Source organism: Cellulomonas cellasea, from assembly GCF_006538745.1.
GTDB classification, from domain to species: domain Bacteria; phylum Actinomycetota; class Actinomycetes; order Actinomycetales; family Cellulomonadaceae; genus Cellulomonas_A; species Cellulomonas_A cellasea.
Window position 1 is genome coordinate 1 of sequence record NZ_BJLR01000039.1, and the last position, 45,218, is coordinate 45,218.

Consider the following 45,218-nt stretch of genomic DNA (forward strand, 5'->3'; position numbering starts at 1 on the left):
GGGGGCGATGGTGGCGCCCCCGCGCGGCGCGGGATCAACCCTTGACAGCACCCGCCATGATGCCAGCGACGAGCTGGCGGCCGGCGAACACGAACAGGATGACCAGCGGGATCACCGAGAGCGTGACGCCCGCCATGATCAGCGCCATGTCCTTGAAGTACGTGGACTGCAGCAGCTGGACGGCGACCGGGAGCGTCGGGTTCGTCGAGCCGAGCACGATGAACGGCCAGAAGAAGTTCGTCCACGAGCCCACGAAGGTGAACAGCGCGAGCATCGCCGCCGCCGGGCGTGCCGCCGGCATGGCGATGTGCCAGAACGTGCGGATCATCGACGCGCCGTCGACGCGGGCCGCCTCGATGAGCTCGTAGGGCAGCGCGCTCTCGAGGTACTGGGTCATCCAGAACACCCCGAACGCGGTGACCATGCCCGGCACGATCACCGCGACGAGCTTGCCGGTCCAGCCGAGCTCCGACATCACGATGAACAGCGGGACGATGCCGAGCTGCGTGGGCACCGCCATGGTCGCGATGACGAACACGAGCAGCGGCCCACGTCCCCGGAACCGGAGCTTCGAGAACGAGAACCCGGCGAGGGTCGAGAACACGACCACCGACGCGGCCGTGAGCGTCGAGACGATGACGCTGTTCGTCAGGGCCTTCCAGAACCGGATGTCGGCGTTCAGCACCCGGCTCACGTTGTCGAAGAACTCACCCTGCGGGATGAGCGACGGGATCGGCGTCTGCGCGATGGTCGACGCGTTCGAGCTCGAGAGCAGGAACATGTAGTAGAGCGGTGCGGCCGAGGCCAGGATGACGATCGCCAGGACGGTGTACGTCAGCCAGCCCGGGCGTCGGTCGGAACCGGCGCCCTGCGCCCGGCGACGACGGCCGGCAGCACGAGCGGCGCCCGCACCGGCAGTCTGTCGGATGACGGGGATCGAAGGAGCGCTCATCGCTTCTTCCTTCCGCTCTTCGGCGCCGACTCGGAGGAGATCCGGCGGGTGATGGAGAAGTTGATGATGCCGACCACGATGATGATCAGGAACAGGATCCAGGCGACGGCGGCGGCGCGACCGAAGCTCTTCTGCGCCCCCCAGCCCAGCTCGTAGAGGTACATCGTGGCGGTCATCCACTGACGGTCGTTGCCGCCCTGTCCGATCTGGTCGTACAGGCGCGGCTCGTCGAAGATCTGCAGGCCGCCGATCGTCGACGTCAGGACGACGAAGATGATCGTCGGGCGGAGCATGGGCACCGTGACGGAGAAGAACTGCCGCAGGCGGCCGGCGCCGTCGAGGATCGCGGCCTCGTAGATGTCGCGCGGGACGGCCTGCATCGCCGCGAGGAAGATCAGCGTGTTGTAGCCGGTCCAGCGGAAGTTGACCATCGTCGAGATCGCGAAGTGGCTGGCCAGGACGTCGCCGTGCCACTTGACCGGCTCGACCCCGAAGGTGCCGAGCACCGTGTTCACGACGCCGGACTGGTCGGCGAAGAGCTTGCTGAAGATGAGGCTGACCGCGACCGGTGCGACGACGTAGGGCAGGAGCACGCCCATGCGCCAGAACGTGCGTGCACGCAGGTTGGCGTCGAGGAACGCGGCCAGGACGATCGCGATGAAGACCTGCGGCACGGAGGACAGCAGGAAGATGCTGAACGTGTTCCGCAGCCCGCGCCAGAAGTTCGGCTGGGCGAGCACGTCCTGGTAGTTCTTGAGGCCGACGAAGTCGCCCTGCCCGCCGATCAGGTGCCAGTCGTGCACCGAGACGACGGCCGTGTACGCGAGCGGGAAGAGACCGACGACCGCGAACAGGATGAAGAACGGGGAGATGTAGAGGTAGGGCGAGAGCTTGACGTCCCAGCGCCCGAGCTGCTGGCTGAAGCCGACGCGCTGGGGGGCACGTTCCGGGCTGCGGCTCGTGCGGCGGGCCGGCGTCGGCGTGGTGGTGGTGGCCATCGGTGTCCTTCGGCGGTGAGGTCGTCGAGCGTGGGACAGGGCCGGGCCGGCGGTGCGTCCGCCGACCCGACCCTGGTGGAATCAGCCGAGGGCGTTGATGGCCTCTTCGAACTTCGACCACGACGTCGCCGGGTCATCCGTGCGGTCCACGTCGACGCGGTTGATCGCCTGCGACATCGCGTCGCTCACCGCGAAGTAGTTCGGGCCCTTGAAGGGGGGCTCCGGCTTCACGGCGAGCGCCCGCTCGGACAGGATCTGCCCGGTCGGCGCGTTGTTGAAGAACGGGTTCGTGACCGAGAGCAGGTCCTCGCTCTCGAGGGCCTCGGTCTGGCTCGGGAACGTGCCCTTCGCCTTGAACGCCTTGATCTGCTGCTCGGGGGCGGTCAGCCAGGCGGCGAGCGCCTTGGCCTCCTCCGGGTGCGCACCCTGGGCGGGGACCGTCAGGAACGAGCCACCCCAGTTGCCGCCGCCGCCGGGGAAGACGTTGGCGATGTCCCAGCCGGTGACGCCCTTGGCGTTGCCCTCGATGACACCGAGCATCCAGCCCGGAGCCAGCATCGTCGCGAAGCCGTTGTTCTGGAACGACGCCGTCCAGTCCTCGCTCCACTGCGACTTGTGCGACGAGAGGTTGTCCTCGACGCCCGCCTTCAGCACGGCGTCGTAGGCCTCCTTGACCTCGGGGTTTTCGAGCGCGGTGATCTCACCGGTCTCGGGGTCCTCGAACGCGGCGTCCATCTGGTTGACCATGCCCTGGAAGATCGCGGCGCTCGAGTCGAAGAACGCGACGTCGGGGTTGCTCGCCTTGAACTGGCGGCCGACCTCGAAGTACTTGTCCCACGTGGCGTCGTCGCCACCGAACAGCGCGGCGACCTCCTCGCGGTCGGTCGGGAGACCGGCGGCCGCGAACAGGTCGGAGCGGTACGCGATGGCCTCGGGGCCGATGTCGGTGCCGTAGCCGATGAGACGGCCGTCCTCGGCCGTGGCCTGCGCGACCTTCCACTCGAGCCAGCGGCCCTCGACGTCGTCCGACGCCAGGTCCACGAACTTGTCCGAGTACTGGAGGAGCTCGGGGAGCCAGTCGACCTCGATGGCCTCGATGTCCGACAGGCCGGAGCCCGCGGCGAGACGCGTGTTGAGGTTGTCGCGCGCCTCGTTCGAGGTGGCGGCCTTCTTGTGCTCGACGGTGACGTTCGGGTTCGCGGCCTCGTACTCGGCGAAGAGGTCGTCGTAGCCGAACTCGTTGAACGTGGCGACGGTCAGCGTGATCTTCTCGTCACCGCTGGCGTCTCCGGTCGACCCCGAGTCGGCCGAGCCGCATGCGGTGGCGAGAAGGGCAACGCCCGTCACCCCGGCCGCGACGGCCCACATCTTGCGTGTGGTCTTGCGCACTGTGACTCCCTTGTCAGTCGGACGGCGTCCTCGCCGTACCCGTGGACGCGACGGACGCACCGCCGCAGGGGGCGCGCGGACGACCGGTCACGTGGGCCGTGTGGACCCTCACATGGGGACGTTCCCGTGGAACTTGCGGGAGCGTTCCCACGCGCTGCGGTGAGCTCTGTCCTCAGGCTGGTCAGGTGTCAAGGATGAGAGGGTCGTCATCTCCGTGGTAGCGATCCCACACCACTGTTCCCGCAGGTCAGAGCGTTGCGGAGTCGTTAGGTGTTACCGAATTGTTACGGCCGGACACCCGATCCGTGACCTTCGAGCCAGCGGGCCGCGACGGCGGCCTCGGCGCCCAGCGCGGTGCGGATCGCACCGCCCGCCGCCTCCTCGACCGCGGAGGCGAACAGGGGGATCGCCGCCTTGACCTCGCCCTCGTAGGTGAGGGTCGTGCGGCCGCCCGCCGGCGTGAGCGAGGAGGTGCCGGTGAGGCGCACCGGGGCCCCGGTGATCTCGACCACGACGGTCCCGCGGCGCGACCCGTCCGGTCCCGGGCCCTCCCACGCCTCGACCTGGCGCACGTCGAGCCGCGAGCCGACGAAGCCCCGCACGTTCGCGGGGATCTGGTCCGTCGGGAGCGACCGCCGGGTGGTCACGGTGAACGCGCCGTTCTCGCCGGCGACGACGTCGACCTGCTGGTCCAGCGCCCCGGAGGCCCGCACCTTCTCGTGCACGTAGGCCGGGTCGGCGAGCATCGCGGCGACCGTGTCCGGCGCACCGGCGAGGTCGAGCGGGACATGGAGGTGCACGGCGCTGGGTCCTTCCCTGCAGGGCTGGTGCCGCGAGTTTATCCGGCGGCGCCCGCGCGGTGCGCGCGGCCCGCGGGAAGTGGGGTCGGACGCGCGCCTACGCTGGTGCGGTGTCCACCCTGAGCGATCTCGCCACGCGCCACGCGTCGTCCCTCGACGCCGCCGACCTCGAGTGGCTCCACCTGCTCGTCGGGGACTGGCAGGTGATCTCCGACCTCGCGTTCGCCGACCTCGTGCTGTGGCTCCCGGCCGACGACGGGGACTTCGTCGCCATCGCGCAGTGCCGCCCGAGCACCGGAGCGACCGTCCACTACGACGACGTCGTCGGCTCACGGCCCCCCGAGGGCCAGCGGCCCCAGCTGCAGAAGTCGCTCACCGAGGTCCGGGCGCAGCGCTCGCGCGAGCCCCGCTGGTTCGGCTCGTACGCCGTGCGCGAGGAGGCGGTGCCCGTCGTCCGCCAGGGCCGCGCGATCGCCGTCGTCGCCCGGCAGACGAACCTCGGTGGGGCACGGACGCCGAGCCGGCTCGAGCTGAACTACGTCGAGGCCGCCGACGACCTCATGGGGATGATCTCGCGCGGGGAGTTCCCGGCGCCGAACGCCCCCACCGGGCCCCGCCGCGGCGCCCCCCGGGTCGGCGACGGGCTCGTGCGCCTCAACTCCGAGGGGGAGGTGCTCTACGCGAGCCCCAACGCCCTCAGCTGCTTCCACCGCCTCGGTGCGCTCGGCGACCTCGTCGGCCGCTCGCTCGTCGAGGTCACGACCGACCTCATCGAGCAGAAAGCGACCGTCGACGAGTCGATGCCGCTCGTCGTGATGGGGCGCGCGCCGTGGCGCACCGACATCGAGGCCCGCGGCGTCGCGCTCTCGCTGCGCGCGGTGCCCCTCACCGAGCACGGCCAGCGGCTCGGTGCCGTCCTGCTGTGCCGCGACGTCTCCGAGCTGCGCCGGCGCGAGCGCGCGCTCATCACGAAGGACGCGACGATCCGGGAGATCCACCACCGGGTCAAGAACAACCTGCAGACCGTCGCGGCGCTGCTCCGGCTGCAGTCGCGCCGGATGAGCAGCCCCGAGGCCAAGGACGCGCTCGACGAGGCGATGCGCCGTGTCGCCACGATCGCGCTCGTGCACGAGACGCTGTCCCAGACGCTCGACGAGGCGGTGCCCTTCGACGACCTCGTGGGGCGCAGCCTGCGCCTCGCGGCCGACGTCGCGTCCGCCGGCGGGCACGTGCGGACCGTCGTGCAGGGCGAGTTCGGGCTCGTGCCCGCCGAGGACGCCACGGCCCTCGCGCTCGTGCTGACCGAGCTCGTGACCAACGCCGTCGAGCACGGGCTCGCGAACGGCGTCGGCGGCACGGTCGAGATCACGGCGGTCCGGGAGGGCGACGCGCTCGGGATCACGGTCGCGGACGACGGCGTCGGGCTCCCCGAGAAGGCCGGCGCCGGGACCGGGCTCGGGACGCAGATCGTCTCGACACTCGTGACCAACGAGCTGCGCGGGTCGATCCGGTGGGGGGCGCGCGAGGGCGGCGGGACCGAGGTGGTGCTCGACGTGGTGCTCCGGACGCCGAACCGCGAGACCGGGTCGATCCGGCACTGACGGGTTCGACCCGGGCGCTGGGTGCCGCGGGCGTCGGTCCGGCGGTGAGCGTGGCCGAACGTCGCGCACCCCTGGCGACGCGTACCGGTCCCGCGCCGATCGCGGCATGTCGCCCCGGACGCTCTCGCCCCGGACACGACTCAGCCGCCGGTGCCCGAGGGCGCCGACGGCTGAGTGCGTGCGGTGTGGTGGTGCGTCAGCTGGCGCGGCGCTGGCGCGCGGTGCGGCGCTTGAGGGCGCGGCGCTCGTCCTCCGAGAGCCCGCCCCAGACGCCCGCGTCCTGTCCGGACTCGAGCGCCCACTTCAGGCACGTGTCCACGACGTCGCAGCGACGGCACACGGCCTTCGCCTCGTCGATCTGCAGCAGCGCGGGCCCGGTGTTCCCGATGGGGAAGAACAGCTCCGGGTCCTCGTCCAGGCACGCTGCGCGGTGGCGCCAATCCATGACATCTCCTCGGCAGAGGGCAAGCCCGTTCCCTGTCGTGGGACTCGGGCTCAGCGGGCAGGGCGCGACCAGGCCGCTGGAGGATGCGACGGAACTGGGCCCTGCACTTCGGGTGGGGGTGTGAACTGCTGTTGATCAGCCTCACACCTGGGCTGAACGCGCACAAGAGTTACGCGGCGGTTTCCTCCGCGTGAACGCTGAGGTGTTCATCACACCTGTGTGAGCCCTGTGCCGGGGATCGTCACCGTACCCTGTTCCACCGCTCGTGCGCGAACCGCCTCGAAGTGCAAGACGAGCGGGTCCGCGGCGGCGGGTCCTCGACTCGGAACGGGCCCGCTCGTCGGCCCGTTCCTGGGCGGGATCGGCGGAGCGGCCGGACCCCTCCGGCGGGGCGGTGCCGACGTGCTCGCATAGGGTCGACGACGTGCCCCATCGCCGCCCTCGCGCCCTCCTCGTCGTCTGCCTGCTGGTCCTCGTCGAGGCCGCTGCCCTCGCCGGGCTCGCGGCGGCGTTCGTGGTCGACCTGGCGCGGGGCGCCGAGCTCCCGGGCCCGACGGCGTTCCTCGCGGTCTTCCTGCTCGGGGTCGCCGCGGTGCTCGTGCTCGCCGCGCGTGCGCTGGCCGACGGCCGCCGCTGGGCCCGCTCCCCGGTGCTCACGTGGCAGCTGCTGCTGCTCGTCATGGCGGTCGGCTGGTTCTCCGCGGAGCCGAGCCCGTGGGCCGCGGGCGTGGTGCTCGTCGCGCTGGTGGTCGGTGTCGGCCTGCTGCTGCCCCCGGTCGTCGCGGTGACGACCGCTCCGCGCACCCCGCCGGCACCCTGAGCCGCGCCGCCGCCGCGACCGCGCCGCCGTCCCTCGAAGCCGCCGCAGCCCGTCCCTGACGCGCTCCCCCCGGTGGGCGCGACGGGCCAGCAGCCGGACTACGCCCGGTCGGCCGGTACCGGCAGTGCGACCTGGACCGGCAGTGCGACCTGGAGGGGCACCGCTTCGCGGCCGGTGACGAGCACGCCGCGGCCGGCGAGGTGCGCCTGCGCAGGGTCGAGGGCCCACTCGACCGCCGTCCCGAAGACGTCCGCCGAGCCCGGCTCGTGCGGCTGCAGCACGATGCCGGAGCGGGCGTGGCGCAGCGACGCGAGCGGCTCGCGGTAGGCGGTCGCCGCGCGTGCGGTCGAGATCGAGGCGACGACCCGGGAGCCGGGAGCGCGGGGCACCGGCGTTCCGTCGGCCGGGGTGCGCCGGACGGCGCGGAGGCCGGCGTGGTGCTCGGCGCGTGCGCGCTCGAGCCAGCCGACGAGGCGTTCGACGAGGTGCGGCGCCGAGTGCTCGAGTGCGTCGAGGTCGTCGACCACGACGTCGACCGGGCCGGTCGCACCCTCGAGGTCCCCGAGCAGGTCCGCGAGGTCGCGGCTCCCCGCCGACCAGCGCACGCCGGGGACGTTGGTCAGCGGCGCGTCGTCGGCCACCACGGCGACGTCCCGTCCGGCCCGGACGAGGGCCGCCGCCACGACCGCCAGCGCGGTCGTGCGCCCCGACCCGGGCGGACCGACGACGAGCGCGCCGTGCCGGACGTCGAGCGACAGCACGTCCCCCGCGTCACCCCCGCGCCCCACGGCGACCCGGTCGGCCGCCGGACGGTCGACGCGCACCGCAACCGGAGCGTCGAGCGTCACCCGTGTCGGGACCGGCGCGAGCCGGAGCGCCTGGTGCCCCGCACCGCGCGACGTCCGCGGCGGGCCGTCCGTGAGCGCGACCTGGCACAGCACCGCGCCCTCGGGGCCGACGTGCACCGCGCGGCCGGGCGGTCGGCGGCCACCGGCGAGCCCGGTCGGGACCCCCGCGAGGACGTCCGTCACCGGGTCCCCGGGGCCGAGCACGAGCCGGCTGCGGAAGTGGCCGACGAGCGAGGCGAGCCCTGCCCCCGAGCCGCAGCCCGCCGCGACGGCGACCCGTCGTGCGCGGCCGTCGCGCAGGAGGTCCACCAGGAGCTCGGTCGCGGCGCCGCGGGCGACGCCGTCGAGCGCCGCGACCGTCGACTCGAGCACGTCGACCACGACGAGCTGCGGCACGTCGTCGGTCCGGGAGGCGTCGTCCTCCACGGCGGTCGGGGGGCGGCGACCGGCGAGCAGCCGCACGAGCCGGGCGAGGCGGCGGGGGTCGTCCGGCCCGACGACGGTGCCGAGCAGTGCGGCGGGTGCCGGGAGGGCGTCGGGTGCGAAGCCGACCGCGTGCACGTCCCAGCCGAGCTCGAGCGCCCCGTGCACGACCGTGCGCAACGCGCTGGTCCGCCCCGAGCCGGGGCCGCCACGCACGAGCAGGTGACCGTCGTCCGGCCGCCACGAGACGAGCGAGCGCCGCTGCTCCGCGGGGACGTCACCGAGCCCGAGCGGCACGTCGCCCGGGCCGGTCGTCGCCGCGCCGGTGACCTGCGCGTGCACCTCGTCGCGGGTGACGTGCACCGGGAGCTCCGGCAGCCACGGCGACACGGGCGCCGGACGGCCGTGCGCCGCGGCCCGGACCGCGTCGACGTACCGGCTCGACCCGTCCTCGCGCGCGGGGTCGGGTCCGGTCGGGACCCACGAGGGCGCGCCGGCGAGCCACGGGTCGGCGAGGCGGACGACCTCGTCGCGGCGCGGGCCGTGCGGCAGCGCGACCTGGAGCTGCTCCGGGGCGCGGTTGCCACGGCGGAGGACCGCGCGGCCGGGCCGGTCGACGGGGAGCGCCGCGGCGTCGCCCACTCCCAGCACGTCGGTCGACTCGGCGGCGTCGGCGACGCGCAGCGCGACCCGGAGGGCGATGTTGGCGCGCAGGTCGGGGCCGACCGCGCCGGCCGGTCGCTGGGTGGCCAGGACGAGGTGCATCCCCAGCGCGCGCCCCTGGGCGGCCACCCGCAGGAGGCCCGGCACGAAGGTCGGCACCTCGTCCGCGAGCGCCCGGAACTCGTCGACGACGACGAGCAGGCGCGGCGGGGGAGGCGCCGTCGTGCGACCTGCTCGGTGCTCCGCGGCGAGGGCGTCGACATCGGCGACGCCGGCCTCGGCGAGCACGCGCTCGCGGCGGTGCAGCTCGGCGCGCAGCCCGGCGAGCGCCCGTTCGGCGAGAGCCCCGTCGAGGTCCGTCACCTGCCCGACGACGTGGGGGAGCCGCGCGATCGGCCCGAAGCTCGTGCCGCCCTTGTAGTCGACGAGCGCGACGGCGAGCCGTTCCGGGGGGTGGGCGAGCGCGAGGGTGAGGACGAGCGTCTGGAGCAGGCCCGACTTGCCCGCGCCCGTCGTGCCGGCGACGAGCGCGTGCGGCCCGTCGGCGACGAGGTCGACGTGCACCGGGCCGGCGTGGTCGACGCCCAGTGCGGCGCGCAGCCCGGGCGGGGCGGGCTCGGCCCACCGTGCGGCGACCGCGGCCGCGTCGGGCGCGGGGACGCCGGGCAGGTCGCCCAGCGCGACGGTGCGGGGCAGGGGGTCCTCGCCGTGCGGGCTGCGGGCTCCCGCACCGGGGTCGGCGGCCGGCTCACCGGGCGCTCGCGGGCGCGTGCCGGGGAACGCGGGCGAGCCGCCGAGACCCGGTGCGCCGCCGCCCGACCCACCCCCACCCGACCCACCGCTACCGGAGACACCGCCCGCCGCGCCCCCGGCCCGCGCCCCGGCGACCCGCCGCGCCTGCGCCTCGGCCCACGCGGCGGTGACGGCCTGCAGCGGGAGCGCGCGGTGCGACCCACCGGTGCGGAGCGTCGCCCCGTCGGGCCCGACCGTGAGCACCGAGGTGCACCAGGCGGGCACGGCCCCGGGCCCGTCGACGACGAGCACGAGCGCGGTGCCCGGTCGGCCGGGGTCCGCGCGGGTCCCGGCGAGCGCCACGGGCCCGTCGACCACGACGACCCACCGGGCACGGGGCGTCACCGGCGCGCCCGCCGGCACCTCCGCGAGCCACCGCGCCCAGCGCCAGTCGGCCCGACGCTCGTCGTCGCACCGCACCACGAGCGCGCCGTCGCCCGTCGGTCCCGCCAGCCCGAGGGCGAGCGCGCGTGCGGCGCCGAGCGCGAGCGACCGCCGGCCGGTCACCGCGACCACGAGACCCTGCTCGTGCACGGCCGCGTGCCCGAGCCGGCGCAGGCCACCTCCCGCGGAGGGGGTCGTCGTCGACGGCACTCCCGGGACCGCGGCGAGGACGGACGCGGCGGTCAGGTCCGCGGGCCCGAGCGGGGCGTCGTCCGCGCCCGGGCCTGTGGTGCCGGACGTCGCGTCGGGTCGTCCTCGTCGACCCCGGCGGCCCGCGAGCGCCTGCGAGCCGCCCGGCGCACCGGCCCGTCGTCGGCGCGCCCGCGTCCGGCCCGCGTGGGCGAGCATCATGACCGGACCGAGCAGCGCACCGACGAGCAGGACCGGGTTCCCCGTGCTCACTGCGAGGGCGGCGGACCCGACGGCGGGACCGAGCCACAGCCACGCACCCGGCCCGGTGCCAGGTGCGTCCGCGTCCGCGACCGGACGGCCCCGCCGGCGCAGCGGCCCCCGCACCTCGAGGACACTCGTCCCGACGTGCAGCCGGTCGCCCGTGCGCAGCCGCACCGCGCGCCGACGCAGCGGGCGCACCCGTGCGCGCCGGCCGCCTCCGTCCGCGCCGACGGTGAGGTGCTCGCGCGGCACGCCGCGCCGGTCCGCGCGCGCCACGACGGTGCCGTTGCTGGTCCGCAGGTCGCGCGCGAGGACATGGCGCCGGCGCGCGAGGAGACGGACGTGCGCCCGCGAGAGCGCGGGGTCCTCGACGCGCAAGGACGCGCTGCCGGCGGGGCCCGCGGCGCGTCCGACCACGAGCTCGGGTGCGACCGCGGCGAGCGCTCCGCAGTCGGGTCCGGCGAGCACCGCGACGTGGAAGCGGGCGTGCAGCGCCGTCTCGTCCGGGGGAGTGGCACCGCGGCTCAGCCGGAGCTCGGCGCCCGCGAGGAGCGGGTACCGACCGCACGGGTGCTCGTCGTCGACCGCGACAGGACCGGCCGCGAGCCGAGCCCCGGGTGCCGACCAGCACGGGTCGCCCGTGAGGCGGGTCAGCCCGGTACGGAGGTCACGCGCCCGCGTCCCGGGCGGGACGTCGACCTCGGTGGCCGGCGCGGAGCCGGTGGGCTGCAGGAGGAGTCGCACGCCGCCCACCGTGGCGCACGTCGGACGCGCGACCGGCGGGCCCGTGCACGCCGGGGGAGGTCCCCGGTGTCCACAGGCCCGCCGGTCGGGCGAGCCTCAGTCGACGCCGAGGGCCGCCACGGGTGACGTGCGGGCGGCCGCGCGCCCGGGGACCACGGACGCGAGCATGCCCGCCGCGAGCGCGACGACGAGCACCAGCACGAGGTGCCACCACGTCACGGACAGGACCACGTCGCCCATCGCGCCGAGCAGCGTCGCGGAGCCCGCCCAGCCGTACAGCACGCCCAGGCCGACGCCGAGCGCGGCCCCGACCCCGGCGATGAGCGCCCCCTCGATCGCGAGCATCCACCGCAGCCGGCGCCGGGAGAGCCCGATCGCGCGCAGCGTCGCCGACTCGCGGCGCCGCTCGAGCACCGAGAGGGACAGGGTGTTCGCGACCCCGACGAGCGCGATGAGCACGGCGACCCCGAGCAGCCCGACGACGATCGCGAGCAGCGTGTCGATGAGCCGCTGGTTGCCCGCGCGCTCGAGCGCCGAGCCGTTGACCTCGACCGACTCGTCGGCGAGGGCGTCCGACAGCGCCGGCACGACGGTCCCCGCGTCCGTCACGTCGTCGAGCCGGACCCAGACCCGCGTCACGGGCGCCTCGGAGGACAGGTCGTCGAGCGTCTCCGGGGTCACGTAGGCCGACTCGCTCCCCATGTCGACGACCGCGGCGCGCAGGCCGAGCTCGCGGCCGCCGGGCGGGGACAGGGCGGCCTCCTCCCAGGACGCGCGCGCAGCGACGTCCACGACGTCGCCGTCGGCGATCCCGAGCCCCTGGGCGGCCTCCTCGCCGAGGACGACGGTCCCGGGCCCGAGCCTGTTCGCCAGCACGTCCCCGTCGCGCATCAGGGACCGGACGACCTCGGGCGTGACCGCGTACACGTCGGTCAGCCACTCCTCCCCGCCCCCGGGGCGCTCGAGCGCCGCGAGCGTCGAGGCGAGGGTCGCCGTGCCGGCCACGCCGTCGGCCGCCGCGAGGGTCGACACCGCTCCGCCCGTGACCGCCGGGCGCTCGTCCGTGCCGCCGTCGAACGCCGTGACCTGCACGTCGACGGGGTACCGCTCGTCGAGCTCGCGGTCGAGCGTCACGCGCGCGCTCGCGGCACCGGTGCTCATGAGCGCGACGAGCGTGACGCCGATGAGCAGCGCGGTGCTGGTCGCGGCCGTGCGGCGGGGGTTCCGCAGCGTGTTCGCGGTCGCGAGGCGGGCGGTCGGCCCGTTCCCGGCAACCGTGCGCCCGACGAGGCCCACGACGCGCGGCACCCAGAAGACGGCGCCCAGCAGGATCCCGACGAACGACGTGGCACCCCCGAGCACGCCGAGCGCGAGCCCGACCATGGGGTTCGCGAGCATGCCGAGCCCCACGCCGCCCGCGAGGGCGACGAAGCCGCCGGCCGTGAGCAGCAGGCTCAGCACGAGCCGGGCCCGGCCCCCGCGCCCGCCGACCTCGGCGAGCTCGGCGGGCCGCAGCGCCGCGACGGGGGCGACCCGGGTGGCCGCGCGCGCCGGGAGCAGCGCGGCGAGGACCGTGACGCTCGTCCCGACCGCGAGCGGCACGAGGACGACCCACGGCGTGAGGGTCACGGTGCCGGGCAGGGGCACGTCGAGGTCGACGCGCTGCAGGACGAGCAGCGCCACCTGCGCGAGCACGGTGCCGGTCACGAGCCCCACGAGGGACGCGACGCTGCCCAGGATGGCGGCCTCCACGAGCACGGACCGGCGCACCTGGCGGCGCAGCGCGCCCACGCAGCGCAGCAGCGCGAGCGTCCGGGTGCGCTGGGCGACGAGGACCTGGAACGTGTTGGCGATGACGAGGGCGGCGACGACGAGCGCGATCGACGCGAAGCCCAGGACGAGCCCGGTGAAGACGTCGGTGCCCTGCGTGACGCGCCCGAGCGCCCGGACCGCGGCCTCGTCGGGGGTGAGGACCGTGACGTCGTCGAGGACCTCGTCGATCAACGTGGTGGTGCGGGCCGTGCTCGTGCCCGGGGTCAGGGCGAGCAGGGCACCGGTCGGCTGGAGCTCGTCGAGCGAACCGGCGCCCGAGACCGCCTGCACGTCCTCGAGGGGGAGCACCGCGGCGCCACCCATCGCGAGGTACGCGCCGCGCGGGTCGTCGAGGAGCCCGGTGACCTCGAGCGGGTAGTCCTCGGACTCGTAGGAGCCCTGGGCGGCGGGCTCGCTCGGGTCCGCGTTCCGCTCCGAGCCCGGGGACGGGGCCGAGGAGGGCCCGGGGGACTCGCCGGGTTCCGACGGGACCCAGCGCACCCGGCTCGTCACGACCTCGTCACCGGGGCTTACGCCGATCCGTTCGGCGGCCGCGGCGGGCAGCCCGATCTCGCCCGGCCGCTCCGGGAGGCGGCCGTCGACCAGCTCGAGCGGGTCGAGGCGCGGGTCGGACGCGCGGGGCAGCGCCAGGAGGGAGGCGCGCTTGCCGCCGCCCGCCCGGACCTCGAGCCAGCCGTGCACGTCCGGCTGGACGGCGTCGACGCCGGGCACGCCGCGCAGCGCGTCGAGGTCGTCGCTCGTGAGGTCGCCCTCGACGAGGAGGTCGGCGTCCGCGAGGGTCGCCGCGACGGAGTCGTAGCTCGTCCGGGTCATGACGCCGCCCGCGAGGAGCGTCGCCGCCACGAACGCGGTGCCGATCGCGATGGCGATGCCGCCCGACGCGAGGCGCCCGAGGCTGCGCCGCATCTGGGCCAGGGTGAGGCGCAGCATCAGGCGCGCACCGCCGGGATGCTGCCGGTCGCCGTGAGCGGCTCACCCGCGGGGACCTCGAGGCGACGCAGCGCGTCGAGCCCCGCGAGCACGGCGTCGGGCGTCGGGTCGACGATGTCGCCCGCGATGCGCCCGTCGGCGAGGAGCACGACGCGGTCGGCGTACGCGGCGGCCGTCGGGTCGTGCGTGACCATGATGACCGTGCGGCCGAGCTCGCGCACCGAGCGCCGCAGGAAGCTCAGCACCTCGGCGCCGGAGCGCGAGTCGAGGTTGCCGGTCGGCTCGTCCGCGAACACGACCTCCGGGCGGGCGATGAGCGCGCGGGCGATCGCGACGCGCTGCTGCTGGCCGCCCGACAGCTCGGCCGGGCGGTGCCCGAGGCGGTCCCGGAGGCCGAGCGTCCCCACGAGCGTGTCGAGCCACGCCGGGTCCACCGGGGCGCCCGCGAGGTCGAGCGGGAGCGTGATGTTCTGCGCCGCGGTGAACATCGGCAGCAGGTTGAAGGACTGGAAGACGAACCCGACACGGTCGCGCCGCAGCCGCGTGAGCCCGTCGTCGTCGAGCGTCGTGACGTCGGTGTCGCCCAGGTGCACGGTCCCGGACGTCGCCGAGTCGAGCCCCGCGAGCAGGTGCATGAGCGTCGACTTGCCCGAGCCCGAGGGCCCCATGATCGCGGTGAACTCGCCGGCCGCGAAGTCGACGTCGACGCCCGCCAGCGCGTGCACGGCCGAGGCCCCGCTGCCGTACACCTTCGTGAGCCCACGGGCGTGGGAGGCGACGTGCGGCTCGGGTCCGGCAGGGCGGTAGACGGTGGTGTCCACGGGTGCTCCAGGGGTCATCGGGGTGGTGGTCCCGACGCTACGGAGCGGGGCGGTACGAGCGCGTCGGGCCGTGGGCGGGTCCGGCGGTCATCCCCTGGGGGGACGGCTCACGCCCCCGGTCGCACGAGGCCCGTCTCGTACGCGACGACGACGGCCTGGACGCGGTCGCGGGCGCCGAGCTTGGCGAGGATGCGCCCGACGTGCGTCTTGACGGTGGCCTCCGCGACGAACAGGTCCTGGCCGATCTCGGTGTTGGACCGCCCCCGGGCCATGTGCACGAGCACCTCGCGCTCGCGGTCCGTGAGCTCGGCGACGGCGGCGTGCGCCGGGCCGGCGTCGCCCGCCTGCTGCTCCGCCGGGAGCACGATCACGAGGTGCTCGATGAGCCGGCGCGTGCTCGACGGCGCGATCACGGCGTCGCCCGCGTGCACCGTGCGGATCGCGTCGAGCATCTCCTCGGGCGGGGCGTCCTTGAGCAGGAAGCCGCTCGCGCCGGCCCGGATCGCGGCGAGCACGTACTCGTCGAGGTCGAACGTCGTCAGCACGATGATGCGCGGGGCGGGCTCGCCGGGCGTCGCGGCAGCGGTGATCGCCGCGGTCGCCGCGAGACCGTCCATCGTGGGCATGCGGACGTCCATGAGGACCACGTCGACCTGCCCGACGACGTTCCGGGACGCCGAGTCGGGGGCGAGCGCCCGGACGATCTGCGCGCCGTCGCCCGCCTCGAGGACGACCTCGAGGTCCGGCTGGGAGTCGATCACCATGCGGAAGCCGGCACGGACGAGCTGCTGGTCGTCGACGAGGGCGACGCGGATGGGGCCGCTCACAGCGGCTTCGGGGTGGTCATGCCGGGGGCTCCCTGGGGTGCGGTCGGGGCGGGCGGTGGTGGCGGAGGGGTGGTGCGGGCGGCTGTGCTGGTGGCGGCGGTGCCGGTGGGGGTGCCGGGGGCGCTGGCCCCGCCGACGGGCGGCAGGGGGATCTGCGCGCGGACCCGGAACCCGCCGCCGGGGCGCGGGCCGGCCGTGACCGAGCCGCCGAACATGGCCGCGCGCTCGCGCATCCCCAGCAGGCCCTGGCCGAGGCCGTCGGACTCGGCGGCGGCGCCGCGCCCGTCGTCGCCGACCTCGAGCACGAGCGACGCGTCGAGCCACTGCACGACGACGGTCACCGTCGGGTCGGGCCCCGCGTGCTTGAGGATGTTGGTGAGCGCCTCCTGGCAGATCCGGTAGGCCGTCAGCCCGGCGCCGGGCGGCAGGCGGCGCGCGGTGCCCATGCGTACGAGCGAGACGCGCAGGCCGCTCGCGCGCACCTGCTCGACGAGCGCCTCGAGGTCCTGCTCGGCGGGCTGCGGCGTGTACGGCGTGCCCCCCGCGCCGCCGGGCCCGGTCGAGATCCCGCTCAGGGCGGGCGCGGGCCCACCCGGCTGCGCGGGCTCGTCGGCGCGCAGCACCCCGAGCAGCCGGCGCATGTCGCCGAGCGCCGCGCGACCGGTCTCGGCGATCGTGCCGAGCGAGCGCGCCGCGGCGGCCGGGTCGGCCCCGGCGGCGTACCGGCCGCCGTCGGCCTGGGCGATGATCACGCTGAGCGAGTGGGCGACGATGTCGTGCATCTCGCGTGCGATGCGGGACCGCTCCGCCGCCGTCGCGATCTGGTGCTGCTGGTCGCGCTCGATCTCGAGGCGGCGCGCGCGGTCGACGAGCGCGTCCATCGCCTCGCGGCGGGACCGGCGCACGAGCCCGAACGCCCACACGGCCAGCGAGAGCGCCGAGCCGAACATCCACGCGAAGAGGACCGCGAACGGGTCGGACGTCCCGCCGAGGCTCAGGCCGAGCACGAGCGAGCCGACGACGGCGCCGACGACCGCGACCCGGTGGGCCCAGCGGGGTCCGTGCACCGTCACGGAGTACAGCGCGAGCGGGACGGCGACGTCGGCGGGCAGCAGCGGGCCGTAGCCCCCGGTGAGGTGGATGAGCGCGATCGTGTAGACGGTGACGACCGAGGCGACCGGCTGGGCGCGGCGCCACGCGAGCGGCGCGACGAGCGCGAGGGCGATGACTGGGACGCCGGCGGTCTGGTAGCCGCCGAGGCCGGTCCCGAGCGCCCAGGTCAAGGGGACCGCGACGAGCGCGAGGAGCGCGGTGCCCGCGGCGTCGACGGCGAGCCGATGGGTGTCCTCCCACCGGATCGCTCGCTCCCACCAGCCCACCGGACGAGCGTAGGCACCGGGCACCGCGCCGTCGTGCACCCGGGGGTGGACGGCCCGTCGCCGCGCCGTCCGTCCGCGGGGGGACCGGGCCGCCTGCCGGGAGGGGACCGGCAGGCGGCCGTCGTGCTCACCGCGACGGCCGTGGGCCGCCGTCTCGTAGGCAACCAGGCCGTGCGCCGCAGGTCAAGAGGTAACTTAGGCCACCTAAGTAAGTCGTCCGCGGAAGTCCTCCGGACATCGCACGGTCGTGACCTAGCATGGGCGAATGACTCACGTGCTGCTGGCGGAGGACGACCCTGCGATTGCCGAGCCTTTGGCCCGCGCTCTCGGGCGTGAGGGTTACGACGTCCACGTGCAAGGTACGGGTCAAGGGGCCATCGACGGCGCGGCAGCAGCCGACCTCGTGGTGCTCGACCTCGGCCTGCCCGACATGGACGGTCTCGACGTCGCGCGCGCGATCCGGAACCTGGGGCTCACGACCCCCGTCCTCGTCCTCACGGCGCGCGCCGACGAGGTCGACCTCGTCGTCGGGCTCGACGCGGGCGCCGACGACTACGTGACCAAGCCGTTCCGGCTCGCCGAGCTGCTCGCGCGCGTGCGGGCGCTGCTCCGCCGCACGGTCGGGGACCCCGCGGACGAGGACGAGCTGCACGCGCAGAACGTCCGGGTCGACGTCGCCGCCCACCGCGCCTTCCAGGGCGAGCGCGAGCTGCACCTCACCGCGAAGGAGTTCGACCTGCTGCGCGTGCTCGTCGCCGCCGCGGGCACCGTGGTCGCGCGCGAGACGCTCATGCGCGAGGTCTGGGGCTCCGACCCGTCGGGCTCGACCAAGACCCTCGACATGCACGTGTCGTGGCTGCGCCGCAAGCTCGGCGACGACGCGAACTCCCCCCGGTACATCACGACCGTGCGCGGCATGGGCTTCCGGTTCGAGACCGGCGAGGCAGATCGGGGCTAGGCGTGCGTCGTCGCGTCCTCCAAGCGACCATCGCCGCGGTCACGGTCGCGGTCGTCCTGCTCGGGTTCCCGCTCGCGTTCCTCGGTGCGCAGCTCGTCGGCGAGACCCAGCTCCAGGCCATCCAGAAGCGCGCGGACGAGCTCGCCGACAAGGCCGACTTCCGCATCGACGAGAGCATCCCGTTCAGCGAGCGCATGCTCGAGCGCCACATCGGTGGCGACGGCGAGCTGCCGGCGTTCGTGCTGGTCACGGCCCCCGACGGCACGCGGTACCAGGCCGGCGAGTTCATCGAGGGACGCACGCTGTCCAAGCACGTGCTCAGCGACACGGGCGTCCAGGTCTCGATCTACGTCTCCTGGTGGGACGTGTTCTGGCAGACGATGCGCGTCATCGGGCTCGTCGTCGCGGCCGCCGTCGTGGCGTTCGCCGCCGGCATCGCGATGGCCATCTGGCAGGCCAACCGGCTCGCCGCGCCGCTCGTCTACCTCGCCGCGTCCGCCGAGCAGCTCGGCTCGGGTCAGGTGCGCCCCGAGCTCGAGCCCTCCGGCGTCGAGGAGATCGACCTCGTCGCCGCGGAGCTCGCGCGCAGCGCGGACCGCATGGCCGGACGGCTCGCCGCCGAGCGCCAGTTCGCCGCCGACGCCTCCCACCAGCTCCGCACGCCCCTGACCGCGCTGTCGATGCGCCTCGAGGAGATCACGCTCGCGACCGAGGAGGAGGCCGTCCGCGAGGAGGCCCGGATCTCCCTCGAGCAGGTCGAGCGCCTCGTGACCGTCGTCGACGACCTGCTCACACGCTCCCGGCGTGCGCAGGGCGGCACGACCGAGGCCGTCCGGCTGCTCGACGTCGTGCACCAGCAGGAGGAGGAGTGGGCGCCCGCGTTCACCGCGGCCAAGCGCCGGCTCGTCGTCGAGGTCGGTCCCGACGTCCGGGTGCTCGCGACCCCCGGTGCGCTCGCCCAGGTCGTCGCGACGCTCATCGAGAACTCCCTCAAGCACGGGGACGGGACGACGACGGTGCGCTCGCGCAGCAGCGGCGGTCCGTCCGGCGCGGTCGTCGTCGAGGTCGCCGACGAGGGGGAGGGCGTGCCCGACGAGCTGGCGCCGCGGATCTTCGAGCGTGAGGTCACCTCGGGCAAGGGGACGGGACTCGGCCTCGCGCTGGCGCGGGACCTCGCGTCGGCCGACGGCGGCTGGCTCGAGCTCGCGCAGCGGCGGCCCGCGGTGTTCGCGCTGTTCCTGTCGGGGGTGCCGGCGCAGCTCGCGCCCGACGTCGTGATGCCGCGCGGCTCGGTGATCTCGCCGCGGACCGACCGCCGCTGGCGGTAGGGGGGCGGCCGCGCTCGTCGGCGCGGCGTCGGTCGGCTCGGGGCGGCTCGGGCGCGGTCGGCCCGCGTTGGGTGGGCCGGTGCGGGTCGGCTCGGTGCCGGTCGGGTCAGGCCCGGTCGAGCGAGGGCACGGCGGGCTCGTCGAGCGCCGGCTGGCCGTGGACCGTCGCGTCCGACGCGGCCTCGTCCGGGAAGGTCCCGTCCGGTCCGGGCGTCGCGGCGAGCAGGGGCTCGTCGGTCGCGGTGACGTCCTCGAGCACGACGGGCGGCGCGACGGTCGGGACGACGTCGCCCGAGGCGGACGTGAAGACGAGCGTCTTGTAGCCGATGTACCGCACGACCGTGCCGAGCCCGATGCCGATGACGTTCGCGACGTTGTCGGCGAGGGGAGTCGTGAAGCCCAGGACGTAGTGCGAGAGCGCGAGCGTCCCCACGCCGAGCACGACGCCGGCGGCGTTGACGAGCGCGTAGGCCGTGAACTCACGTCCGCGCCGGGCGGTGCGGTGCTCGGCGAACGTCCAGTGCCGGTTCCCGAGCCACGAGACGACGGTCGCGGCGGCGATCGACAGCACGCGCGCCGTGATGGGCTTCTCGACGAGCAGCTCGCCCGGCCCGAACCGCAGCAGGTTGAACAGGCCGAGGTCCACGACGAACGCGACGCCCCCGACCGAGAGGAAGCGCGCGAGCTCGAGCACGCGGACCCGCAGGGCGAGCAGCCGCACCGGTCCTGCTCCAGGCGTAGACGTCACCGGGGGATCGTACTCCGGGGCCCCCGGCGGTCGGAGAGGCCGAGATCGGGTGAAATCGGGCGCCCGGGCCGGTTCCGACCCGGGCGCGGGCGTGGATGCGGACGGTGCGGCGGTCCCGGCGCGGGGCTCGACTAGGCTCGTCGCCCGTGACAGCACCCGTCGTGGCCGTGGTCGGTGGAGGCCAGCTCGCCCGCATGATGACGCCCGCCGCGACCGCCCTCGGGCTGCACCTGCGCGTGCTCGTCGAGGACCCGACGTCGTCGGCGGCCCAGGTCGTGGTCGACGCGCCGGTCGGGGCCGCGCGCGACGAGGAGGCCGTCGAGGCGCTCGTGGCCGGCCGGCCCGGTGCCGTGGCACCGGCGCACGCCGCCCCTGCCGACGTGCTGACGTTCGAGCACGAGCACGTCCCCTCGGCGCTCCTCGAGCGGCTCGTCGCGACCGGCCTGCCCGTGCACCCGACGCCGGGCGCGCTCGTGCATGCCCAGGACAAGCACGTGATGCGCCGGCGCCTGACCGAGCTGGGCGTGCCCTGCCCGCGCTGGGCCGCGGTGGCCGACGCCGCGGAGCTCGAGGCGTTCCTCGGCTCCACGGGCGGCGAGGCGGTCGTCAAGACGGTGCGCGGCGGGTACGACGGCAAGGGCGTGCGCGTCGTCCGGTCGGCACGCGACGTGGACGACTGGTTCGACGCCGCCGCGCGCGGCGAGGGCGCCGAGCTCCTCGCGGAGGAGAAGGTGCCGTTCACCCGCGAGCTCGCGGTGCTCGTGGCCCGCACGCCGTCGGGCGAGGTCCGGACCTGGCCCGTCGTGGAGTCGGTGCAGGTGGACGGCGTGTGCTCCGAGGTCGTCGCGCCCGCGCCGGACCTCGACCCCCGCACCGCCGAGGAGGCACGGCGCACCGCGGTGGCGGTCGCGGAGGGGCTCGCCGTCACGGGCGTGCTCGCGGTCGAGCTGTTCGAGGTCTCCGGGGAGGAGCCGGGCGCGGCGCCGCGCGTGCTCGTCAACGAGCTCGCGATGCGCCCGCACAACTCGGGGCACTGGACGATCGACGGCTCCGTCACGAGCCAGTTCGAGCAGCACCTGCGCGCGGTCCTCGATCTCCCGCTCGGGGACACCGCACCGCGCGCACCGTGGACCGTCATGGTCAACGTCCTCGGCAGCGCCCGGGACGAGCTCACCGACGGCCTCGCCGCCGTCGCACGGACCGACCCGCACGCCAAGGTGCACCTGTACGGCAAGGGTGTGCGCCCGGGCCGCAAGCTCGGCCACGTCAACGTCTCGGGAGCCGATCTCGACGACGTGCGCCGCCGGGCCCGTGCGGCCGCGGGCCTGCTGCGCGGCGAGGAACCCGCCTGACGGCCTCCGCGCCGTCGCCGGGAGACGCCGGAGGGCGACCTGTCGGGCGGCGTGCCCGCGCGGACGCCCCGGCCGCACGACCCCCACCGCACGACCCGCACGACACCTGAGCGAACAGGAGACGGACATGGCAGCACAGCCGCTGGTCGGCATCGTGATGGGCTCGGACTCCGACTGGCCGGTGATGCAGGCCGCGGCCGACGCGCTGCGGGAGTTCGACGTCCCGGTCGAGGTCGACGTCGTCTCCGCGCACCGCCAGCCCGAGAAGATGATCGAGTACGGGCGCTCGGCGGCCGGGCGCGGGCTGCGGGTGATCGTCGCCGGCGCGGGCGGCGCGGCGCACCTGCCGGGCATGCTCGCCGCGGTCACGACGCTCCCGGTCATCGGCGTCCCCGTGCCGCTCGCGCACCTCGACGGGCTCGACTCGCTGCTGTCGATCGTCCAGATGCCCGCCGGCGTGCCCGTCGCGACCGTGTCCGTCGGCGGTGCGCGCAACGCCGGCCTGCTCGCTGTGCGGGTCCTCGCGTCCGGGGCCGACGACGACGCTCGCCGGCTGGCCGAGGCCATGGCCGAGTTCCAGGTCGGGCTGCGCGCGCAGGCCGACGCCAAGGGGGAGCGGCTGCGGGGCTTCTCCGCGGACGGTGGGCGGCCCCGCACAGGCTTCACGGCCTGACGCCGGAGCGCGCGGGATCCCGGGCTCGGACGCCGCGGGCTCCACGGTCCACGTCTCGCGACACGGGGAGCGGCCGGCCTGCGAGGCCTGAGCCGCCGACGACGGTCGGCAGCTCAGGGGGTGGGCATGCCGCCGACCGGTCCGGCCGGCTGCGCACCGTCGCGGATCGCCGCGAAGAACCCCGGTGCCAGGTCGGGGTCGAGCCGCACGGCCGACCCCACGCCGCCGGGCCGGTAGTCGACGTCCGAGATCGGCGGGGTCCCCGTGATGCCGTCGGGCCCGTTCGCCGCACGGAACGTCAGCGCCATGCGGCCGAGGTCGAGCATGCCCGTCCCCTCGCTGACCGTGAGCGCGCCGGTCCCGGACCGCAGGAGCGCGACCTGCTTGCCCGGCTGCATCAGCAGGCCCGGGTCCTGGACGCGGTTCGAGATGGACGCGACGAGCTGCTGCTGACGCTCGGCGCGGCCGATGTCCCCGTCGGGGTCCGCCTTGCGCATCCGGGCGAAGGCGAGCGCGTCGAACCCGGTCACGTCGCGGCACCCGGGGGTCCAGACCATCCCGCTGTCCTTGTCGTCGACCGTCAGGTCGGAGCACAGGTTCACTCCGCCGACGGCGTCGACGATCTGCTCGAAGCCCGCGAAGCCGACCTCGACGTAGTGGTCGACCGTCATGCCCGTGAGGCCCTCGACGGTCTGCACGAGCAGCGGTGCCCCGCCCGCCGAGTAGGCCGCGTTGAGCTTGCCGGGGCCCTGCCCGGGGATGTCGACGTAGGTGTCGCGCGGCAGGCTCAGCAGCGCCGCCGGACCCGAGGTCGGCTGGTGCAGCAGCATCATCGTGTCGGACCGCTGCCCGGTGGTCTCGGGGTCCTCGATCGCCCCGTCGGCGCGCGAGTCGGAGCCCGTGAGCAGGTATGTGGTGCCGTCCGTCCCCGCCGCGCCCGAGAGCGCCTCGACGTGCGTCAGGCGTCCGTCGGCCCAGATCAGCAGCCCGATCGGCCAGGCGACGACCGCGACGAGCACGAGCACGAGGCCGACGGCGACGAGCCGGCGACGCGAGAGGCGTGGGGCCGCAGGGGAGCCGTCGGTGGCCACGGGAGCCGGGCGGGCAGGGGTCCGGGCGGTGCCGGGGCGTGCGGCAGCGGACGGTGCGCCGGCGGGCGGCCGGGAGGCCGGTGGGCGTCCACCCGGGGTGCGTGCGGGCCGGGCAGGCGCCGCGTCGGCGGGCGTCGCGCGACCGGCGACCATGACCGGCTGGTCGTCCGCCGGGCGGCGTCCGGCGGTCGGTGTGGCCGGGCGGACGGCGGGCGGCCGCCCGGACGCGGGCCCGCGGTCGTCGCGCGGGGCCGGCGTGCGCACGGGCGTGGGCCGGGCGTCGTCACGTGCCCCTGGTCGTCCGCCGGCCTGCCGGGTGCCGTCGCTCGGGGTCGGTGTCGCGGGCCGCGCCGTGCGCGGGGGCGCGGGCCTCGACGGCCGGCCGGGCGTGCGCGTCCCGCCGCCGACCGCGACCGCGTCCGCGGCGCTCGGGGGGCGTCCGGACCCGGTGCCGGGCGCGAAGCTCGGGGGCGTCGCAGCGCCCGGGCCGTTGCGCTGGGGCACCCGGCTGGGTGCTCCGGGGGTCAGCGGACGGGCGGAGCCGCCCGTGCGGGCGCGCGACCCGCGGGCGCCGGGGTTCTCATCGGGCGTCATGGCACCTGCTCACGCCGGGCCGCACGTGTCGGCCACGGCAGCCGTGAGGGCGTCGCCCTCGGTCGGATCGGTCGCCGGGGCCGGCGGGGTCGTCGCGGTGCCCGGGTCCGGGGCCGCGGTGCCGGGGTCCGGCGCGGTGGTCCCGGGGTCGGCGGGCGTCGCGGGGTCCGCCACCGGGGCCGGCACGAGCGGCAGGTCGGCCGCCATGTTCGCCCAGATCTGGTCGGCCTCCGACGTCCACTCGACGCGGTTCGGGTCGCTCTCGGCCGTGGCGAACGGGATGGTCATGAACGTGATGCTGTTCGTCGGCACGTTCTGCAGGCTGAACGCGAGACCCGTCATGGCGGGGATCGACGCGAGCTCCGGGTTGGCCGTCACGGAGCTCGTGGCTGCGTTGAGGAACTGCACGAGCTGGGGGACGTCCGTGAGGAGGCTCTTCGACAGGACCGTGCGCACCGTGGCGCCGAGGAGCTTCTGCTGACGCACCAGGCGGTCCGTGTCCGAGCCGTTGCCGAGCCCCTCGCCGGTCCGGGCACGTGCGTACGCCAGGGCCGTCGACCCGTCGAGCACCTGGTCGCCCGCGGTCAGGTCGAGCCCCGCCTTCGTGGAGCGCATGTCGTTCGGGATGCACATCGGGATCCCGCCGAGCGCGTCGACCATCGAGATGAAGCCGGCGAAGTCGATCACGACGTAGTGGTGGATGAACACGCCGGTGTTCGACTCGACGGTCTGGATCGTGCACGCCGCGGCGTCCGACGCGAGGCCCGTCCGCTCCGAGCCGATCGAGAACGCTGCGTTGAACTGCCCGAACTGGCCTCGCGACGACGAGCCGTCCGAGCGCGCGCACGCCGGGATCTGCACCAGCGAGTCGCGGGGGATCGAGACGAGCTCGACGCGCGACCTGTCCGCGGAGATGTGCAGCACGATCGTGGTGTCGGAGCGCATGCCCTCGACCTTGCCGCCGATCTCGGCGTTCGCGCCGTCACGCACGTCGGAGCCCATGAGCAGGATGTTGACGGCCTGGCCCGCGTTCGGGTCGTCCGGGTCCGGCGTGGGGGTCGGGCGGTCACCGAGCAGCTCGGTGACGTCCTCGGCCTGGATATTGCTCTGGAGCTGGGAGTAGGCGGCCGCCATCCCGGAGAACCCGAAGGCCAGGACCGCAGTCGTGACCAGGGCGGCGCCGCGCAGGGCCGAGTGGCCCCTCCGGGTGCGGGCGTGCCGCACAGCGCGGGGGCGCGACGGGGCGGCGTGGCGGACTGTCACGTCAGGAGCATAAGAGAGGTGAGGCCGTAGGAGGGGGACCAGCGCGTCGGGTGCGGTGGAGGATTCGTGCAGACGACCCGCGCGCGTCCCCCGTCCGGCGCACGCCGTTAGGCTCGCGCCATGACTGTGCTCGTGACCGGTGGTGCCGGCTACATCGGCGCCCACGTGGTCCGTCTCCTCCAGCAGGCCGGCCGCGACGTCCTCGTGGTCGACGACCTGTCCACCGGCCGGCGGGAACGCCTCGGCGGGGCCGAGGTCGTCGTCGCGGACGTCGCGGACTCGGCCTCCGTCCGGGTGCTGGCCGCCGCCATGTCGTCGAACGGCGTGCGCCAGGTGGTGCACTTCGCCGCTCGCAAGCGGGTCGACGAGTCGGTCGCGCGCCCCGCGTGGTACTTCCGGCAGAACGTGACCGGGCTCGCCAACGTCGTCGAGGCGATGGAGACCGCCGGGGCCGACCAGCTCGTGTTCTCGTCGTCCGCCGCCGTCTACGGCGCGACCGAGGAGGCGTCCGTCGCCGAGGACGCGCCGACCGTCCCGGTGAACCCGTACGGCGAGACGAAGCTCGCGGGGGAGTGGCTGCTGCGCGACGCCGCGCACGCAGGCGTCCTGCGCGGCGTGGCCCTGCGGTACTTCAACGTCGCGGGGAGCGGCTGGGACGACCTCGGTGACCCGGCGGTCCTCAACCTCGTCACGATGGTGCTCGACCGGCTCGCGCGGGGCGAGGCCCCCCGTGTCTTCGGGACGGACTACGCGACGCCGGACGGGACGTGCGTGCGTGACTTCGTGCACGTGCTCGACCTCGCCCGCGCCCACGTCGCCGCCCTCGAGCGCACCGCCGCCGCCCCGGCCGGCACGTGCGACGTGTTCAACGTCGGGACCGGGGAGGGCGCGTCGGTCGCGCGGGTCGTGCAGGAGCTGGTCCGCCTCACCGGCATCGACACCGGGGTCGACTACGCCCCGCGCCGTGCGGGTGACCCCCCGTCGGTCGTCGCGTCCGTCGACCGCATCCGCGAGGTGCTGGGGTGGACGGCCCAGGAGGACCTCGAGAGCATCCTCGCGAGCGCGTGGTCGGCGTGGCAGGCCCAGCCCGCGCGCACCCCGGCGCCCGGCGTCGTCTGACGTACGACGCCACGTCGACGCGACGTCCCTCCTCCTACGGCACCGGCGCCTCGCGGCGTCGCCTCCCACCTGGCACGCGCGCGCCTCGCGGCGTCGCGTGCCACCCGGCACGCGCGCCTCGCGGCGTCGCCGGGGCTCAGGGCGTGGCCGGGTGGCGTTCCACCTCGACGGTCGGCTCCTGACCGACGGCACCCTGCTCCGGGACGGGCCCGACGCCCACCTCGTCGAGCGCGATGCGGCGCGCGAGGAGCGTGATCTGGGCCTCGAGCCCGCGGAAGCGCAGGTACGACGTCGCCATGTACCCCAGGAACGCCAGGATCAGGCCGTAGAGCAGCAGGTCGGTGCCGCGCCCGACGCCGACGGCGTTGGCAAGGGCGTTCCACACCTCCGGGAAGAGCACCGACGCTGCCGCGAACAGCACGAACGCGAGCAGCGTGATCCGCCGCAGAGCGAGGTGACGGGCGCCGCGCGGTGCACGCAGGCCGATCAGCGCGATGACGCTGATCGAGACGAGCAGGATGACCTTGATCCACATGGCGGCGACCTACTTGTAGAGGAGCTCGGTCAGGATGTTCACGGAGTTGAGCAGCGACTGCCCCTTCTTCCGCGAGTAGTCCGTGTACAGGATGTGCACCGGCTGCTCGGTGTACCGCAGGCCGGCCTTGCCCACCTGGTCGACGATCTCCGACGCGTGAGCCATCCGGTTCTGCTTGATGGACAGCGCCGCGGCGCCGGTCCGGTTGAACGCGCGCAGGCCGTTGTGCGTGTCGGTGAGGTGTACGCCCGACGTGGCGTTCGAGAAGGCGATCGCCGTCTTGAGCACGAGCTTCTTCATCAGTCCCGGCTTGGTCCGCCCGTCGAGGAACCGCGAGCCGAAGACCACGTCCGCCTCGTCCTTGCGCAGGCGGTCCACCATCGCAGCGGCGTCCTCCGTGCGGTGCTGACCGTCCGAGTCGAACGTGACGACGTAGCGGCAGCTCGGGCGGCGCAGCGCGAACTCGATGCCCGTCTGGATCGCCGCGCCCTGCCCGAGGTTGATCGGGTGGCTCACGACGACCGCACCCGCGGCCGTGGCGCGCGCGCCGGAGTCGTCGACGCTGCCGTCGTCGACGCACACGATGTTCGGGAACGTCTCCCGCGCGTGGGTCACTACGTCGTGGATGACCTCGGCCTCGTTGTAGAGCGGGACGACGAGCCAGGTGTCGTCGTAGGTCACGGGTGCGCCGTCCTGTCGTGCGGTGTCGGGCCCCGGCACTGCGTCGTCGCTGAGCATGGGTCGTCAGCGGCCGAGCTGGGCGTACTTCGCCTCGGTCGCGTCCTTCTGGGGTCGCCACCAGGCCTCGTTGGCCCGGTACCAGTCGATCGTCGCCGCGAGGCCGTCGCGGAAGCCCTCGTACCGCGGGGTCCAGCCGAGCTCCTCGCGGAGCTTCGTCGAGTCGATCGCGTAGCGCAGGTCGTGGCCGGGACGGTCGCTCACGAGGTCGTAGGCGTCGCGCGGCTGGCCCGTCAGCTCCAGGATGAGCTCGACGACGTCCTTGTTGTTCTGCTCGCCGTCGGCGCCGATCAGGTACGTCTCGCCGATGCGGCCGCGCTCGATGATCGTCCACACGGCGGAGTTGTGGTCCTCGACGTGGATCCAGTCGCGGACGTTCTCGCCGGTGCCGTAGAGCTTGGGGCGGCCAGCGTCGAGCACGTTGGTGATCTGCCGCGGGATGAACTTCTCGACGTGCTGGTACGGGCCGTAGTTGTTCGAGCAGTTCGAGATCGTGGCCTCGACGCCGAACGAGCGGACCCACGCGCGCACGAGCAGGTCGCTCGCGGCCTTCGTCGAGGAGTACGGGCTCGACGGGTTGTACGGGGTCTCGGGCGTGAACTTCGCGGGGTCGTCGAGCTCGAGGTCGCCGTAGACCTCGTCGGTCGAGATGTGGTGCAGGCGCACGCCGTGCCGGCGGACGGCCTCGAGGATGGTGTAGGTGCCGACGACGTTCGTCTGCACGAACGGCCACGGGTCCGACAGCGAGTTGTCGTTGTGCGACTCGGCGGCGAAGTGCACGACCACGTCGGCTGCGGCGACCAGGCCGTCGACCAGGTCGGCGTCGGCGATGTCGCCACGCACGAGCGTCACGGAGCCGGCCGACGGTGCGAGCGAGGCCTCGTCGCCCGCGTACGTGAGGGCGTCGAGGACCGTCACCTCGACGTCGGGGCGCTCGCGCACCGTCTGGTGGACGAAGTTCGAGCCGATGAATCCGGCTCCACCGGTGACGAGCAGGCGCACGAGGGACCTCCAGGCAGGGACGTGAACTCCCGCATACTAGTCGCTCGGCACCCGCCGGTAGGTCCCCGGTCCCTCCGCGGAGGGCCTCACGAGGAGGCGCTCGACGTCGGCGCGGGACACGGCCGCGGACCGCCCGATCGCGCGTCGTCGGGCCAGGAGCCGGGGCGCGAGGCGCACGCACGAGGCGAGCACCCGCAGCCGGGTCCGCACGTGCGCGGCGGGCTGCGACCGGCGGACCGCGATCGACGCCGTCGTCAGCACGAACCGCGCGAGGCACCGGGCGGCGAGGCCGGGGGTCGCGTCCTTGACGAGCACGAGCAGCCGGTTGCGGGCGTCGTGGAACCGGAACAGCTCGCTCGACTCGCGCGACGACGCGCCGTGCTCGTGGTGCACCACGGCGTCCGGGCAGTGCTCGACCCGGAAGCCCGCGAGGCGCAGCCGCCACGACAGGTCCGTGTCCTCGTAGTACATGAAGAAGTCGTCGTCGAAGAGCCCGACGACGTCGAGCGCGGAGCGGCGCAGGACGACCGCGGCGCCGCAGAAGCCGAAGACCTCACGGTCCGGCGCGTGCCGTCCGTGCTCCTCGAGCCACCCGCGGTCGACGCCGTAACCGTCGGTGCGCACGACGTTCCCCGTCGTGTTCACGAGCCGCACTTCGCCGGCGGGGTCCGCGACGTAGTCGCCGTGCGGCCCGTGCACGAGCAGCCCTTCGGAGTCGCCCGGACGCGCCGGTCGGAACCGCGCGGCGAGCAGCACGGTGGCATTCACCGCCGCGACGTCGTGTGCGGCGTCCGAGATCGCGCCGACCAGTCGTGCCACGAACCCCGGCTCCGGGATCGCGTCGTCGTTGAGCAGGACGACCCAGGGGCCGCCTGCCGTGCGCAGGCCGAGGTTGTTGCCGCCGGCGAAGCCGGTGTTCACGGGCGAGCGGACGAGGTGCACCTCGGGGTAGCCCCGCGCGACGACGTCCGCGGTGCCGTCGTGGGACGCGTTGTCGACCACGACGACGCGCATCGTGAGCCCGCCGAGCTCCTGGCCGCGCAGCGCGTCGAGGCAGGCGCCCACGCGGTCCGCGGCGTCGTACGCGACGACGACGACCGTGACGTCGGGGGCCGGTCCGGGCACCCGGTCGGGCTCGGCAAGCGGCGTGCGGGCGCCGCTCATCGTGCCAGGTACGCGTCGAGCGTCCGGTCGGCGCACGCCTGCCAGGTGAAGCGCCCCGCCCAGGCCCGTCGCGCCGCGACCGCCTCGGCGTCGTCGGGCGCGCGGAGCGCCTGCACGAGGGCGCCGGCGAGCGCGTCGACGTCCTCGGGGGGCGCGGCGAAGGCGTGCGGGCCGCCGACCTCGAGCAGCGCGGGGACCGCCGAGACCACCGCCGGCCGGCCCGTCGCGAACGCCTCCAGCACGGGCAGCCCGAAGCCCTCGTCGAGCGACGGGAGGACGAGCGCGCGCGCCGCGGCGACGAGCGCGCGCAGGTCCGCGTCCGCGAGCCAGCCGGTGAGGTGCACCCCGGGCGTCGCGGCGAGCCGCTCCTCGCGCCCGGCGGGCCCGGCGAGCACGAGGTCCGGCGTGCCGGGGTGGTCCCGGCGCGCACGGGCGTACGCCTCGAGGAGGCGCGGCAGGTTCTTGCGCGGGTCCAGGGAGCCGACGAACAGCAGGAACTCCTCGGGGAGCCCGCGCTCGTCGAGCCACCGCCCGCTCGCCGGCACCGCGTCGAACCAGGGCGCGTCGACGCCGAGCAGCGTCGGTGTCACCCGGTCCTCGGTGAGCCCGTAGTGCTCGCGCACCGCGGCCGCGACCGCGGCGGTGGGGGTGAGCACGTGCGCGCCCCGAGCGAGCGCCCGCGGCACGAGCTCCCGGTACTGCAGGCTCGCGGCCGTCACGGTCCCGGCGTGCAGCGCGTAGGTCAGGTCGTGCACGGTCAGGACCTCGCGCGCCCGGCGGGTCGGCGGGGAGACGAAGTTCGTGCCGTGGAACACGTCGGTGCGCCCCGTGAGCACCTCGACCGGCGGCGCGTCCCACCGGCGCCAGCACTCGCGCAGGAGGCGGGCCGGTACGCGCGGGCCGACCTGCCGCACGCCCGCGGGAAGCGCCGGGATGCGTCCACCGCGCGCGGTCCACGTGGTCACCCGGATCGTCGCGTCGGCGCCGCTGCGGGCGACGGCGTCCGGGAGGTGGCTCACCAGCCGGTCCACGTAGCGGCCGATGCCGGTCCGCGTACCGAGCAGGGGGGTCGCGTCCAGCGTGATCAGCACGCGCAGGATCGTCTCACGGCGCGCCGGCTGCCCCACGGGTGTGCCGTCGGCCCGGTCCGCCGGGCATCGACACGTCGTGCGGGCCCCGCGCGGATCCCGGCACGAGCAGGACCAAGGGGATGGCGACGAGCGCGACCTGCGTCGCGAGGCTGTACCGCGGGTTCGGGTCGAGGCTCGTCACGAGCCCGAAGAAGACCGCCCCGACGAGCGCGGCGGCCAGCAGGAGCGCGATCGTGACGGCGGTCGTCGTGCGGTCCGCGGCGTCCTCAGGTCGAGGTGGAGCCGCACGCCGGCCCCGCAGGAACCGCACGCCCAGCACGAGCCACGCGGCGGCCACCGCGCACGCCACCACGACGCCCCACGTGAGCACCGCGGACGCGAGACCCGGGTTGCGCCCTGTCATGCGGGTGAAGTCCCACTGGGACGAGCCGTTGTTCCCGGTGGCCCAGTCGTACGCCACCGCGAACGGCGACCCGAGGCCGTGCGCGACGTCGTGGACCACGTCCCACGCGACCGCCGGCAGGCAGCACTCGAGCGCCGCACGGACGGTCGCCCGGACCGCGGCGTCCCCGTCCACCGCGCGCAGCGCCAGCAGGACGGTCGTGCGGTCCGCGGACTCGGCGGGCACCGGCACGGCGGCGGCGACGTGCGGCGGCAGCAGCCCGCGAGCCTCGTCGAGGTGGGGGTAGGCCACCCGGTCGAACACCGCCCCGGTCAACGTCGCCGGCTCCCGGCCCAGGTCGGCCGTCTGCATCGCGCGGCTCAGCACCGTCAGTCCGAGCGCGGGGACGAGGACGGCTGCGAGCAGGACGGCGACGGCGCGCAGCGCGGTGCGACCCGGGAGCAGCGGCGAGCCGCGGCGCACGCGCAGCGCCACGAGCACGACGGTGACGCCGAGCAGCGCGAGCACCACGTACAGGCGCTCGGGCCGCAGCATCACGGACACCGAGGTCCCGAGCACGGCGACAGCGACGGGCCGCCACGAGAGGTCGGCACGCCCCGCGACCCGTGCGAGCGCCGCGACGAGCAGCACGAGCGCCGACGCCGCCAGGGAGTCGGTCAGCACGCTCGCGCTGTAGTGCAGGGGGAGCGGCAGGGTCACGAGCACCGCGACGAGCGCGGCGACCCACCGGCGGTCCAGCCCCGGGCGCAGCGTGCGCACCAGGTACGCCGCCGCCGCTGCGGCCACGGCGAGCTGGGCGACGTAGAGCAGCGCGTTCCACGGGACGCGGAGCACGGCTCCCACCTCGGTGGCGGCGCGGACGAGCGCCGGGTAGGCGATCGTCCGGTAGCCGTCGACGGCCCACGTCGTCGACTGCGACACGTACTCGATCGTGTCGCCGTACTCCGGCACGCCGGGAAGCTCGGCGACCCACCACACGACGCCGAGCGCCACCTGGACGGCGAGCACCGCGGCGAGCACCAGGAGGCCCGCGCGGGCCGGGCGGCGCAGGGGCGTCGCGGGCTCGACCGCTCGGCTCTCGCTCACGGCGGCCACCTCCCGGGTCCGGCGGGCGTGCGGGTGCCCGGCCCCGGGGAACCCTATCCGGCGCGAGCCCGGCGCTCGCCACGGCGTCGCGGGGGACCTCGTCCCCGGTGAGGGGGTTGCGCCCGTTCGCACCTCCGGCGCCGACCGGTGCGCGGACAGATCGCCGCACACCCGGGCAAAGGCCCCCGGGGTCCCGCGACACGCGCTCCGCGAGGGTCCCCGTGCGGGCTGCGCGGCCGTAGCCTCGGGAGCACCACGACCGCGAGGGGGACGGGCATGCAGGTGCCATCAGCACGGGGGCGCGAGAGCGCGAGGGTAGCCGGCATCGCCGCGCTCGCGGTCGCGCTCGTGACGGCAGGGGCCGCACCGGGGGTGGCGACGGTCCCGGTCGGGCCCGACCCAGGCACGTCGCCCGTGGCCTCGCCGTCACCCACGGTCGCCGTGGGCGCGGGCGAGGTCGTCCCGGACGAGGGGGCCGTCGTCGCACCCGAGGGCCCCGCGGGCGGCACCGGCGCGACCGGGGGCACCGACGCCCCGACGAGCGCCGGCACCCCGACGGCCGGCGACGCGCCGACCAGCACGGACGCACCGTCGCCCGCACCCGCGGACGAGCGTGCGAGCGACGCCGGTCCCGCGACCGGCGCCGGGCTCTCCAGCGTGCCGGTGGACGCCACGACGCTCCCGGCCGGGGTCGGCCTCACGGGCACCGCCGCGGTGACGACCTCCGAGCTCACCACCGACGTCTTCCACCTCGCGGCGGTGACCTGGGCCGAGCCCGACGACACGCTCGAGGTGAGCGCGCGGGTGCGCAGCGGCGACGGCTGGACCGAGTGGCAGCACCTCGAGGCGGAGGAGGGTGCCGGCGCGGACTCGGGACGCGGCGGGACCGCACCGCTCATCGACCTCGCGGGCGCCGACGGCATCCAGGTGCAGCTCGCCAGCCCCGACGGGACCTGGCCGTCCGACGTGCGCATCGACCTCGTCGACCCCGGCGAGGAGACCGCGGCGGACCCGGCGCCGGGCGCCGGCACCTCGATGGGTGCCGCGTCGACCGTCGTGTCGCGGCCGTCGATCATCACGCGCGCGCAGTGGGGCGCCGACGAGAGCATCAACACGAACAACCCGTCGCCCGCACGTGCGCTGAACATGGCGTTCATCCACCACACGGCGACGACGAACAGCTACGGGCCCGGTGACTCCGCGGCGCAGATCCGCTCCATCTACGTCTACCACGTGCAGGGACGGGGCTGGCCGGACATCGGCTACAACTTCGTGGTCGACCGCTACGGCCAGGTGTTCGAGGGGCGCTCGGGCGGGATCGACCTGCCGGAGGTCGGCGCGCACGCCGGGGACGGCTTCAACACCGGGACCGTGGGGGTCGCGGCGCTCGGGACGTTCAGCACGTCCGTGCCCGACGTGGTGCCCGAGGTCATCTCGCAGGTCGTCGCGTGGAAGTTCGGCCTCCACCAGGTCGACCCGTACGCGACGGTGCGCATGGTCAGCGGCGGCACCGGGAACGTGCGCTGGGGTGCGGGGACCGAGGTGTACCTCCCCGCGATCTCGGGGCACCGGCACTCGTCGTTCACCGACTGCCCGGGCGAGGCGCTGTACGCCGCGCTCCCCGCGGTGCGCGCCCGCACCGCGCAGCTGCTCGCGCAGGCGGCGCACGCGCCGTGGCTCGCGGGCAGCCTCGACGGTGTCCGGGTGCGCGGGAACACCGTGACCGCCTACGGGTGGAGCGCGTCGACGGAGCGCCCGGGCGAGCCCGTCCAGGTCACCGTCCGGTCGTGGAGCAGGTCCGCGACGACGACGACCGGGGTCGTGCGCACCGACGTCGCCGCGGCCTTCCCGCAGTACGGGAACCGCGCCGGCTTCGAGGCGAGCCTCGAGCTCCCGCGGAACACCTACCAGGTCTGCGTGGACGTCACCGCGCCCGGGAGACCCGCGGTGACCCTCGGGTGCGGCTACGCGACCGTCATGACGGGCATGGTGCTCGGGAACGTCGACCTCGTGACGCCGCGGAGCGGCGGGGCCACCATCCAGGGGTGGGCGCTGCAGCCGGGCGAGCAGGCGCCGAACAAGGTCCACCTCTACGTCGACGGTGCGTGGGGCGGGCAGCTCACCGCGAACGTGCCGCGCGCCGACGTGGCCGCGGTCTACCCGGCCGAGGGCCCCAACCACGGCTTCGCCGCGAACCTCACGCTCGGCGAGGGCCCGCACGACGTCTGCGCGTACGGCATCAGCCTGCGCGCCAACGAGACGAACCCGCTGCTCGGCTGCCGCCGGGTCGTGGTGCCCTCGCGCGCACCGGTCGGCAACTTGGAGGCCGTCGTCGGGTCGGACGGTGCAGCGCGCCTCATCGGCTGGACGTTCGACCCGGACACCTCCGACGCCCTCGACGTGCACGTGTACCGCGGGGGCGCGTGGGCGGGCAGCTTCGTGGCGGGCGGGAACCGTCCCGACGTGGCGCGGGCGTTCGGGCTGACGAGCGCCGCCCACGGGCTGACGGCCGACGTGGCGCTGCCGCCCGGCCAGCACGCGTTCTGCGCGTACGCGATCAACCGCGGGTCCGTCTCGCCGAACCCGTCGCTCGGCTGCCGGACCGTCGGGGTGCCGCTCGGCAACCCGTTCGGCAGCCTCGACATCGTCGAGCGTGTGACGGGCGGCGCGGCCGGTGAGACGCGGCTGCGCGGCTGGGTGATCGACCCCGACACCCGCGCGGCAGCCGCCGTGCACGTCTACGTGGACGGCTGGATGCAGGGCGCCTACACCGCAGGCGCCGCACGGGCGGACGTCGGCTCCGCCTACCCGACGCTCGGTGCCGGGCACGGCTACGACGTGCGGCTCCGGCTCACGGGCGGCACGCACAACGTGTGCGTGTACGCCATCAACACGGGGGTCGGCACGACCAACCCGCTCGTCGGCTGCCGGACCGTCACGGTCTGACGCGACGACGCCGGAGACGGCTCAGGGCCCGGAGGACGTCCTCCGGGCCCTGCGCCGTCTGTGCTCCGTGCACCCGCGCCGTGCCGCACCGGCGCGTCGCGCTCGCGTGAGTCGCGCCCCGGCGCGCCGGGGCGCCGCGCCTCAGCGGCGCGTCACGGCTGCGTCAGGCGTCGCTTGACCCGGCCGGCGATCCGACGCGCCTTGCGCACGGCGCTCGTGTCGTTGCGCCGGCGCAGCTCGGTGAGCTCGGCCTCCTGCACGCCGAGCCGGGCGTGCAGCCGGGAGAGCTCCGCCTCGACGTCCGCGAGCCGGCGGACCTCGCCGCGCAGCGTCGCGAGCTCGTCGCCCGCGCGGCGGTGCTCCCGGAAGTCGGAGACGTTGGTGTCGAGGAGCTCACGGAGCTGGCCCACGGAGCGCGCCGCACGCGCCGCCGGGCTCGCGTCCGAGGTGTTGACCGCTGCCTGGAAGGCCGACTCGGCGGTCACGAAGCGCTCGAGCGCGGCCTCGTCGACCGTCACGCCCACGTGGCCGGCGAGGATCGTCACGACGTCGCGGACCGTCCGGGGCGAGCCCCAGTCGCTCGGCTCGGTGCTGCGGGCGACGTCGACCGCGCTCCAGAACGCCCCACGGATCAGGTGGTTCTCCCGGCCGTAGCCCTGCACGAGCCACTCCTGGTCGATGACGACCAGCGTGTCCGAGGAGTCGACGATGATGTTGTGCGGGACGAGGTCGACCGGCGTCCACTCGTCCTCGACCACGCGGTCCGCCCAGCGCTTGAGCAGGACGCCCGCCTGGCCCGGGTCGCGCTCGACGAGGTCGAGGAGCGTGTGACCGGTGACGTGCGGGGCGCTCGGCTCCAGGACGTGCCGGACGTGCTCGGCGCCCGCCTCGGCCGGGAGGGACTCGTTCACGGCGGTCCGCACGAAGTCGATGCCGTCCGCGTGCCGGACGATCTGCGTGCGGACGGCGAAGCGCGGCTGACGCTCCGCGGTGAACGCGACGCCGAGTCGGTCGGACGGCCAGATCGACGACGGGGCACCGCGGTCGGCGACGACGACGAACGAGTTGGCGAAGTGCGTGCCCACGCCGGTGTCGACGAGCGTGCGCCAGGCGAGCCGCTCGTCGGCGAGCGACATGCGCTGCGTCATGTAGTCCGGGCTCGGGAAGGGCGGGATGCGCGAGGCGAGCGACCGGTCCTCGTCGAAGAGCTGGTCGTCGAGCAGGACCCGCGGCAGCTTGTAGTCCGGGAAGGCGCCGAGGACGCGTGACGTGAAGCCCGCCGTCTCGAGGAGCCCCGTGAGGCGCTGGCGGGTGAACGTCCGCGCCGGCGACGGCAGCGGGTACCCCTCGATCGAGTCGAACGCCCGGTCCGTGTGGTCCTCGGGCGCCCCGACGAGGTACTTGACGCCGACCTGGTTCTCGATCGCGAGCACGAGCGTGCCGTCCGGACGCAGCACCGACGCGATGCGACGCAGGAAGTCGACGTAGGGCTCGGGGGAGTCGGTCCCGTGCGCGACGTACTCGAGCACCCCGACGACGACGACGACGTCGTACGTCGGCTCGGCGGGGACGTCGTCGAGCGTGCCGACCATGACGGCGACGTTGGGCTGGTCACGCGTCCGCAGGCGCGCGACACGCGCGCGGGCGGCCATCGGCTCGACCGCGTCGACGAGGGCGACCTGCTCGCCGAGGTACCGCGTGATCGGGCCGCAGCCGCAGCCGATCTCGAGCACCCGGGCGTCTGCGGGGAGGTCGAGCCCGCGCAGCAGGTTCGCGCGCACGGTGGTCAGCGAGTAGCGCGTGGCCCAGTCCGTCGCGGCGTCCGCCAGCTCCTGCGAGGAGGACGAGAGGTCGCTCGCACGGGACACGATGCCCGCGAGCGTCTGCTCCGCGCCGTCGGCGTAGGCGAGGCCGGCCTCGGAGAGCACACGGCAGCCGAACTCGTCGACGGTGCCGAGCGCGCGCACGGGGGTGGGAGACGACATCGGTTCTACCTCTCACGGGTGGGGGTCGCGGCGCGGGGAGCGCCAGGACGGATCATCGCCAGAGCCCGCCGCCCCACTGCATGACGGAGCTCACGCCGTCGGTCGCCCGCGTTCATGCGTCGGACGCGCGCGACCTGGGCCCGCCGTCGACCACCCAGCAGATCGGGCGCCGACGCCGGAGCCGAACAGTACTCCAGCAGCGGGCCCGCCACGCGGGTCCAGCGCAGCGAGGGGGCGAGCGCCGAGGCAGCGGCCCGCGCGGCGTCGAGCGCGGCGCGGTCGCCGAGCACCTGGGCGAGCCGGTCGTGCAGCGCGTCGACGTCGCCGGGGGGCACGGTCCAGCCGGCGCCGTGCGCCTCGAGGAGCGTGCTGAGGGGGTCTCCGCCGGTCGCGAGCGTCGGGACGCCCGCCCAGACGTAGTCCAGCAGCCGCGTGCGGTAGGAGAACTCCGTCTCGACGTGCGCGAGGTGCGTGCTGACGCCGAGCGTGGCGTCCGCGAGGTAGTCGGCCCGGCGGTCGTAGTCGATCCAGCCGGGCAGGAAGAACACGTGCGTGCCGAGCACGCCGAGCTCGTCCGCCGCCGCGCGGGCGCGCCGGGCAGCCTCGCCGCTGCGCACGTCGGGGTTCGGGTGCGCACCGCCCGCGAACGCCAGGCGCACGGTCGGACGGGTGCGGACGAGCCGCGCGACCGCGCGCACGAGGACCTCGGGGTCGAACCAGTTGTAGAGCCCGCCACCCCAGTACAGGACGTCGGAGTCGTCGTCGATCTCGGGGACGGCGGCGCGCAGGCCGCCGCCCGCAGTGGCGGCCGGGGGCGCGGGCAGGCCGAACGGGACGACGGCGAGCAGCCGGCTCAGCGCGGGGTCCGCGTCGTACGTGTCGGGGTTGATCCGGCCGTGCGCGGCGAGGTGGCCGACCCACAGCTTGCGCTGGTCGTCCGACGCGCACAGGAACGTGTCGCCGAGCAGCGCGTTCGTCCGCATGGCACGCACGGCCGCGTCGACCGCGAGCTGCCGGTGCCGGGGCGGCAGGTCCGCGGTCTGCTCGAGCGCCTCGAGGTGGAACGGGTCGTACAGGTCGACCACCAGGCGTGCCCGGCCCGACGCGAGCGCCGGGTGGCGGTCGAGCAGGTCGCCGCCGACGACGACGACGTCGGCCTGGTCCGCCGTCGCCGCGACGTCCCCGGGGGCCACGTGGCGCACCGGGACGTCGCCCTCACGGGGCGCGACCTGCCCGGTGCTGACGACACCCGCGTCGTGCCCCGCCGCGCGCAGCACCCGGGCCAGCTCGAGGCACCGGATCGCCGGGCCCGCGACCCGGTCGGTGACCGGCTCGGGGGTCAGGAACGCGACTGACGTCACGAAGCCTCCGGGTCGCACAGGTACGCGTACAGCCCGGAGAACGCTCCGTCCCAGTCGGAGTGGCGCGCGTCGATGTCGGCGGTCGCCTGCTCCGACAGGCGGCGGCGAAGGTTCGCGTCCTCGACGAGGCGGGAGAGCTGCTCGACGATGCCCGAGACGCCGAGCTCGGCGAGGAGCGAGTTGCGCTCGTCGTCGAGGATCCAGTGGCCCCACGGGTTGTCGAACGCGACGACCGGCACGCCCGACGCCATGAGCTCGAGCGGCAGGTACGACGGGTGCTTCGACACCGTCAGGGCGAGCCCGATGTCGACCGTGCGGTACAGGACGCCCGTCGCGCGGTAGTCGAGCAGGCCGAGCTGCTGGATGTCGCCCGCGCGCGAGGTCCCGCGCGCCCACGAGCCGGCCGCGACGATCCGGACACCCTTGCCGTACTTCTGCTTGATCTCGCCCAGCGCCAGCGAGGCGATCTCCCAGCAGTTGCGCCAGTGTCCCGGGCGTCCGTACAGGAAGATCGTCACGGGCCGGTCGGTCGGGCGGGGCTCGTCCCCGTCGTGGAAGACGCCGCGGTCCACGGCCGGCATGAAGGACGTGCCCTTGCCGTGGTAGTCCTCGCGGTAGATCTTGTGGAGGTTCGCCGTGTTGCAGATCCCGTACAGCCCGAGCCGGTAGGACTCCTCGGTGAGGGCGTAGAGCGAGCCCGCCGGGTAGAACATCGGCTCGAAGTCCTGGATCAGGTAGAACCGGCGCGGGGCGCTGCTCGACTTCGCGACGAAGTACGCCGTGACCCACAGGGTCGCGATCGAGGCGTCGGCCTCGGGGACCGCGTCGAGCTGGGCGGCGCTGCCGTCGTGGAACACGATCTCGGAGTCCGCGAGCCCCGGGAACGCCGCCGCGACCGCGGAGCGGACGTACAGGTCGTGCGGCGCGCCCCACACGATGAACCGGTTGACGACGCCGTGCTCGCGGCGCAGGTGGTCCGCGAGCCGGAAGGCGGTGTTGATCCCGCCGTAGTACGGCGAGTCGATGTCCGGGATGAACCAGTTGACGGTCCGGACCTCGCGGAACCCCTGCGTCGAGGCGTGCACGGCGTCGAGGCGCGCCTTGTCCGTCGAGTCGGCCCGGCACAGGTCGGCGAGCATCATCGCCTCGTTCTCGTCGTTCGCCTGACGGAAGATCGTCAGGTTCCGGCCGAGCGGCTCCGAGAGCATCTGACGCGCCGTGGGCTCCTGCTCGCTGCGCAGCCGCGGAGTGCGGCTCGTGAGCGACAGGTGCGGCGAGAAGTACGGGTCGCCACCGAGGACCCACGGGTTGTAGCGCCAGTAGCTCGCGAAGAAGTCCTCCGGGGGCACCGTCGAGCCGCGCGTCGCGGACTCGAGGTGACGCACGCCCACGTGCGGCGAGCACACGTTGCGCCGCCCGGACAGCACCGCGTCGAGGCCGAGCGTGACGTCGGACCCACACAGCACGAAGCGCTCGTCGAACCCGCCGAGCTCCTCGAACACGTCGCGGCGGATCGCGAGGCACGCGCCCGTGACCGACAGCGTGTTGCGGTACCGGTCGGTGGCGCCGAGGAGGCTGTCCGAGCCGGGCTCCATGCCCTGGAACAGGTGGTCGGCGAACCCGCCGAGCCCGAGCACCACGCCCCCGTGCTGGATCTTGCCGTCCGCGTCGAGCAGCTGACCCCCGACGCACCCGATCTCGGGCTGGACGGCCCAGCCGACGAGCTCCTGGAGCCAGCGGGCGTCGGCGACCTCGGTGTCGTCGTTGAGGAAGACGACGACCTCGCCGCCGGACTGCCGCGCCGCGACGTTGTTGACGCGCGAGTAGTTGAACGGCGCCTCGGTCCACCACGTGACGGTCAGCTCGCGGCCGAGCGCGTCCCGCTGAGCGGCGTACCACGCGTCGTTGTCGGCCGACTGCCCGCCGTTGTCGATGACGTGCACGTCCCACTCGCCCGCGTAGTCGGTGCTGCGCAGCGACGCGAGCGCACGCCCGAGCAGCGGCCGGTTGTGCCGGGTCGGGACCACCACCGACACCGACGGCCACGACGCCGGCGTCGGCGTCACGCGGAGGCTGTCGCGCCCCGCGGTGACGAGCGACGGGCGCCCGATCTTCTCGAGGTGCGCGCGCACGGCCTGCGCACCCTCCTCGGTGACCCGGTCGTGGTGGTTCTGCACGCGCGCCAGCGGCCGGGTGACCCGGTCGGACTGGGGCTGCGTCGCCGTCGAGCGGACCAGCAGGTCCCACAGCGCCGCGTCGGTGCCGAGAGCGGCGAGGCCGCCCAGCTCGACGACGAGGCTGCGACGCATCGCGAAGGCCGCGCCGACGTAGTTGGCGCCGAGCAGCGCCTCGGGTGACCAGGAGGGGCGGATCCGGGCGGTCGGCTCCTCGCCGCGCGCACCCCGGACCTCGTCCCAGGTGACGATGTCGAGCAGCGGGTTCTCCCACGCGGCGCCGGCGACCTGGAACAGGGCGTCGGGCGCCAGGACGTCTCCGGCCGGCAGGAACACGACGTAGTCCGCGGCGGACACCACGGCCGCGCGGGTCGCGTGCTCGGTCCAGTGCGTGTCCGCGGTCCACACGTGCTCGGCCTCGGTGGACGTCGTCGTCGGCGCGACGTCGCCGCACACCACGACGCTGCGGTGGGTCCACGACTGCGCGAGGACCGAGTCGATGCTCGCGTCGACGGCGCCGACGCCCGCGCCGGTGTACGGGGTGACCACGACGAGGAACGTCACGGGGTCGGTCGCCGCCTGCGCGTACGCGCGCTGGTCACGCAGCGAGTCCCGGCTCGCGGAGAGCTGCGAGAGCCACGTCCCGACCGAGGGGCTCGCCGGGGTGATGGCCCCGGTCGCGGTGAACGCGCTGCGGACCTGCCCCGCGGCGGACCGGGCGATCCGCGCGGACTCGAGTGCCGCCTTGGCGGTCGCCCGCTTGCGGGTCCCCGGTGCGAGGCGTTCGGACGCCTCGGTGCGGACCCGCTCGAACGCCTGGCGGGGGGTCGGGATCCAGCTCATCGGGTCTCCTCCAGCGTCGCGTCCGCGACGGTCGACAGTCGCCAGGTGCCGGGCAGCACGACGTCACCGCCCTGGGCGGGTCCGCGCCCGGTCTGGACCGTCAGCGACGCGGTTCGGTCCAGGTGGTCGTAGATGTGGGTGTAGGTCGAGTCGGTCACGCCGATCGAGACCTTCCAGTGACCGTGCTGCAGCGGCAGCCGGTCCAGGTGGTAGTCGACGTGGCCGTCGCCCTCGAGCACGCCGAGATCCATGCTGACCGAGTTCGGGCCGGCGACCTTCTGCCCGTGCTCGGGGTAGAACGCGAGGGCGAAGACGGGGTTCTCGACGGGGGAGTGCGCGCGGAAGCGGACCCGGAGCGTGAGCTCCTCGCCCGTGACCGCCATGCCGCCGTCGTCGCCGGCGATCACGTCGAGCCCGAGCACCTCGATCTCGCCGGTGCCCTTGCGGTTCGACGTGTCGAGGCCGGCGTCGGGGGTGACGGTGTGGGTGCGCTCGAGGCGCGTGCTCTCGCGCTTGTTGACGTCCCGGACGTAGGCGTCCACGACCTCGATCGCGGGCCCCTCCGCGACGAGGCGCCCGTGGTCGAGCCACGCGACGCGGTCGCACATCGTCTGGACCAGCGCGAGCGAGTGGCTCACGAAGATGATCGTGACGCCGCGCGAGCGCAACTCGGCCAGGTAGTCGAAGCAGCGCCGCTGGAAGTCCTCGTCACCGACGGCCAGGATCTCGTCGACGATGAGGATCTCGGGGTCGAGGTGCACGGCGATCGAGAAGCCGAGCCGTGCGTACATCCCGCTGGAGTAGACCTTGACGGGCGAGTCGATGAAGTCGCCGAGCCCGGCGAACTCGAGGATGCGGTCGAACGCCTCGTCGATCTTCTTCTTCGGCATGCCGAGGATCGAGCCGTTGAGGTAGATGTTGTCGCGCCCCGAGAGCTCGGGGTGGAAGCCCGCGCCCAGCTCGAGCAGGGCCGAGACCCGGCCTGCGTGCTCGACGGAGCCCGAGGTCGGACGGTGGATGCCCGCCATGAGCTTGAGCAACGTCGACTTGCCCGAGCCGTTGTGCCCGATGAGCCCGTACGTCGTGCCGCGCTCCACCTGGAGGTCGACGTCCCGCAGGGCCCAGAAGTCGTGGTAGCTCGAGCGGCCGCGGACGAAGAGCTCCTTGAGGCTCGTCCGCCGCTCGTTCGCGAGGCGGAACCTCTTCGAGACCGAATCGACGGTCACCGCGATGTCCCGGCCGTCCGTGGCCAGCGCGTCGTTCACAGGTCCTCCGCGATGTCGAGGGCGGACCGCTGGAACACGGCCCAGCCGATGAGGAACGTGAGGACGGCGATCGCCGTGAGCGCGAGCATGAGCGTCAGGCTCGGCAGCACGCCGTACCAGAGGGCGTCGCGCGCCGCCTCGACGAACCGGCCCAGCGGGTTCAGGCCCATGATCCAGCGCGCCGGGATGCCCGACGCCGTCTCGACGGGGATGTCCTCGGGCGGGTAGATGATCGCCGTCGCGTAGAACAGGAACTGCATCGCGACGCCGACGAGGTACCCGACGTCGCGGTAGCGGACGTTCGCGACCGACACCATGAGGCCGAGCCCGATCGAGAACAGCGCGAGCAGCGCGAAGACGACGGGGACGACCAGGACGGCCCACGAGAGGTTCTGCGCGAACGCGAGGACGACGACGAGGATCCCGAACTCGATGCCGGTCTGCACGAGCGCCGACATCGCGTTCCCGATCACGGGCGCGAACGCGGGGAAGCGGATCTTCTTCAGCAGGGGGCCGGCGCCGATCAGCGCGCCCATGCTCGAGGTGACGATGCCGTTGAAGAAGTTCCAGCACACGAGCCCGATGAACAGGTAGATCGTGTAGCTCTCGAGGCGCCCGTTCCCGGCGACCGGGGGGACCCGCTGGAAGATCGTGGAGAAGACGAGCGTGAAGATCAGGAGCGTCGCGGCGGGGTTCGCGAGCGACCACAGCCAGCCGGCGGCGCTGCCCCGGTACCGACCTTTGAGCTCCCGTCGCGCGAAGTTGGTCGTCAGGGCGCGGTACGTCCAGAGCTCGGACAGGTCCTTCATACGAGGTGAGTTTCTCCCATGGGGGGTGACCGCGGGCACGGCAGCGGACGGCACGAGAGTCTAACTCACCCGCCCTGGCCTGCTGCGTCGTGGTAAACGGCGGCCGTCGCCCGGGCCGCCTGCTCCCAGGTGAGCCCCGCGGCCGCGCGTCGGCCCGCCTCGCCGAGCCGCGTCCACGCGTCACCGAGCACCGCGGTCAGGCCCGCCGCGATGTCGCCGACGTCCCGGGGGTCGACGAGGACGCCCGCGTCCCCCGTGAACTCCGCCATCGACGTGCCGGCGCTCGTCACGACCGGCACGCCGTGCGCCATCGCCTCGAGCACCGGCATCCCGAAACCCTCCCAGAGCGAGGGGTAGCAGAAGGCGGCCGCGCCGGCGTACGCCCGGTGGAGGTCGGCCTCGGGGAGCCGGCCGAGGTGACGGACGTCACGGTCCTGCCGCGTGTCGTGCTCGGCGAGCCCCGCGCCCCAGCCCGACGGGCCGACGAGCACGAGGTCGAGCGGCTCGGGCAGGTCGGCGGCGAGGAACGCCTCGACGAGCCGGTCCACGTTCTTGCGCGGCTCGACCGTGCCGCACCACAGCACGTACGGGCGGCGCAGGTCGTGGCGCGTGCGGAAGTCCTCGACCTCGGCGGCCCGCACGGCGGGCACCCGGACACCGTGCGGCACGACGACCACCCGCGCGGCGTCGATGCCGGCCTCGACGCAGTCGTCCCGGGTCGCGACGGACGGGACCACGACGCGCGTCGCCTCGTCCCGAGTCCGCGCGAGGCTCCGTCGGAAGTAGCGGGCGCCCCGCGGCGTGAAGTGCTCGGGCGTGCGCAGGAAGGCCAGGTCATGGACGGTCACCACCAGGGGCCGGCGCGTCGGCGGCACCGCCCAGGTCGTCGCGTGGACGACGTCGGCGCCGCGGACGAGGTGCTCGGCCCGCGGGGCGCCCGCCCAGTTCCACGCGTCGTAGAGCACGCGGCGCGGCACCGGGGCCACCGCCGTCGACCGCACGCTCGGCCGCAGGTGCGGGGCGGGCTCGCTACCCCCGGGATGGGCGGCGCGCACGCCGACGACGTCCGGTGCCGGGTCGAGCGTGGCGAGCGCCTCGGTGAGCCGGGCGACGTAGGTGCCCGAGCCGCCCGGCACGGGCTGCCAGCTCTGCTCGACGACCATCGCCACTCTCACCGCGGACCGGCCCCTCTCGGCTGTGCGCGGGCTCCGCCGGTGCGGACGGGTGTCGGTCCCCGGGCCACGCACTGCGAGTATGACGTGGCCCACCCGGCACGACCTACAGGAGGCGCACGTGCACGCGCTGCGACGCCCGCCCGACCCGTCGGCGGCCGGGGACGGCACGGTGGCCGGCGGCACCGCCGGGGACGCGGCCGGCAGCACGGCCGGTGGCGAGCGCGACGGCACGGCGCGGCACGGTGCGCTCGAGCGCGTCGGGGTGCTCGTGGGTGCGCTCGTCGACCGTGCGCTCGCGGTGGCCGTCGTCGCCTTCGCCGCCTGGACCCTTCTCTACGAGCTCGCGCTCGCGCAGCTCCTCCCGGCGGTGCTCGCCGGCTGGCTCGCGCTCGCGGCCGCCGCGGGCCTCGCCG

General features: G+C 74.8%; 34 protein-coding genes. 9 read left to right on the top strand and 25 right to left on the bottom strand.

Annotated features, from left to right (window positions below; genetic code table 11):
• Positions 1–34: 34 nt before the first annotated feature.
• The 4 genes from CCE01nite_RS19405 to CCE01nite_RS19420 all read right to left on the bottom strand — a co-directional run bounded on the left by CCE01nite_RS19405 (position 35) and on the right by CCE01nite_RS19420 (position 4,139).
• A complete protein-coding gene (locus tag CCE01nite_RS19405) occupies positions 35–952 on the bottom strand; it encodes a carbohydrate ABC transporter permease (RefSeq protein WP_034632659.1) in 918 nt (305 codons plus the stop codon).
• The gene (locus tag CCE01nite_RS19410) at positions 949–1,950 is read right to left on the bottom strand and encodes a carbohydrate ABC transporter permease (protein ID WP_034632662.1); all 1,002 of its coding nucleotides are present in this window, start codon (positions 1,948–1,950) and stop codon (positions 949–951) included. The genes CCE01nite_RS19405 and CCE01nite_RS19410 overlap by 4 nt, the downstream gene beginning before the upstream one ends.
• An 81-nt stretch (positions 1,951–2,031) precedes the next feature.
• Positions 2,032–3,318, bottom strand: coding sequence for an ABC transporter substrate-binding protein (locus CCE01nite_RS19415; RefSeq protein WP_034632692.1), 1,287 nt, complete (start codon positions 3,316–3,318; stop codon positions 2,032–2,034).
• Between the two features lie 305 nt (positions 3,319–3,623).
• Complete coding sequence (locus CCE01nite_RS19420; RefSeq protein WP_034632664.1) at positions 3,624–4,139, bottom strand: DUF2505 domain-containing protein; 516 nt, start codon at positions 4,137–4,139, stop codon at positions 3,624–3,626.
• A 110-nt stretch (positions 4,140–4,249) separates the two neighbouring features.
• On the opposite strand from CCE01nite_RS19420, the gene CCE01nite_RS19425 reads away from it, so the two are divergent.
• Complete coding sequence (locus CCE01nite_RS19425) at positions 4,250–5,740, top strand: sensor histidine kinase (protein ID WP_141372882.1); 1,491 nt, start codon at positions 4,250–4,252, stop codon at positions 5,738–5,740.
• A 196-nt stretch (positions 5,741–5,936) separates the two neighbouring features.
• Here the strand turns inward: CCE01nite_RS19425 and CCE01nite_RS19430 are convergent, their stop codons facing one another.
• On the bottom strand, positions 5,937–6,185 hold the full coding sequence (locus tag CCE01nite_RS19430) for a WhiB family transcriptional regulator (RefSeq protein WP_034632667.1): 249 nt from the start codon (positions 6,183–6,185) through the stop codon (positions 5,937–5,939).
• Positions 6,186–6,609: 424 nt separating this feature from the next.
• Here CCE01nite_RS19430 and CCE01nite_RS19435 point away from each other — a divergent pair, with 424 nt between their 5' ends.
• Positions 6,610–7,005 (top strand): hypothetical protein, encoded by a 396-nt coding sequence (locus CCE01nite_RS19435; RefSeq protein WP_034632672.1) that lies wholly within the window; start codon positions 6,610–6,612, stop codon positions 7,003–7,005.
• Positions 7,006–7,103: 98 nt separating this feature from the next.
• On the opposite strand, the gene CCE01nite_RS19440 is transcribed toward CCE01nite_RS19435, so the two are convergent.
• From CCE01nite_RS19440 to CCE01nite_RS19460, 5 genes are all read right to left on the bottom strand, one after another.
• Positions 7,104–11,312 (bottom strand): FtsK/SpoIIIE domain-containing protein, encoded by a 4,209-nt coding sequence (locus CCE01nite_RS19440; protein WP_170223999.1) that lies wholly within the window; start codon positions 11,310–11,312, stop codon positions 7,104–7,106.
• Positions 11,313–11,408: 96 nt separating this feature from the next.
• Positions 11,409–14,075, bottom strand: coding sequence for an ABC transporter permease (locus CCE01nite_RS19445; protein WP_034634225.1), 2,667 nt, complete (start codon positions 14,073–14,075; stop codon positions 11,409–11,411).
• Complete coding sequence (locus CCE01nite_RS19450; protein ID WP_034634220.1) at positions 14,075–14,896, bottom strand: ABC transporter ATP-binding protein; 822 nt, start codon at positions 14,894–14,896, stop codon at positions 14,075–14,077. Before CCE01nite_RS19450 ends, CCE01nite_RS19445 begins: the two co-directional genes overlap by 1 nt.
• Positions 14,897–15,003: 107 nt before the next feature.
• Positions 15,004–15,723 (bottom strand): response regulator, encoded by a 720-nt coding sequence (locus CCE01nite_RS19455; RefSeq protein ID WP_052104409.1) that lies wholly within the window; start codon positions 15,721–15,723, stop codon positions 15,004–15,006.
• A complete protein-coding gene (locus tag CCE01nite_RS19460; protein WP_084142915.1) occupies positions 15,720–17,102 on the bottom strand; it encodes a sensor histidine kinase in 1,383 nt (460 codons plus the stop codon). The genes CCE01nite_RS19455 and CCE01nite_RS19460 overlap by 4 nt, the downstream gene beginning before the upstream one ends.
• Positions 17,103–17,367: 265 nt before the next feature.
• Here CCE01nite_RS19460 and CCE01nite_RS19465 point away from each other — a divergent pair, with 265 nt between their 5' ends.
• Together CCE01nite_RS19465 and CCE01nite_RS19470 are read left to right on the top strand one after the other, a co-directional pair.
• A complete protein-coding gene (locus CCE01nite_RS19465) occupies positions 17,368–18,060 on the top strand; it encodes a response regulator transcription factor (protein ID WP_034634217.1) in 693 nt (230 codons plus the stop codon).
• 2 nt (positions 18,061–18,062) lie between these two features.
• A complete protein-coding gene (locus CCE01nite_RS19470) occupies positions 18,063–19,388 on the top strand; it encodes a sensor histidine kinase (protein ID WP_034634214.1) in 1,326 nt (441 codons plus the stop codon).
• Between the two features lie 106 nt (positions 19,389–19,494).
• Here the strand turns inward: CCE01nite_RS19470 and CCE01nite_RS19475 are convergent, their stop codons facing one another.
• A complete protein-coding gene (locus CCE01nite_RS19475; RefSeq protein ID WP_084142914.1) occupies positions 19,495–20,136 on the bottom strand; it encodes a GtrA family protein in 642 nt (213 codons plus the stop codon).
• Positions 20,137–20,282: 146 nt separating this feature from the next.
• Here CCE01nite_RS19475 and CCE01nite_RS19480 point away from each other — a divergent pair, with 146 nt between their 5' ends.
• Complete coding sequence (locus tag CCE01nite_RS19480; RefSeq protein ID WP_034634211.1) at positions 20,283–21,488, top strand: 5-(carboxyamino)imidazole ribonucleotide synthase; 1,206 nt, start codon at positions 20,283–20,285, stop codon at positions 21,486–21,488.
• A gap of 127 nt (positions 21,489–21,615) precedes the next feature.
• On the top strand, positions 21,616–22,161 hold the full coding sequence (gene purE / locus CCE01nite_RS19485; RefSeq protein WP_034634208.1) for a 5-(carboxyamino)imidazole ribonucleotide mutase: 546 nt from the start codon (positions 21,616–21,618) through the stop codon (positions 22,159–22,161).
• A gap of 113 nt (positions 22,162–22,274) precedes the next feature.
• On the opposite strand, the gene CCE01nite_RS22260 is transcribed toward purE, so the two are convergent.
• Both CCE01nite_RS22260 and CCE01nite_RS19495 read right to left on the bottom strand, forming a co-directional pair.
• Complete coding sequence (locus CCE01nite_RS22260) at positions 22,275–23,252, bottom strand: LCP family protein (RefSeq protein WP_084142912.1); 978 nt, start codon at positions 23,250–23,252, stop codon at positions 22,275–22,277.
• Positions 23,253–23,855: 603 nt separating this feature from the next.
• The gene (locus CCE01nite_RS19495; protein ID WP_246056766.1) at positions 23,856–25,109 is read right to left on the bottom strand and encodes an LCP family protein; all 1,254 of its coding nucleotides are present in this window, start codon (positions 25,107–25,109) and stop codon (positions 23,856–23,858) included.
• Positions 25,110–25,229: 120 nt separating this feature from the next.
• On the opposite strand from CCE01nite_RS19495, the gene galE reads away from it, so the two are divergent.
• Entirely contained in the window at positions 25,230–26,228 is a 999-nt protein-coding gene (gene galE / locus CCE01nite_RS19500) for a UDP-glucose 4-epimerase GalE (protein ID WP_141372885.1), read from the top strand.
• Positions 26,229–26,364: 136 nt separating this feature from the next.
• Here the strand turns inward: galE and CCE01nite_RS19505 are convergent, their stop codons facing one another.
• The 6 genes from CCE01nite_RS19505 to CCE01nite_RS19530 all read right to left on the bottom strand — a co-directional run bounded on the left by CCE01nite_RS19505 (position 26,365) and on the right by CCE01nite_RS19530 (position 32,247).
• Positions 26,365–26,763 (bottom strand): DUF2304 domain-containing protein, encoded by a 399-nt coding sequence (locus tag CCE01nite_RS19505; protein ID WP_141372886.1) that lies wholly within the window; start codon positions 26,761–26,763, stop codon positions 26,365–26,367.
• A gap of 9 nt (positions 26,764–26,772) precedes the next feature.
• Positions 26,773–27,444, bottom strand: coding sequence for a glycosyltransferase family 2 protein (locus CCE01nite_RS19510; RefSeq protein ID WP_246056767.1), 672 nt, complete (start codon positions 27,442–27,444; stop codon positions 26,773–26,775).
• 63 nt (positions 27,445–27,507) lie between these two features.
• On the bottom strand, positions 27,508–28,503 hold the full coding sequence (rfbB, locus tag CCE01nite_RS19515) for a dTDP-glucose 4,6-dehydratase (RefSeq protein WP_141372888.1): 996 nt from the start codon (positions 28,501–28,503) through the stop codon (positions 27,508–27,510).
• A 36-nt stretch (positions 28,504–28,539) separates the two neighbouring features.
• Entirely contained in the window at positions 28,540–29,667 is a 1,128-nt protein-coding gene (locus CCE01nite_RS19520) for a glycosyltransferase family 2 protein (RefSeq protein ID WP_141372889.1), read from the bottom strand.
• Positions 29,664–30,758, bottom strand: a complete 1,095-nt coding sequence (locus CCE01nite_RS19525) for a glycosyltransferase family 4 protein (RefSeq protein ID WP_141372890.1) — start codon at positions 30,756–30,758, stop codon at positions 29,664–29,666. Before CCE01nite_RS19525 ends, CCE01nite_RS19520 begins: the two co-directional genes overlap by 4 nt.
• A gap of 13 nt (positions 30,759–30,771) precedes the next feature.
• Complete coding sequence (locus CCE01nite_RS19530) at positions 30,772–32,247, bottom strand: hypothetical protein (protein ID WP_141372891.1); 1,476 nt, start codon at positions 32,245–32,247, stop codon at positions 30,772–30,774.
• Between the two features lie 276 nt (positions 32,248–32,523).
• On the opposite strand from CCE01nite_RS19530, the gene CCE01nite_RS19535 reads away from it, so the two are divergent.
• On the top strand, positions 32,524–35,193 hold the full coding sequence (locus CCE01nite_RS19535) for an N-acetylmuramoyl-L-alanine amidase (RefSeq protein ID WP_141372892.1): 2,670 nt from the start codon (positions 32,524–32,526) through the stop codon (positions 35,191–35,193).
• 152 nt (positions 35,194–35,345) lie between these two features.
• Here the strand turns inward: CCE01nite_RS19535 and CCE01nite_RS19540 are convergent, their stop codons facing one another.
• The 6 genes from CCE01nite_RS19540 to CCE01nite_RS19565 all read right to left on the bottom strand — a co-directional run bounded on the left by CCE01nite_RS19540 (position 35,346) and on the right by CCE01nite_RS19565 (position 44,805).
• Positions 35,346–37,178 carry a class I SAM-dependent methyltransferase gene (locus tag CCE01nite_RS19540; protein ID WP_084142857.1) on the bottom strand — a complete coding sequence of 611 codons (1,833 nt, stop codon included), beginning with the start codon at positions 37,176–37,178 and terminating at the stop codon, positions 35,346–35,348.
• Positions 37,179–37,183: 5 nt separating this feature from the next.
• Positions 37,184–38,539 (bottom strand): glycosyltransferase, encoded by a 1,356-nt coding sequence (locus tag CCE01nite_RS19545; protein WP_052104329.1) that lies wholly within the window; start codon positions 38,537–38,539, stop codon positions 37,184–37,186.
• Positions 38,536–41,556: a rhamnosyltransferase WsaF family glycosyltransferase gene (locus CCE01nite_RS19550; protein ID WP_034633055.1), complete on the bottom strand. Its 3,021-nt coding sequence runs from the start codon at positions 41,554–41,556 to the stop codon at positions 38,536–38,538. The genes CCE01nite_RS19545 and CCE01nite_RS19550 overlap by 4 nt, the downstream gene beginning before the upstream one ends.
• Entirely contained in the window at positions 41,553–42,821 is a 1,269-nt protein-coding gene (locus CCE01nite_RS19555) for an ABC transporter ATP-binding protein (protein WP_052104328.1), read from the bottom strand. The genes CCE01nite_RS19550 and CCE01nite_RS19555 overlap by 4 nt, the downstream gene beginning before the upstream one ends.
• Complete coding sequence (locus CCE01nite_RS21880) at positions 42,818–43,630, bottom strand: ABC transporter permease (protein WP_052104327.1); 813 nt, start codon at positions 43,628–43,630, stop codon at positions 42,818–42,820. The genes CCE01nite_RS19555 and CCE01nite_RS21880 overlap by 4 nt, the downstream gene beginning before the upstream one ends.
• A 65-nt stretch (positions 43,631–43,695) precedes the next feature.
• Complete coding sequence (locus tag CCE01nite_RS19565) at positions 43,696–44,805, bottom strand: glycosyltransferase family 4 protein (protein ID WP_246056769.1); 1,110 nt, start codon at positions 44,803–44,805, stop codon at positions 43,696–43,698.
• Between the two features lie 79 nt (positions 44,806–44,884).
• Between CCE01nite_RS19565 and CCE01nite_RS19570 the strand changes: the two genes are divergently transcribed.
• The coding region (locus CCE01nite_RS19570; protein ID WP_218026495.1) for a hypothetical protein at positions 44,885–45,218 on the top strand (334 nt) is incomplete at its 3' end.

Bases quoted from the DNA above. Each gene is read 5' to 3' on its own strand.
- CCE01nite_RS19405 (WP_034632659.1), bottom strand. From the start codon at position 952: ATGAGCGCTCCTTCGATCCCCGTCATCCGACAGACTGCCGGTGCGGGC.
- CCE01nite_RS19410 (WP_034632662.1), bottom strand. From the start codon at position 1,950: ATGGCCACCACCACCACGCCGACGCCGGCCCGCCGCACGAGCCGCAGC.
- CCE01nite_RS19415 (WP_034632692.1), bottom strand. From the start codon at position 3,318: ATGTGGGCCGTCGCGGCCGGGGTGACGGGCGTTGCCCTTCTCGCCACC.
- CCE01nite_RS19430 (WP_034632667.1), bottom strand. From the start codon at position 6,185: ATGGATTGGCGCCACCGCGCAGCGTGCCTGGACGAGGACCCGGAGCTG.
- CCE01nite_RS19445 (WP_034634225.1), bottom strand. From the start codon at position 14,075: ATGCTGCGCCTCACCCTGGCCCAGATGCGGCGCAGCCTCGGGCGCCTC.
- CCE01nite_RS19465 (WP_034634217.1), top strand. From the start codon at position 17,368: ATGACTCACGTGCTGCTGGCGGAGGACGACCCTGCGATTGCCGAGCCT.
- purE (WP_034634208.1), top strand. From the start codon at position 21,616: ATGGCAGCACAGCCGCTGGTCGGCATCGTGATGGGCTCGGACTCCGAC.
- galE (WP_141372885.1), top strand. From the start codon at position 25,230: ATGACTGTGCTCGTGACCGGTGGTGCCGGCTACATCGGCGCCCACGTG.
- CCE01nite_RS19505 (WP_141372886.1), bottom strand. From the start codon at position 26,763: ATGTGGATCAAGGTCATCCTGCTCGTCTCGATCAGCGTCATCGCGCTG.
- CCE01nite_RS19520 (WP_141372889.1), bottom strand. From the start codon at position 29,667: ATGAGCGGCGCCCGCACGCCGCTTGCCGAGCCCGACCGGGTGCCCGGA.
- CCE01nite_RS19535 (WP_141372892.1), top strand. From the start codon at position 32,524: ATGCAGGTGCCATCAGCACGGGGGCGCGAGAGCGCGAGGGTAGCCGGC.
- CCE01nite_RS19540 (WP_084142857.1), bottom strand. From the start codon at position 37,178: ATGTCGTCTCCCACCCCCGTGCGCGCGCTCGGCACCGTCGACGAGTTC.
- CCE01nite_RS19550 (WP_034633055.1), bottom strand. From the start codon at position 41,556: ATGAGCTGGATCCCGACCCCCCGCCAGGCGTTCGAGCGGGTCCGCACC.
- CCE01nite_RS21880 (WP_052104327.1), bottom strand. From the start codon at position 43,630: ATGAAGGACCTGTCCGAGCTCTGGACGTACCGCGCCCTGACGACCAAC.